We start from the raw sequence: 57,671 nt of genomic DNA, 5'->3' as shown, positions 1-57,671 counted from the left end.
CAGGCTTCCTTTGCCGGAAATACCTTGGTGTCAAAAAATTTATATAACAGCAAGGCATCAACAAACATTGCTAATATGACCCCAATAAAAAGCGGGATGATTAATTGCTCCATTCCCAAAACATATGGAATTCCAATAGGGAGAATCAAGCTGCTTGCTGCCCCAAACGTTGCTGCCGAAATGGCTGTTTGCACCAAATTCTGCGAATGAATCGATCTGAATTTTATCAACTGCCGTAATGGTATTCGCGCTAAAATCATCGCAAACACTGCCCCAACAATGGATGTGTTTGCTGAAATACCTAATGAAGTAATTAACTGAACCCCTATAATCGCACCAACCGCAGCCAAAAATAGAATGACAATTAATATCGCCGGATCCTTAATAGAAGGATGTTTCATGTGCGATTGTCTGCCATCTTCCAATTTTCTTTCTCCCATACCCGAGCCTCCCAGCCATCTTATTTTAGTGATAGGTATTACAGTTCAACAGTTTGATATGTTTCTCGATCTCAGTTTTTTTATCCAACAATCTTTTTAAGCATTCCTTCTTCTTTTCTTCGTATATACGATAAACTGGTCCGGCAACTGTTAGTGATGCGACAATCTTCCCTCCATTCCCGAATATAGGGACCCCGATGCCAAATACATCTTCTGCAAATTCCCCTTCTGAATAGCACCACCCCGCTTGTTTGATTTTCCTTAAATCACTTAGAATTTCTTTTTCGGTAACCAATGTATGGTCTGTGAATTTCTCTGTTCCCTTCTTAATAATTGCCAGCTGCTCTTTTTCATCCAGGAAAGCCATCATCACTTTGGTTGATGCCCCTACATAAAGAGGCGTCTTATAACCGATGGAAACTGCAAATTTAATCTGCTGGGTGCTTTCTGAAATTTCCACTGTTTTCCCATGATATCCATCTTTCCATGTCAGAAACACGGTTTCCTCGATCACTTCACTTAATTCCTTCATTAAAGGTACAACCAAATCAGACAAATTGACTTTACTTTGGACAACCGCTAATAAGTCATAGATTTTCGATCCTAACTCATATTTTTTCGTCAGTTCATCCTGTATTAAAAACCCTTTGTCCTCGAACGTTTTCAATATCCTGTATAAAACGGTATGATTCATTTCCATTTCTTTGGCAAGTTCCCTTAAGCCCCAGTCCGGGTTGCGTGGTGTGAACTTGGTCAATACATCCAAAGCAGTACTAAGCGATTTCAGCATGCTTTATTCCACCACTTTCATTATTTATTTTTGAGGGTCACCTGAAATATTTTCTCAGCTTCCTCACTGCTGAAAAATCCATTTTTAACATCTTTTTCAACTAAAGATTTATCCCTTTTTGCAGGGTCGCCATATCCTCCGCCTGATGGCGTAATTAATTGGACAACGTCTCCTTTATTTAATGCCAGTCTTGTTGTGACTCCGAAGGGGCCGAGAACATCTCCGTTTTTTCTATAAACCTTTATCATAGAAGAGGCACCATCACTGCCGCCATGCATCCCCCAAGGTTTAAACGCATGTCTGCCAAAACTTGCGGATAAATGCTGCTTATCACTTAAAACCTCGTATGATCGGACAACGCCTTTCCCTCCGATAAACTCCCCAGCTCCGCTGCTATCATCACGAAACCTGTAATCATTCACTCTTATCCCATATTTTATTTCTGCAACCTCAATGGGCACATTGTAGGTTTCACCATCCCCCATACAAAATTGTCCACTTTGGCCATCATGATTTTCACCGGCACCCCACCCACCGACAGATGGTTCTACAATCAAAAAATCATCTTTTGTATCAGGATGAACACCCGATAATGTGACGGAAGATACAGACAAAAGGTGTCCTGCTGAAAGTCGGTCCGGTAACAATGGCGCTAATGCCTTCCAAATGAGTTCCGCCCCACCAAGTCTCGCTTCAAAATTCATTGAGACAGGTGCTGGTCTTTCGGCCGAAACAATAGATTGCTTATCCGTAATAATCTTCAATGGCTTGAAAAGACCTTCTGTAATATTGAACCTGGGTTGCAGGATTGCCAAAAACATTACCCGGACACTGGCCATCAGGCCATAATACGAGCAATTTACCGGGGTGGCCACTTGGGGATGTGAACCGCGGTAATCACAAATAAATTCATCTTCAGTGATGGTTACTTTCACTTTAATTTTATAAGGTCCACCTTTATTAGGGTCACCTTCAATAAAATCCTCTGCTTCAAACTCACCTTTTGGTAAATGAGCCATTTCTTTCAAAGCATAAATCTCTGAGCCTTCAATTAAACGATCTATCACTGCTGTAATAGTATGGGAATCATACAGTTCACATAACTCTATGAATCTGTTGGCACCAGTTCTTAACGCTGCTACTTGCGCCCACATATCACCTATGGACAGTTTTGGCAGTCTGACATTTTTCGCAATGATCTTTTCAACTGCTTTATTCAACTTTCCTTTTTCAAAAAGTTTGACTCCTGGTAATTGGAGTCCCTCTTGGTAAATTTCTGTGGCATCGTTGGTAAATGAACCTGGATCTTTGCCCCCAACCTCTGTCCAATGACCTTTGTTTGCAGAGAATGCCACTAGCTTGCCATGAGCGAAAATCGGCATGACTAAACCAACATCAGACAGATGTGAACCGCCGCCCGTGTATGGGTCATTAATGATGATAATGTCTCCATCATATAAATCTTCCTCAAAATCAGCTATCACAGATTTGACCATGGGACTCAACATCCCGATAAAAGAAGTGACACCATTCCCCTGGCTGACCAGATTTCCTTTTGCATCGGTCAGCCCGCAAGCGTAATCCAATACTTCATAAATGATTGGACTCATGGATGTCCTTGCCAATGCAGCAAACATTTCTTCACCGATAGACATTAGCGAGTCTTTAATAACTTCCTTTATAAAAGGGTTATGCGTTGTCATTTATTATCCACCTCGATTTCGATAACAATGTTGCCAATTTCATCAACCTCCGCTCTTTGATTGGTTAATACCAATGTGGACGTTGTGCTTTCTTCGATTATTGCCGGCCCAGTGACAATATGTGATGGTTCTAGCTGATTTCTGTTGTAAACAGGTATATTCATCCAACCTGTTTCCCTAAAATAAACATCCCGATTTTCCAGCATGGCATCAGCTAAGTCAGCGCCTGTCCTTTTCTTTTTCGGCTGCTGATATTTTTCCACTTGCCCTAAACTGGTTAAATGTAAATTCACTATTTCAACTTCAGCCTCCGGTAACATAAATGTATAGTTTTGCTGATGAAGCTCATGAAAGTTATCCTTCAATATTCGGATGAATTCCGTGTCCCATATGCTATTTGTAATGGGGACTTTCACAGTGTGCTCCTGTCCCACGTAACGAAGATCAACAAATTTATTGAAAATAACACGATTTTCGTTTACATTTTCTCTTTCATACTGTTTTAGCGCTTCTTGTTCCATCTTATGCCACAGATTATTGATATCATCAAATGCTAGTTTATCGAGTTTTTGTAAATAAGTTTGAATATAATCGTGCCTGATATCCGTCATCAGCATCCCCCAGGCAGAAAAAACAGATGCAGAAAAAGGAATAACAACTTTTTTTATACCTAGGTTTCTTGCAAGCTCTGTTGCGTGCATCGGTCCGCCACCACCGAACGCTATCATCGTGAAATCACTTGGATTATATCCTTTCCGGACTGAAATCAGTTTTAAAGCATTCAGCATATTCGAATTTGCCATATCAATCATACCTAATGCTGCATCTTCTATTGATGTATTGAACTTATCTGCTACCACTTCGCGGATAGACTTGCTTACCATGTTTCTGTCCACTTTGAAATCAAAGTTTTTTTCCGAGAGCCGCCCTACCAGCAAATTCGCATCTGTCGTTGTTGGCTTTGTACCGCCAAGTCCATAACATACTGGTCCAGGCTTCGATCCAGCAGATTGCGGTCCTACTTTTAGAGACCCTAATTCATCGATCCAAGCAATGGAGCCTCCACCATTGCCAATTTCTACAATATCCACCACGGGAACTTTTATCGGATATCCAGCGTTTTTCTCGTTTTTTTCAATATAATAATCTGTGTTGACGCGAACTTCACCGTTGCTGATTAAGGAGCATTTCGCGGTTGTGCCGCCGATATCGAAAGCGATGATATTGTGCTCGCCAATCATCTCCCCCAAAACAGCTGCACCATATATTCCAGCTACGGGTCCCGATTCTACCAGATTGATTGGATAGTCCTTCGCACTTTCAAAAGTAGTCACACCTCCATTGGATTGCATGATATATTTAACGCCCTCCAACCTATGGCTGCTCAATTTTTCCGAAAGCTGGTCTATGTATTTATTTGCTAGTGGCTTTACATAAGAATTCAATACAGCCGTGTTGGTTCTTTCGTACTCCCTCCACTCTTTGGTAATCTCGCTGGAAATACTGATGGGGATTTCCGGCCAAACTTCGTGTATTATTTCTGCTACCTGTTGTTCATGTATCGGATTCTTGTATGCGTGTAACAGGCAAACAGCCAAAGCATCTACTTTTTCCTTTTTGAAATAATGAAGTGCCTCCATGACACTTTGCCTATTTAAAGGAGTGACAACCTCCCCTTTATAATCCATCCTCTCCTCTATTTCTACTCTCAAATACCTTTCAACAAACGGCTTAGGTTTCTCATACTTGAAATTGTATAAATCAGGTCTGTTGCCGCGGGCAATTTCTAACACGTCTCTTGTCCCTTTGGTAGTAATCAGGCCAACGCTAGCTCCTTTTCTTTCTGTAAGGGTATTAATCACCACGGTTGAGCCATGAAAAAACATATCGATTGCTTCAAAAGATATGCCAGTCTTTTCCATTACATCGATGATACCGTTTTCAAAATGTGGCGGTGTGGAATGTGTTTTATTAAATCCCATTTTCCCCGTATCATCAATATAAAGCAGATCAGTGAAGGTTCCTCCAATGTCAGTAGCTATTCTCATCTTTATGGCCCCTCTCATTGTTGTATGGTTCACTTTAAGAACCAATGGTTCATTTTGTTATTATTAAATTATCACATTGACTGATAATTTTCAATAGAAAATAAAATGCATAGTATATTAATGATATGAAACATAATAAAATATCCCGTATAAAGGACATTCCTTTATACGGGATACAGGTAGTCATATCACCTTTTTCAGCATCTATGCTTGTTTAACGTCATATTCCTTTCCTGTAACTTCTGTAAATTGATCGGGAGCAATTCTGGCTTTCATATTCATCGCGACATAGTAAACAATCCCGGATACGATCAAGGACTGAACAGCCGGCAACCCAAAAGCCGTGACGTACTGGGTCAAATAACCTATTAGCGTACCTACCACTAAAGCAATTGTAGCCATCCAATTCCAGCCGCTATTGTCTTTCCAAGTTCGTTTACGAATGAAAAAGAAATCCACCATCATGACACCAGCAATGGCGGGATACACTAATGCTGTTAAATACAAGAAATCCATGAAATAATCAAGGATACCAGCTAACGCTACGATAATCGCAATAATAGTTCCTCCAAATGTAAGGAGTGCCCTGCCTCTATTCGAATTGACGTTCAGCATGTTGGCTAGTGCCAGCCCCATACTATAATTATTGACCAACTGGCTTGTCCACGTAGCAAACCATAAAATTAAAAATCCCCAAATCGGAAAGCCCAAGTTCATCATTACATTGACAATATCAGCATCCCCGACACCCACAGACATAACAGCTCCGACGATAAACAATGGAAAACCGACAACCACGATTCCCATCGGAATAAAAATATTATCTTTAATCGCAGGTTTTGCATAGCGAGTATAATCAGAAGCAATCACCCACTGTGAGACATTTGCGCCTATCACCAAGCTGATTGCTGCTAAAATCCCGATGGATGGTTGCGGATCCCAGCTCGTAATCGTTTCCCACCCAGTGTTTTTCAATGCATAATAAATTCCTCCTGCAATCAAAAGCAAGCCTGCTGGTACAGCAATGTAATCCGTCCATTTCATCGACCCATACCCAATAATTGAGGGAATAGCAAATAAAAAACCAGCTACGACAGTGATTAACGCCCATAACCCCCATTGTTTCGCATAGTCTACACCAAACATGGCTGCAATTGCATTTCCAGCTACTGATGTTTGGACGGCCCACCATCCCAAAGAAACAATAAATATGGTTAAGCCGACAATGAATCGCGCTTGGATGGCACCAAAACTAGTTCTTGCTATAACGGAAGAAGAACGGCCGGTTTTCGCCCCGATATAGCCCTGTAATGCATTTCCAGTCCATTGAATTACAAAAAGAGCGACAATTAAAATGAAAAAAATTTTACCAAGCCCATAACTTCCCGCCAGTGTAGCCCCTACCATCAATACTGGGATCGTAAATTCCAAGCCCCCAAAAATCATCGCTGGCGTCATCCAGTGTTGGCGCTGTTCGTCAGGTACAGCTTGAAGCGCCACATCCTTTTCGATACTCTTTTTTGATTGATCTGCCACATCCTCTACCTCCTTTTATGAGTATAAACAAGCTCACTACATCCAAATAAATGAATATTCAGTAAAATTTAAGGGCAGTAGTAGAACATATTTTTTCTACTACTTAAATTCCCTATTTTCATTCACTTTTTACAAGTGCCCAGACAATCTGACATGGCTCTTCACCTGTATTGGCAGTCCAATGCTGTTCACCAGCGGGAATGAATGTAGCATTGGATTCTGACACACTGAATTGTTCCCCGCCGCTTTCACCCTCCATTTTCCCACTGATGATTACAGCATACTCATTTTCTTCATGCTTTGAAAAACCCTTCTCCGGCACCCTCTCTCCAGGAGCGATAGTTACAGTGCCGAATGTGATTGTAGCATGTTTGGTTTTTTCCTCGAACAATGTCAAGAGTCCCTCTGTACGAAAACTTCCCTGCTTTTTCTCCACTCATTACCCTCCACGATTATTTTCTTATTTCAAGTTCTTCGTATTCGAATGTTTCTGAATCCACTTTTACGCCAAACAACGTTTCGGCTTCTTCCACAGAATAGTATTCATTTTTGACATCTCTGGCAACCTGTGCTGCTGGGCGTTTCAATGGATCTCCATACCCACCGCCTGTTGCCGTCATTAATTGCAGCACGTCATTTTTTTGTAAAGGATAACGGGGATATACCCCATGAGGACCGTCCACTTCACCACCAGCTTTTTGAATATAAAATTCATTAAGGGACCCTTCTAAACCGCCGCCAGTACCCCAGAGACGAAATTTATTACGGCCGAATGTGATTGTAGCAGCCTGCTCGTCTGTCATTGCCCGGTACGAGCGGACAACTCCTTTACCGCCAACATATTCGCCAGCTCCGGCGCCATCAGTACGCAAACTGTATTCATCCAGCATGACACCATATCGTGTCTCTGCCACTTCTACCGGAACATTATACGTTTCACCGTCAAGAATACAGAATTGTCCGCTTGCCCCATCTTGTCCATCAGCTCCGCCCCATCCGCCAACAGATGGTTCAACAATCAAGAATGGTTCATTCGTATCCTGATGTAATCCGGATAGTGTAACGGAACATACGGATAAAAGATGCGCCGCAGCCAGTCGATGCGGTATATGCGGAGCCAGGGATTTCCAGATAAGATCAGTGCATCCAAGCATCGTTTCAAAATAGTTTGACGTTGGAGCTGGCCTTTCTGCAGACATGATGGATCTTTCATCGACAATGATTTCCAACGGTCTGAATACGCCATCATTCACATTTTGGTCTGGATTCGTGATAGCGAGGAAGATCGTGCGCACAGCCGAGGCGAGCCCTGTAAAAGAGCAATTCACCGGACCTGGCACTTGCGGGCTGCTCTCCCTGAAATCACAGACGAACTTATCATCTGAAATAGTGACTTTCACCTGAATAGGAAATGGTCCATTCCCTATCCCATCCGTTTCTACAAATCCCTCTGCAGTGAAGGTTCCTTTCGGCAGTTTTTTCAGTTCTTGTCTGGATATAGTCTCCCCATGATCTAATTGATTCTCAATGGCAGCAAGCACAGTGTTTTTCCCATATTTACCGCAAATTTCTTTCACCCTTCGCTCTCCAGTTTTTAATGCTGCGACTTGCGCCCACATGTCTCCGAGAGATAAATCAGGAAAACGAACATTGGCACGGATGATTTCAACAAGACCTTCGTTCAATTCACCGCCATCATATAATTTAACGGAGGGAAACTGCAGCCCCTCTTGAAAAATATCTTTTGAATCATTTGTAAATGAACCGGGGTCCTTACCGCCGACTTCCGTCCAATGCGCTTTATTGGCAGAAAACGCGACCAACTCATTTTCATAAAATATTGGCATGACTAATCCAACATCAGACAAGTGGGAGCCTCCCCCTCCATACGGATCATTGATAATGATGATATCTCCAGGTTTTAATTGTCCATTTTCACCATATTTCTTACGTGTTTGTTTTACCATAAAGGAAAGCATACCGATAAAACCCGTAACACCATTACCTTGGGTCAACAATTGACCCTTTGCATCTGTCAATCCACTGGCATAGTCTAATACTTCATAGATAATCGGGCTCATGGAGGTCTTTGCCAATGCGATGAACATCTCATCCCCGGCAGCAAGCAATGAATCTTTCACTATTTCCAATGTAAATGGATCGACTTTCGTTTCATTCATCAACATTTAATTCGCCCCCGTTTCTATGATTATATTGCCATAATCGTCCACCATAAGGGATTGCCCTTCATAAATGACGGTTACTGCGGCTTTTTCTTCAATAATTGCAGGACCATGAATCACTTTCTTGAGAGGCAGCAATTCACGCTGATACACATCTGTTTGCACCCAGCCTTTGGGATTTTCAAAAAAGACGTTTCTTGTCTCTATTCTGGCGTCCTCCAGCGTTGTATGTCGGTCTATTTTTTGAATGACTGGCTTTTGTACTTTGCCAAAAGCTGTCACATGTAAGTTCACGATTTCGGTTTCCGTGTCATCGAGTCTGAAGGTGAAATTTTGTTCGTGTAATTGGTGAAACTTATCTACAATGATGTTGAAGTGCTCGTCAGTCCATTCGCCTGATGGAACAGGGACCTTCACCGTATGTTCCTGCCCCAGATAACGCATGTCAGCAAATCTCTGAAATACAATGTCTTTTTTGATGATGCCCTCTTGTTCGAATTGCTGGTAAGCACCTTCTTCGATTTCTTTCCATTGTTTCATGATTTCATGAAGTTTTAAGTTTCCAATCCGTTTGATATACGTTTTAATGTAATCGTGGCGCAAATCACTCATGAGCATTCCCCAAGCTGAAAATACCGGAGATGCAATCGGGATTACGACCTTTTTAACCCCTAATTCTTTCGCTAGTGCCGGTGCGTGCATGGAACCGCCGCCTCCAAAGGCTACCAGCGTAAAATCTTGCGGATTATGCCCTTTTCTGATAGATATCAACTTTAAAGCATTCAACATATTGGAATTGGCTATTCGAATGATTCCTAATGCAGCTTCCTCTGCTGTCATGCCAAAATGATCTGCTATTTTATCCGCCATAACGTCTCTTACCAAATCCAGGTCGACATCATAATCGAAGTTTTTGGCTGAAAGCCGGCCAGTAAGCAAATTGGCATCTGTAGTGGTCGGCTCAGTTCCTCCTTGGCCGTATGAAACCGGTCCAGGGACAGCACCCGCAGATTCGGGACCGACCTTTAAGGCACCAGCATCATCTAACCATGCAATGGACCCTCCTCCATTTCCGATTTCAACAATATCAACAACAGGTGCTTTGATTGGATATCCAGCATGTCTATCATTGCGTTCTATATAATAATCTGTCGATACTTTCACTTCGCCGTTCTCTATGAGAGAACATTTGGCTGTCGTGCCGCCAATATCGAATGCGATGATGTTTTTCTCATTGATCAAGTCTCCTAAAACCGCGGCACCATAAATTCCTGCGACTGGACCAGACTCTACCATGTTGATAGGAACTTTTTTAGATTCTTCAAATGTGGTTGTACCGCCATTGGATTGCATAATAAAATTTTTGCTATTACCATTGAATTCCTTCAATTCATTGTGCAGCTTATTTACATAAGTTGCTGCAGCGGGTTGTACATATGCATTCAATGCCACGGTGTTTGTTCGCTCATACTCCCGCCACTCCTGAGTTACTTCATAAGAAGCTGATACTGCGACCTCCGGCCATAATTTTTTTATCATCCTAACCGTTTCCTTTTCATGGGTCGGATTCACATAGGAATGCAAGTAAGCCACGGCGATAGCCTCGACTTTTTCTTTTTTGAAATACGCCACAATATCTTTAATCTGCCCGGTGTCTAAAGGAACCAGTTCTTCTCCTTTGTAGTTAAGGCGTTCGTTCACTTCTTTTCTTAAGTAACGTTCAATAAACGGTTCAGGTTTTTTATATCTGATATTGAATAAATCTGGACGATTACCACGTGCTATCTCCAAAATGTCTCTGAATCCCTTTGTGGTAATCAACCCGGTTTTAGCACCTTTTCTTTCTGTCAGCGCGTTTATGATGACAGTCGTTCCATGAATAAACGTTGATATTTCATTCTTATCCGCAATACTTTTATCAACGACATCCATCACCCCTTTTTCAAAATTCGGCGGAGTGGTATGGCTCTTTGCGACCTCGACACGGCCATGCTCATCCACATATACTAAATCTGTAAATGTTCCACCAATATCTGTTGCAACCCTCATTTCCTTCACCCTTTTTCAACTTTTTATTTTCAAAATATAACTGGTGTCAACACGCTTATCAATACAGCCTCATCATTTGTCGGGTTCTTCCATTCATGCAGCTTTTCGGAGGGGAAATGAATAGAATCACCTGCATTCAATAGGTACTCTTTTCCCTCAATCCTGAAAACAAGGACACCCTCCACAACAAAATAAAATTCTTCGCCAGGATGACTGTATCTTTCCTCATAAGGCGTATTCGGAGGCACTGTTACCATGATCGGCTCCATTTTCCGCTCTGGGAATTGGCCTGCCAGACGGGTATATGCAATGTCTGATCCTTCCAGTCTAAACTGTTTTCTTTCCTCTTTTTTCAGCAAATAATTATGATTTTCAATTTCATTAAAAAAATAAGTGATATGCATGCCAAACGCATCCGATATTTTTTTTAAAGAAGTGATTGCCAGTGAAGATGTCCCTCGCTCAACCTGTGATAAAAAACTAACAGATAAACCTGTACACTCTGCAAGATCTTTTAATGTCATCTCATTTTCTAATCTTAGGTTTCTGATTTTTTTATGAATATTTTCCATCCTATTTCTATCCTTTTAAACTATTAATTTTTCCAGTTTAGCAAGATTTTTTACACCTCCACTTCATTTTTTGTTATTCTAGCATAAATTTTCTATAATTAAAAGAAAAATTTATTTATTTTGTATAGATGAATAATTTGATTGCTTTGGAATAATAGTTTGATGCGTTTTATTAAAGAAGACCGCATTGTCTCTATAACGTTACTTGCCACTATGAAAATACAATAGGAATTGCTTACTGAACCTTCGCACGGGAACATATAAGAAGTTACTTGGCTGCTGCTACTGTAGTAAAGCCATTGAAAGGAGAAGATCAAGCATGACACAGAGCAATATTACGCGTGGAATTGACCATATTGGAATCACTGTACCAGACATGGAGGAAGCAACCCATTTTTTTAAGCATGTCTTTCATGCAAAAATTGCATATGACAACATGAAACCTGGCAATGCTCCCCAGGCAGGACCTGCAGCTGAAAAAGTATCAGGGATTCCTAAAGGAGCCAAAGCTATTCATATTCGGCTTCTATTGATCGGGCGGAGTGCGACAATCGAATTATTTCAATTTGAAAATACGAGACATCGAGAGCCATTGCATGCGAACGATTATGGGCTGCAGCATATGGCTGCACACCTTGGGGCATGTTAATGGAGTTGATTAGCTATCCTGGCGGTATGAACTATCCATCAGATAGTGAAGCGAAGCGTTGGACTCCTCCCGCTAACTAAACAACAGCATCAAAAAACACTTGGAAATCCAAGTGTTTTTTGCCTTGGCTTATTACCAATACTTCACACGCTCAAATCCTGGCCAATTCTGTCACATACTTCACGAAATCTTTACAATTCAAACTGGAAATAACATCAGCAGGTCTGCCCGCAGGTGAAATTTCAGTCCTTCCTTGGGCAAGGCCACGTGTACGGACGATGCTTTTCACTTTCTGTTTCGTCACTAAATCAGGATTCCCCACGGCTGCAACTGTAAGCACATCCCAAAGGAAGTAAGGTGAAGTTGTGCCAGTCAGTGGTGGAACTAATGCATAGCATTGCCCTAAGAAATCAATCCCGATATTTTGGCGCATAGAAGCCCAATATAACCTCATCCCCTCGGTAAGCGGTACTTCTATAGCACTTTCCACAGCTACAAGCTCAATGGGAAGTTCACTTTCCCATACCCTTTTTACCGCATGTGGGTCCCAGTAAGCATTCCATTCAGCTGTCCCATCACTTTGCGGATCCTCCACGTTCCCTTTCTCTGAAAATGAGCCGCCCATCCAGACTAGCTTGTCGATATTTCTTTGGATAGAAGGGTCTCTTGTCAGAGCACGTGCTAAATCAGTTAATGGGCCAGTGAACACCAATGTGACTGGCCGCTCACTGGCATGTATATGGTTGATTAGGTCTCTATGTGCTGGCAATTTGGATGTCTGCGCTTTGGTTGGAGGGAATTCATTCAGTATCGGCAGCGCATCAAGCCTATACGGATCTATACGCCATTCTTTTGGAAATGGGTGCTTGCCGCGAGAAGTTGATTCGGCTACTTCAATTTTCTTCCCGTGTCCAAAACGATCAATAATTTTTTTACTGGCGGATACGGCAGGTTTCAAATAACTATCCGCAGGAATGACACCAACACCAACTAAATCGATATGCTTCATTTGCAACAACAAAAACAAAGAAACCAAATCATCTATACCGCCATCATGATTGAAATAGACACACCTTTTCAATAAGTCATCCCCCTTTGGTTCCCTTTATAATATTTTGCTTAAGAATAGTTTCGTTCGTTCATGCTGGGGGTTGTTGAATAATTCGCTTGGGGTATTCTGCTCTACGATCAATCCCTCATCAATGAACAGCACACGGTCGCTTACCTCACGCGCAAAACCCATCTCGTGTGTCACTACAACCATGGTCATCCCCTCCTGTGCTAATTGTTTCATCACACTTAGCACATCACCGACCATTTCAGGATCAAGTGCAGAGGTTGGTTCATCAAACAGCATGATTTTCGGATTCATTGCTAGTGCGCGGGCAATGGCGACCCGCTGCTGCTGACCGCCGGATAAGGAATTAGGATAGCTGTTTGCCTTGTTTGCCAATTCGACTTTGGAAAGCAGTTCTTTTCCTTTTCGTCTGGCTTCCTCAACAGAAATACCCTTTGTTTTCAGTGGGGCAAGCATGATATTTTCCAAAACAGTCTTATGAGGAAATAAATTGAACTGTTGAAATACCATCCCGACTTCCTGCCTGATTTGATTTATCTTGGCATCTTTTGCAGTAATATCCTGACCATCAATGATCACCTGCCCTCCCGTAACATCTTCCAGCCTGTTCAAGCAACGCAAAAAAGTACTTTTACCTGAACCAGATGCACCAATGACACATAAGACCTCCTGCCTCTTTATAGAGACACTGATGTCCTTTAACACTTCAAAATCCCCAAAGGATTTATTTAAATTCTTCACTTCAATCATACTCACCGCAGTTCAAATCTCCTTTCCAGGTAGCTTGACAATAACGACAATAAATAAATCATGATAAAATACATGACTCCCACAGCAAGCCAGATTTGAAATGCTTTAAAGGTAGCTGCGATGACCACCTGCCCTTTCTGAGTCAAATCCGCGATTCCGATGACGGATAAAAGGGAGGTATCCTTCAAACTAATAATGGCCTGGTTGGTAAAGGTTGGCAGCATCCTTCTAAACGCTTGCGGGAGAATAATATAGCGCATCGTCTGCATGCTGCCCAATCCCAGGGACCTTGCTGCTTCAGTCTGTCCTTTATCCATCGATTGGATGCCAGCGCGCATGATTTCCGCAAAATAAGCCCCTGCATTGATCGCTACCGTCAAGATACCTGCTGATGTCCGGTCAAGTGAAATGATCCCGAGAGAATTCAATCCATAATAAAAGAAAAACAACTGAACCAGTATCGGAGTGCCCCGTATGGCATCCACAAATATTTTTGCTATCCAGTTCAATATTTTCCATGGTGATAACCGCAATAAAGCAACAATTAAACCAATCATAAAACCAATGATAATAGCAATGATGAATACATACGCCGTTACTTTCAGACCTGCCCATAAATATGGCAAAGCATTGATGATTGCTTCCATGAAGTACCACTCCCGTTGATGTGATTGGAGATTTTTCCGGATAATTTGGTACGGCTTGTTCAAAGCAAGGAAAACGCTGGTTGATTGTTTTATTAGTTTTATGGATATTCATTTGGCTCGTTTGCTTTCAAGCTATAAAAGGTGCCACCTGATCCCCTAATTGGCAGGGACCCATACACCGGCCCGGTAACTAAATTCTTTCCCCCATCTGGAAAAGAAGCGCGCTCCGCAAGCCGCGCCTCCATTTCCCTCTAATCATTCACCCAAATATTTATCCAGAATCTCATCATATTTTCCACTTTCTTTCAGTGAGGCTAAACCATCGTTGAGCTTTTTCAATAATTCATCCTGTTTCCCTTTCATGACAGACATCCCATAGTTGTCACCATTCAGACGATCACCGACTACCTGTAAGTCCAAATTACTTGTAGCAATCGCATAGGAAATGACTGGGTAATCCTCGATCAATGCATCCGCACTTCCATTAGATACCTCCTGGAACATTGAAGTGCTATCACTTACCTGTATCGTGTCATAACCATATTCATCCTTATGGTCTTCCGCAAACTTGGCACCTGTTGTGCCATTTTTGATGGCAACCATTTTTCCTTTTAAATCTTTTAGACTGGCAATTTTTCCATTTCCTTTTGCAACGACTAAAGAGAGACCTGCCTCAAAATAAGGATCCGAAAAATCGACTGTCTCTTTTCGCTCATCAGTGATACTCATGCCTCCCATACCGATATCCAATTCTCCAGCTTGCATGGAAGGAATGATACCGCCAAAATCCATCGCCTCAATTTTCACCTTGAATCCTTGATCTTTCGCAATCGCTTGAATTAAATCAATATCAATACCTTTGTATTTACCATCTTCCTGAAATTCGAAAGGCGGATAAGTCGTATCCACGCCAACTTTGTAAACTTCCTTCACGTTGTTTCCACCTGTCGCTTTATCACTGCTTCCGCACGCGGCCAAAGCCAACAAACAAATAAGCATGACAGCAAAAAGTATGATTTTTTTCAAGTGCCCCTCCCCCTTAAGGACTATCCTATGAACAAGTTATGCAATAAATTACAGAAAAAAGAACCAGCGAGCAGTCCCTTTGGTACTTCTTACAGCCGCTCTTCCGGCAAGTTTCTGGTGTTTAATATATCTTGACCTCATGAACCAGTTTGAAAGATTGATGAAATAAAAATTTCCTTGGAAAGGAAAAGCACCCGAATATATTCAGGTGCCTGGTTGCTATGCCGAGTGGTCCGTGAAAACTTGCTGGATGATGTAAAGGACCATGGCAAGGGTGATGGCAAGAAAACCCCATCCGAGCATTTTCTGTTCTACTTCCAAATAGTTATTACATATCTGTACAGGAATATCGATATAGACCCATGCCATGAGAGCGAACATTGACAAATAATTTAAAAAGATGAAGCTTTTCCCGATTACGCCTAGTTTTTTCCAGCTATCCCGTAAACTGATCCCAGTCAAAAAAGAAAGGCCGGTAAACTTAAACAATTCTATATACCAGATCACAAGCGATTCATCCAGTACACGCGGCAGCATCCAATACATCGTGATGGTGACAACCAGCAGCATTCCCGCCACACCATCTGCATTCCATTTTTGAAAAAAATTGTGATATCTGTTGATTACACTGCTTCCCATCAGCCAGCCGGAAACGATCAAAAGCGGGAGTTGGACCAGCATATGGGTAATCATCGCGGACTCAAACAACTCCCTGATGGGCGGCACCGCCAATAGTGTAAATAGGATCATTCCGGCAACTGTCTGTTTCATCACGGTTCCCCCTTTTCTATACGACTGTCCGAGGTGCTCCAGTGATGTGCACTGAACCAGAAACGTGCTTTCTCATTCCTATAAAAATCCTCCACCGGCTCCCGTATCATTTCGATATTTGAGATAACGGATGAAGTGCATAATGAACACGGTGAATGCCGCGAAAAAGCAGATACCCGATATGGCGCCGAACAAAGCTGGCCCCATCCATTCCGGAAAGTGTGTTGCCCATCGTCTGGGGGTACTTAATGCACCGGAAACGAGGAACGAACCGCTCACACCGATAATTGCCATGGCATACAAGCACGCGGCTATTTTATCCAAACGACTTGGCTTTACATCGCTATCGGATTTGGACAAATAATACATGAAAGAAATAATCATCACCACCGCTCCAAGCCCCATATACATATGAAAATGCCCCGGAACCCATTTGGTGTTATGCATAACATGGTTCACGACGATCGTCGCATCGATAATTGCTGGAACGACGCCGATGACCCAGCCAAACATCGATAAAAAGGCAAGGCCGCTGGCCATATCCCATTTGATACCCGATTTATAAACAATCATCAATGCACCATAAGCGGTGACAACGAGTACTGGCAAGCCATTTGCATAGGAAAGAACTTGCCCCATGATCAGCATCCATTTCGGCATAACAGAATCCATCAACATATGATGGGTATAGATGAAAAGTGTAAAAGTAGTCGACATCGTCCAGGCCACCAGAAAGGATTTACTTGATTTCCACGGCCGGTTCGTATATCTCGGTAAAATTTCATATACAGCGATGACACCCATGTAAATGATGGCATTGGCAAAAATATGTCCAAACGCGTACGTCAGATTTTTCGCCAGCAACGGATCGAATGTAAAAGATGGATTGATGACATTAATCATATTCATGATCAAGACGATTCCGCCGGCAACAAGCGCAGTCGTATTGACAATAGTGACCATCGTACTGGCCACTACAGTGGGAGGCGCTGCATCCTTTTCAGACTTTTCACCTGAAATAACATCCCATCCCAGCCCTTTTCCAAGACTGCCATATTTTTTAATGATTGCGCGACCGATATCAATGTAGATGAGCAAAAATCCTATTCCCAGTATCAGCATCCCGGCGAGATATAATAGTGCGCCAACTGCGGACCAAGCATTGCCCGATAAAGCTGGAAGCGGGTAAAGAAATGTCCACGCACTGGCATATTTAAAAGAAAACACACCAAGGACAACCATTGCCACCCCGATTAAGAACAAAATTAAATTCGTCATGAAAATTTTGGGAGACAAGGAGACATATTGTGTCAGAAAATACCACATCAACGCGGTACTTGCCAAAGCAGCAGCCCCAACCATGCCGGTTCCATGGATGGTCAAAAACTGGTAAAACGCAGCAGATGACAATTGAATGGCACCGCCTTGCTGCAAAAGCATCAAAACTCCAAAAACAACCATCGCCGCGATAACAGAACCGCCAATGATTAAATAAGTTTTAACCAGTTTGTTATGTGTTTTTATTTCACTATGTTCAACAGGCTTTAAAGTCATTTGATTCATCGTTGCACTCATATACGATCCCCCCTAATCTTTTACGACAATTTTGCCGGTCATCAAATGGTGGCCAAGTCCGCAATATTCCAGACAAAGTACTTCATATGTCCCTGGTTTATCAAATGTGATGTAGACCTTATTGGTGTATCCCGGCATCGCCTGTGTTTGAGCGAGCATTTGATTGTCTTCATTGTAGATGCCAAATCCATGATTGACGTCCTTGCTGGTTACATCGAATTCAATAGGCTCTCCGACCTTGAACTCCGTCTGGCTCATATTCCAGCCGAATTGCATTGCTTCCACATCCACAACAGTCGCTTCTTTGCCCTGGCCATATACTGGCATCTCATAAGGCAAATCACGCAATGTATGGATTGTCATGGCAAACAGGAAAACAACCAACATGGTTGCATAAAATTTTCGGGCTTTGTACCATTTCTTTTTAATCGGATCATATGGTACCCTTTCTTTGGATGCATTCAGCGTCACTACACCGAATACAACAGTAATTAATAGCATAAAGAACAAACTGGTAATCCAAGCAACCGTTTGCACACTCATAAAACACCCCTCCATTTCATTTTCATCATGCATTTTTTCAGGAAACTTCCCCATCCCTTCCAACATATGAAAACGCAACCATCCTATTTGTGATACAAATCACTGGAAATGTCCTGAAATATGACGGAAATATGGCGAACGTATTTTCCCTATTTGCACAGTGATAAAATGTCAGATGAGTAGTTTTTCTATAGCTATGCAGGTTGTTGTTTTTCTTCCAAGTCACTGCAATACATACCCCTCAAGAATCATCCTTCGGCCATTTTGTATGAGCCGGCCGTTACTAGTATCAACGGCATGTAAAAAAGATGACCCCTGTTCAATACAGAGATCATCTTCTGAAAGCTTGCTGGATATTTATTTTTTTTAAAAGGGTACACTTTACTATCCCTACGTTCAGAAATCACCAGACTTCCCTGGCAATTTCAATGACGTGCTGGATCTTATTCCATTGGTCCCCCTCACTGATATCATTGCCTTCTTCCGTGGAAGCGAATCCGCACTGTGGACTGAGACACAATTGTTCCAGCGGCAGGTATTCGCTGGCTTCCTGAATCCTTTTTTTGATGGTAGCTTTGTCTTCTATTTCTCCGACTTTTGTCGTGATCAAGCCGAGCACGACATATAAATCATCCCGGTTCACGTAACGTAATGGTTCGAATCCGCCGGAACGTTCATCATCAAATTCCAAAAACAGACCATCCACATCGAGTTTCCCAAAAATAGTTTTGGAAGCCGCATCATAAGAACCTTCTGCAAAATAATGTGACCGGTAATTTCCACGGCAAATATGCATGGTCACCAATAAGTCATCCGGTCGCCCAGCCAATGACTCATTAATCGCCTTCGCCGCAATTTCCTGCATGTCTTCAGGTATATATCCAAGCTTTCGAATAGCTGTGCGGCCCTTTTCGGATAAATAAGAAGACCAGGAAGTATCATCAAGCTGGAGATATCGGCAGCCCAGATCATAAAATGCCTGTATTGCTTTTTGATATGTTTTCGTCAAATCCGGCAATAGCGCTTCGATATTTTCATAGATGTTTTCATCTATGCTTCCCCGCAGCAGCAGCATGTTCGGACTTGGGATTGTCATCTTCGCAGTATGATCTGGTCCTGTATGCTCCTTCAGAAAACGGAAATGCGCTAACATGGGATGATCGGCTGGAAAATCTACTTTTCCTGTCACACGAATAGAACGATTTCTTGCTTCAATCCCGACAAAGTTCAGACCTATATCCGGATCAAATCCTTCCACACCTTCCAGCCCTTCCAGAAAATCAAAATGCCACCATGATCGGCGGAATTCTCCGTCTGTGATTGCTTGCAAGCCGGCCTCTTTCTGTTTTTCAATCAGTTTGACAATTTCCTCATTTTCGATATCACGCAGCTGCTCTGAGGTGATATTCCCAGAGGCAAATTGGCTTCTAGCTTGCTTCAATCGTTCCGGTCTCAGAAAACTGCCTACTTGCTCCCCTCGAAAAGGTGCCTTTTTCACTGTGTGTATTGTTGTCATCTTCTTCAGCTCCTTTTAAATATTTAGGTTTGTTTGACCATTATTTAGCTGCAGTTGTTTTACAAAATATTTCATTTCTGCAAATAAAAAATTCCCCCGATAAGAAGGAATGAAGAGTGATCGTCATCTTCTTATCTACCAAGCTTGCAGCACTTGTTAGAATTAGCACCTTGTCCGTCAGACACTGGACAGGTTGCTGAGGCGTCTTTAGGCTAGTCCCTCGACCTCTCTGGATAAGAACTTTTCATGAAATTGTTTCATCTATCATAACAGTTCACCCCAAAATTTCAACCATTAGGTTTTATTTTTTAAAAAATATGCTACCTTTAATCGTCAAAAAGGATGCCCTCTTAACAGAGTATACATCCTTTTTGACTCACACTGTCTATATGGTTCTACCGGTGAAAAAAGAAACAGATCAAGCTAATTCCATCGGAAAGATAGGTCTCGGAATATTTTTATAGTCGATATTTTCAATTCGCTGGTATGTCGATCCAGGCGTCATCGCTAAAATATCCAGCTTGGAAATGGCGCTTAGCTCATCGAAGAGATATCCTTGTTTCACGACAATCACATCATAATCTTCTATTTCGACGCCGGCGCGAGTGAAATGATTGATGGTAATGAATGAATCGCCGCGATTCGCTATTATCACATCCAGATTTCCTATGGAAAGTGTACATACTTCCCCTACCTTATCATTTGTAGCATTCAAATACCCGAGCAGATCGCCTTTTGATTTCAATATACCTTCCAACTCGACAGGCTTGCTGTATTCATCCATATCTGTCCCGACCTTGACAGCTACCTTTTCCCCAATCTGATGACCATTCAACTTCTGAAAAGCCTCTGCATCATAAACAGCGGAAACCAATACTTTTTTATCTTTCAAATCACTGTCTCTCAACATTTGCAGGAGCAGCGTGCTCATACCTGGTGCTCCTGCAGTCGAGTTATCACCCGAATCCGATATGAAAACAGGCTTGGATGCTCCTTCAAGTGCCCGCTGGATTGCTTCAACAGGCTCAAGAACCTTTGCCTGAAATTCGAATTCGTGGCGGCGGTCATACACAAATGCTGCCAATTCTTCCGTCACTTTATCGGCAAGGGCTTTATATGCTTCAGACTCTGGCACTACAAAGATGGATGACCTGGTATTTTCCGTATCATTCCAGGCGTGGCATATGAAAAAGTTGGCGCTGATAATGCCTTCCATTTGTTCCAGTTCCTTTAATTTGTTAAATATCGAGCGTAACGGTTCACTTGCTCCGACAGCCTTCTCACCAGGGATAATCATTGGCAGGCTTTTAAAAGATGGCCTGATCTTAGCTTGATGAGCAATCGCATCCACCAGCAGCTGCGCTGAAATACGCTCCACTTCAGGCTGGTCAACATGCGGTACCGTACGATAAGAATAAACGATATTGACATATTCATGGAGATCCTCCGCCAAATTGCCATGAATATCAAGTGTCAAGGAAATCGGAATTTCATATCCTATGTGCTGCCTGATTTCTTTCAATAATGCCAGCTCTCCCGATCCTATTTCCTCTACTACCATAGAACCGTGCAAATGCATCCAGATACCATCGATATCCTTGTGTTTTTCAAGAACGGAAATGAATTTGTCAGCAAAGTGCCGGTATGCTTCTTTTTTTACGATACCAGATGATAAAGCTGTAGCATAAATACTTGGGATGATTTCTACTCCATTTTTTTCAAATACCTCTGTACTGGCAAGGCGTTCTTCTACCTCTTTGCCTTCAACAAGAACAAAGTCATCTACAGTTGTTGGAAATGGATTGAAGGTATTTGTTTCGTGATACAAACAACCAGTAACTATTTTCATTGATAATTCCCCCATTACTTGATTATAGATTTAAATCTTTCACAATATCTGCATGATGCTTGTCCAATTTATAGCAATACAAGATGATTACTTGTAAAACAGTGATCAGGATCGGCAAACTGAGCATCAATGTGCGTATCATCGTTTTCGCACCTTCTGTAATCGCATTCGGATCATAGCCTGCCCAGCTCAAGGCATAAGCGAGGAAACTCGAACCGATCGCAACACCGAATTTTGTTGAAAAACTGTAGCTGGATACAAGCAATCCTTCAGGTCGTGTACCGAATTTCCATTCCTGGTAATCAATGGAATCACCCAGCATGGTCAGTGTGGCCGGGTCTCCGTAGCCAATCAGTACATTTGCCGCAAAGAAAATAATGGAAAACAGAATCATTGATTGACCTTCTACTAGGAATAACGATGCCAACAGGACAGCAGCTAATCCATACATCAGCATACTCGAATTACGACTGCTGAATTTTCTTAAGATCGATAGTGCAAAGAATCCGCCGACTAGGTTTGCTATATTTAACAACGTCAAATAAAATGGTGCCATATTAGGCTCCTTCAACACATAATTGACATAATAGATCAGTACGCCGTTCATGATTCCCATTCTGACGAACCATAAAAATGAATTGGCGGATACAAGCAGCCAGTATTTATTTTTAAACATTTGAACAAGCGATTTTTTAATTTCCGGATTTTTTTGGTCCGGTTTGGCAGTCTGCACTCGTTCATGGCAGTTTTTAAACGTAAGCCAGAAAAATACCACACCTATGACTGAATAGATGCCCATGACGACAGGGAACCCAAGCTGTTGATTGCCCCCACCAAGGAAATTCACAAGCGGTAAGGTCAGTGAGGCGACAATGATGGCACCTACCGACCGTCCGATAGCCCGGTAACTATTCAACTCGCCTTTTTCCTTGGAATTTCTTGACATCAGCGGCATCAATGCCCCATATGGGATATTGATCATGGTATAAACAATCCCAAGCAGTCCATAAGTTATATAGGCATAGACCACCTTTCCAGTGACAGACAAGTCAGGAGTGATGAAAGTGATAATGCTCAATATACCAAAGGGAATCGCTACGTATAATAAATACGGCCGTGTTTTTCCATGCTTGCTCTTTGTTTTATCTACAATGATCCCCATGATCGGGTCGTTGACCGCATCGAAAATGCGTGTGACCAAAAAAAGTGTCCCCGCAGCAGCGGCAGTAATACCAAAGACATCCGTGTAAAAAAATAGCAAGTAACTATTAACCATCCCCCAAACAAAATTAGAAGCAACGTCACCATAACCATAGCTTATTTTTTCCCTGAGGCTTAAATCAGGCAATTTTACGTATTCTTTCCTTAGAGCTTGACCCAACTCATTCACTCCTTTGATTTCCTGTATGGATTTAATCCGCTTTCATTTTTGATGGTTCAATCGCTTTCATTTTCAGCCAGGATGCCGAATGATGGCGCCACCTTGTTCAGTTTGCTTTTCACCAAATAAGCGGCACCGATCATTCCTGCATCATTTCCCAATTGCGCGAGCCTGATATCACATTGCTCACTGATTCTTGGCAGCGCATATTGTTTAAAATAATGAGTGATTTTCTGAAGTAACGGCAATCCAGCTCTTGACAGTCCTCCACCAATAATAACAGCGGAAGGATTGATGATTGTCGCTGCCCCGGCGATCATGAAACCAAGGACATCGGCAGTATGGTCAATGATATGTTCACTTGCCGCGTCGCTATCAGCTGCCAGATCAAATACATCTTTTGCATCCAACCTGCCATTTTCCCGATAACGTATTCCCAAAGGACTATTCGGATATGCCAATAAATGGTCCATCGCCTGGTGCACAATGCCTGTTGCAGAAGCTATTGTATCCAAGCAGCCTTCCCTGCCACAATTACAAGGATAGCCATGCGGCTCCGCAATAATATGGCCAATTTCGGCGGCTGTTCCATTCATTCCGCTTAAAAGTTCACCATTGGCGATCATTCCGCTGCCGACGCCAGTTCCCAATGTGATTGCAATCAAATCTGTCGCGTTGGATCCGCTTCCTTTTTTATTTTCACCCAATGCCGCTAAATTGGCATCGTTTTCAACAAAAACTGGTAAATGGGATAAAAGCTGCAATTGATTACCTAAATCAAAATTTTTCCATCCAATGTTAACCGCTTCATGAACCATACCGGTTTCTTTATCCACAAAGCCTGGTGCGCCGACACCAATACCTAAGATTTCATTTTCTATCGCTAATTTGTCCAAAGTACTTGTGATAGATTTCCATATATCTTCTACGATGTGGCTGCCGTGATCTTTTTTATCCGTAGGGATTTCCCATTTATAAATCACTTCGCCATTTTCATCCACTAATCCGGCTTTTGTCGACGTCCCGCCGATATCCAAGCCGATAATCAATGCTTCCACAGAAAGTTCCCCTTCCAACTATCTGGAATGACCCAAAAAGAACAAATCCATAATGTATTCTTTTTGGGTCGAATCCTTATTTCTTTCTATATGCAACCGATAATCAGTATTTCTTGTCAAGAAGTGACGCAGCCGCATCATCAATGATAAAGACCGCATTCGGATGAGCCCTCAAAATGGCAGCTGGGCAATCTTCATTGATTGGACCTTCAATGGTAGCTTTAACTGCTTCTGCTTTTCTTGTTCCTGATGCTACCAGCAGTACTTTTTTAGCTTCCATCATATCTGCTAAACCAAGCGTCAGCATTTGTGTCGGCGCTTCTTCCCTGGTCAAGTTTTGGTATCCCATCGTACTTTGAATGGTGGATTCATCACTATCCGCAAGAAACAGGCGGGAGTTGAATGAAGTTCCTGGTTCGTTGGCACCAAGGTGGCCATTCACACCCAGCCCTAAAATCTGCAAGTCCCGTGGATATTTTTCAAGGACAGCGTTATATCGCTCGATTTCTGCGTCCAGATCTTCCAGGCTGCCGTCCAGCAGCTCGACAACTTTCGGCTGTTTTTTGATCAGATCATATAGTTTCTGGTGCATATAGGTATACACAGTAAAAGGTTGATCACGCTCTGCTATATATTCATCCAGATTCATCATGATTGTCTTTTCAATCGGCAACTTATCTTCGTTGATTGCTTTAACTAGCAAGTCGAATAAACCATCATAGCTTGCACCTGTAGTTGTATTGATTACAGCGTTTTCATTTTGCTCAATCGTATCCGCCAGTATTTCAAATGCTTTCTGAGACAAAGATTGATAGTCTTTCGTTTGGATGATTTCCATTTGTTATTTACCTGCCTTTTTTTGATATTTTACTAGTTCATGCATCACTATAATTAAACTTAGTTTATATAATAAGCGAAAAATATATGCTTCTGAGCAATTTTACCAACTACAGAAGAAGTGTCAGCTATTTTTATTAAACTAAGCTTAATAACTGTTTAGAGTATAGCACCTGATTAGCAAAAATGCAATACTTCGCCATTAATTTTTCCAACCGCGAAAACAGCATCCTGCTTCCTCCTCGTTAGGAAAAGGACAGTGCGCATCATGACTGGGACCTGGGATATGATTTATCCCCAAGCCCCAGCATGGACTTGAAACATGGTACATTATATTTCGTCATTGGAATATCGTAAAAATTCATTCAGCACAAGTGCACTGGCTCCAATTACGCCACTATCTCTGCCAATTTCAGGATAAACAAGGTGGAACGAATGTTTTAAAGGACGCCAAACGTATTGATCAACCTCGTTGTCAATCGCCTCAGTCAAAGCAGGAAATTCCTGAACCATTGGCCCAGCCAGCAGCACTGCCTGTGGGTTATATATACAAATCACGTTCGAAATAGCTAATCCAAGATAAGTTCTTGCCCGATTGACCAGTCTTACCGCCCAATCTTCTTCTCTCTGAGATGCGGCAAATACTTCCTGTATCGGTTTCTGTACTTGTTTCTCTATTTCAGAAGAGCATACAAACGTCTGCAGGCAGCCCAGTCTGCCACAATCACACATCGTGCCATGCGGATCCAGCGTCATATGGCCGATTTCTCCCAGTGTATTGCGATGACCTCGCAGCATTTCTCCGTCCAGCATTGCCGCCCCGCCAACACCACTGCCTATATAGATACAAACCGAGTCATTGAAATCTTTCATGCTTCCGTATAAACTTTCAGCTAACAAAACCGTCCTTACATGGTTATCCACATATACCACATAATCCAGCTTTTTTTCCAAACGACCTTTTATATCTATATTTTCCCAATGAAACTGCGGGACTCTTAGCAGTCTGCCTTCCGGCCACGTGATGAGACCTGGGATACTAACTCCTATCGCGATAATTTTTTCATTGACAGCATTACCAACTTGATTCAAGAGTAACAGAATTTCAGCTGCTAATTCGTCCAGGACTTGGTGGGCGCTTTTATCCGGTTCGAATGCCAATTGTCGTTTTTTGATAACATCGCCAGTTAACGTGACAACTGCAATTTGGATACCACTCTTCTCCAATTCAACACCAACAATAAACGACCCATTCGGATTTATTTCTAACAGTGTAGCGCGTCTGCCTACTTCGCCCTCTGTCTGCCCCACTTCTATGACAAGTTCGTCATTCATTAGCTCTTTGATTATTTTCCCTACACTTGTATTGCTCATTTTGGTTAAATGAGCAAGCTGGGATCGGGATATTCTCTTATGCTTTTGAATCAAACTCAACAACATGAAATAATGGTATTTTCGTATGCGGCCTTGATCATATTTTAGATTCAACGGCATTTGCATGCTCCCCTTTACTAGCACTGTCTATTATTAATAAACTTAGTTTAACATATTTTTTAATCGTAGAGGGGGCCTGTCATATTAAATAATCATGCAGCCCAGCACTGCGGAAAGCTTTACGACGAAAGCTCAATCAAAATACCTGTCTTGTCATCCAATTTTTTCAAGCGTGGATATATTTTACATTCAGGATCAACTTCCTCACGCCGCTTGACCTCCGTAACCAGCCCCTGGATACCTTCAGAAAATGCCAGGCTCGCAGTCTTCAGCCATGGTTCTGTCCCTTCGAGTTTATGGGGAAGAAATAAACCATCACTCACCAGCAATATTTTTGAGACCCTATTTAACGACACTCTCCCTCGCTCTAGAAAGTCCAGGGCTTCCGTGCTGCCATCAATGACGCTGTATCCCCCAAGCGTATTGGCTTTCAAACGATTTTGCAATAAAATAGGCTCTACCATTTTCCGCAAAGATTGGAGATCCTGACCTTCAGAAGCTTTCTCAGCCCGCTTTGTCGCCATCTTCTGAATTGCGATGGTATCCAGTTCCTGTAATAAATCATAGGTGATCATGCGTATACCGCCTGTTTCATATTGAAGAAAAAGCATGCAATCCGCTGCATGCACGTATTCCAAAAAAGCTCGATCAGAAGATATTTTGATGGCTGCAAGGGCTGCTGAGCTCCTTTTCGTTTTCGAAAGTTCAGAGAAGGATGGCAGGTTTGACTGTATATTCACTTTTCCTGTATAGTACCCAACGTATTTTCTTGAACCTTTTCATTTGCCGCCTTCAGAACAGAAAAAAGCGCCATATCCTTTTCTGCTTGCCTTAAAACCTCTCCAATGGCGTAAGAAGCGATATGTCCTGGTGTGCCATCGAGTCCTGTCGCTCCATCTATCGCAGCGAATATCCCGGCCTTTTCATTTAGGATACAAACATCTTCGTTTACCTTTTTACTTCCTTTTTCGTAAAAATGACTTACCTTCAAACGAAACCCTCCCTTAAACTCCCTTTACAAATAAAGACTGACTTGTTAAAAGAATAACACACATCCAAAATGATGTTGCAAACGCAAACCACTCACAAGCTGCACATAATATTTCTAGCAAATGTTTGTCAAAGCGTATGCATTTTCTTTAGACTCCAATTCGGTTGCATAGAGTCAGAATTTGTCGAAATTTAGAAAACGATAGTTCACATTTGTGTCCTTTAAGACGTGTACGCACTTTCAAATGTAGACCATACTACCTATAAAGGGATGCCAGCGGTGCCTTAAATTTCGACGGTGCATCATTCTGCACGCCATACTATCACCTATCATCATTCTTATGTCCATTACTTCTATCCCTTATTGAATGTAAAGGAGACGTTTGGAATGAGCCAACAAAGCAAGAACAATTTATTTGAAACGATTTATGAGCAAAACAAGTATCGTATTTATCACCAGCTTCATAAGCTTCACACCAAAGACCCGAATAATGATCATTTTTTTGAAATTGGCCTGCACACACCATGGATTGCTCGTGAAAAATACTATGCTGATACAGGTATGATGGCTACATATTTCAATTATGAGATTCGCCGCTTTCTGCTGAATCGCATTCGCGATGAATCCAAGCAGCCACCGTTGAACCCGGAAGCGTTCGACAATGCGGAACAATCGTTCAGCCTCTCATTTTGCGCAGAGGACAGTCTTATCTACAACGCAGATTTTCCTGCCGAATCTGAGCGTGCGTATATATGGGAACGAGTGAGGCTGTTATTAACAGTAAATGAATGGAAATGGGTATTATTCGGATTAATAAAAGGCATGACAGCGGAAAAAATTGCCTTACAGGAAAACACCACCGTAGAAGCTGTAAAGAGCTGGGATATGCAGACTAGAAAGCAGCTCTGGAATGCTTGTTTACAAGCGGCAACGCGGGATGAGATAGATAGTGAGGAGAAATCAGCCCCGCCTTAAACTGTCAACAGAATAGGATTCTATCAGCCCAGCTTCTAGTTTATCCTTTTCAAATACTTGATATAGTGGGTACAAACCTGCATTCCTATTTTTATTCATATTAAATCAATCCGGGAGGTGTGATGTCCTGGTGGAGCGACCAGTATGAACGTTCCATAGGGCGGTTAAACAAATAAGGGAGATGTGAAAATGTATACGAAACGTTTGCAAGTGCATTTTGGACGGCAAGTCCGCCTGGCAAGAAAAAGGGATAATCTTACATTGGACGAATTGGCCAATATTACCGGTCTGGACAGCAAGCATATCAGCCGGCTTGAAAATGGGAAAAAATTAATGAACCTGCGCACACTTGCCATATTGAAAAGAGAGTTGGATCTCAATATAGATCAAATTATGGAAGAATTTTTCCGTTTAAAAGAGACAGAAGAAATAGAGGTTTAAAATGAGGGGCTGGGACAAAGCTAGCCAAAACAACTAAAAATAAGCTATAAAGTGCCATTTCACAGCTAGTTGATTGGAGAGGAAGGCGGCTGACTCCTTGAAAAAGAAATTCACTTTTTCTGTGTGCGATAGGAATGCTGCCGAAGCGTTCCTTGTCCTGCGGGAACAATGGTTTTCGATGGGACGCGTAACCGCAGTCCCAGCACGAGTCTGAAGACCCCGCAGGAAGTGATTTTTTTTAGAAAGTACATGAGGGAAGGCAAGCTACATACGGCCTTTGCGGCCAACGCTTGCGCTCCCCTTGTCGGGGCGCCTGGCGTGCAAATCAACGACATTGCTAAGCTAGATAAAAAAAAGTTGAGCGGTTTCATGTCAGGATGGCACCGCTCAACTTTTTTTATTTCCTGGGGTTTTGTCTCGCCCCCTTCATTTTTTTCAAAGTATACTGGAAAATCCAGGCGAAACATTACTCTTGTCCATTTTATAACTGCGTAATACTTTTATGCTCCACTTTTGCCACGTTTTTCAATAGTGTCTTTTTCTTGGTTGCAGCAATCCACCTGACGGAGACAGCACTGACGATCCCGGCAAATATGACGTATGCAACTATCCAAATCGGGAAACCATCACTTAAGCTCAGCAGATAAGTTGCAATCATTGGAGTCAGGCCGCTGGCAAATATCCCTGAAAACTGGTATACGAATGATATCCCCGTATACCTGAATTTGGGTTCAAATAATTCAGAGAACAAGGCGGCTTCCGGGCCATATACTGCGGCATAAAATATACCAAAGGGAATAATGATAGCCATCCAAATAATACTATTACTCATTCCGGGGGTAGCCATTAACATAAATGCAGGTATGGCGGAAAAACCAGTAACCAAGCTGCCAACAAAATAAGTGCGATATCTGCCGATCTTATCTGAAACATAACCGAACAATGGAATAAAGAAGCACATTACGAACGCAGCTGCAGAAACTCCCAGCAATGCAACGTTGTTTGAAACAGCCATGTTCTGCGTCAGGTAAGTAATAGAAAACACACCCATAATATTAAAGAAAACCCCATCAATATATCTTGCACCCATACCAGCGATGATATTTCCAGTGTTTCCCTTCCACATTTCCTTGAATGGGATAGCGGACTCCACATTATTATCTTTTATTTCTTTGAATTCTGGGCTTTCATCTACGTTTAACCTGATCCACAAACCAATAAATACTAACAAAGCACTTATACCAAATGCGACACGCCAGCCCCAATTCAGAAACTGCTCAGGAGACAGCATAAATGATAATAAACCTACTACACCAGAAGCGAATAAGAGACCGATGGAAAGACCAATTTGGGGAAAACTAGCATACAAACCACGTCTTGATTCTGGAGCGTGTTCATAGGTCATCAGTACAGCCCCGCCCCATTCTCCTCCCACAGCAAGCCCTTGAACCAAACGTATCACTAACAAAATGATTGGAGCAGCAATCCCGATTTTTCCATAGGTAGGCAAAAAGGCTACTAAAGTTGTGCTGATTCCCATAATAGTTAATGTAAGTATAAGCATGCTTTTTCGTCCGATTTTATCTCCAAAGTGGCCGAATACAATCCCTCCTAATGGCCTTGCAACAAAACCAGCTGCAAAAGTCCCAAAAGCAAGCATGGTGGAGACGACAGGGTTACCTGTAGGAAAATACATTTGGCCAAAAACAATCCCTGCAACGACACCATAAAGGAAAAAATCATACCATTCTATGGTTGAGCCTATCAAACTTGACGCGACAACCCGTTTAATCATCTTTTTTTCCGTACTATCCATCTATTTCCCACCTTAAATTCCAGGATTTTAAAATAGAAGCTTACTAAATCAGAAACCGCTTACAATATGTACCTATTGCAAGGAGCTTATTGTTAAGCTCCTTGCAATAGGTGAATTTTATTTCTTCCAGGAGTTGTAATCCAAATGCTTGTATTTATCCAGGAATCTTTTCGGCATATGCAAAGCGTCTTTCCGGAACGGCGGAGCCAGTTGTGTACCATCTACATATATATTCAAAACAGTCGGTTTGCGGTCTTTTAAAGCCTTTTCTACAATTGGCGCCACATCCTCGGCTTTTTCAATCGTATAACCTTTTGCCCCCATCGATTCGGCAACCTCTGCAAAGTTAGGCCCCTCAATATTCGAGCCGACGTAGCGATCATCATAATAATCTACTTGGTTCTTCTTCTCCGCAGCCCAAGAGCGATTATTGAATACACATGCTACTACTGGAATATTTTGTTCCACAGCTGTACTTACTTCGTGCAAACTCATACCCCAAGCGCCATCACCGACAATTGCCACCACTGGTGCATCTGGCTCTGCCAGCTGCGCTCCTAATGCTGCCGGGTAAGCAAATCCAGTATTGCCAAATGTCAATGCTGCGATATGTCTTTTGGTTTGATTGAACTTCAAATACGCGTTAGCTGTTGAGGAAACGTTGCCAATGTCTGAAGATACAATTGCATTTTCAGGCAATGCTTTTGTTAATTCCAGCAAGGCGCGTCGAGGGTTGATCGGATTGCCATCTGCCATGGCCAAATCAACCAGCTCCTGCTCCCATTCCTCTTTTAACTTGCTGACTGTCGCTAAGCGCTCGGATTTTTTCACCGGCGCAGGATCGTCAGCCTGCAGCTTTTCATAAATTTCATCACTTGTTGCTTTGGCATCTCCGATAATACCAACTGCGACAGGGTGTGTCCTGGCAATATGTCTTGGATTGATATCCACTTGGATGATTGCTGCGTTTTTTGGAAAATAATCGATATCATAGCATGGCAAGGTTCCGAAAACAGACAGCCTTGTCCCAATAGCGAGTACTACATCGGCTTTTTTCAACGTGTGCATAGCTGCTTTGGAGCCCATATAGCCAATTGGTCCCACAGCCAATGGATGATCCGCAGGGAATGCATCATTATGCATATAGGAAACTGCCACTGGTGCCGTCAAATGTTCGGCGATTTGTGCAACAGCTTCTACACCATCCGAATCAACCGCACCGCGTCCTGATATAATAACAGGGTGTTTTGCATTTTTTAGTAACTCAACTGCCTGTTTGATTGAAGCTGGATCACCGCTTCCGCGTTTATCAGCACGATACTGGTGCGGCTGTAAAATTTGTTCTTCCAATTCTCCGTAAAACAAGTCCCTCGGTATATCGTATAACACAGGGCCCCGCTCAGCATATGCAATTCGGAATGCTGTCCGCAAGCAATCCGCTACACGGCTTTTATGGGTGACACGCACCGTTTCCTTTGTAATATCTTCAAAAATAGAGACCTGGTTAGCTTCCTGGAAGCCATCCCAACCAATAGTCGGTGTCCCAGCGGAAGGGGATATGATAACCATCGGGGTATGTGCCTGATTAGCTGCAGCCACTGAAGTGACCATGTTAGTGATCCCAGGTCCGTTTTGACCAACGATTACTCCAGCAACACCTGATACACGGGTATAGGCATCCGCCATATGCCCCGCACTTTGTTCATGGCGTACTGGCAAGAAACGGATGCCAGCGGTCGGGAACAAATCCAGCATATCCATGAATGCCGAACCAACAATTCCATATACTTCTTTTACTCCTTCAGCGACCAGGGTTTCTACGATTGCCTCACTTGGCGTCATTTTTACTTTCTGATTAGTTAAAGCGCTTTCAGTCTTTACCATATTTATCCTCCTCGAATTGTTTTTTAGTTAGTTGTAGTAAATTCCACTTCTGATATTTTTTCACAAAGACTCATATAGACGTTCTCAATATCTTGAAAAGAAGGAAGTTTCCTGTTTGTCTTTATCCCATTTCCTGACAATGCATCCTTCACCAAAATTGGTATGGCGCCACGGAAAGCTTCTATATCTTGAATAAACTTCCGTAGTTCATTCCAAATCCCAAATTTTTCATTAAACTTTTCTACTATCTTAATGGATGACTCCGCTAACTCATCAGTACTTTTCTCAGGGTTGTCACCAAGGGCAACAGCTACATCCCTGTATTGGTCCTTGGCTGCCTCAAGTCCAAATTTCATGACAGCAGGCAATAAAACAGCTACGCTTAATCCGTGAGGTATATGAAAACGGTTACCCAGCGCCCGTCCTGCTGCATGAACCAGATTGGTTGAGGCATTAAAGAACGCTGTTCCAGCATAACAACTCGCCAGCAGCATCTTCTGCCTTTCTTCCAAATTAGACCCATCTTCATAAACTTTTGGAAGAGCCTCTCCTATCATTTGAATCGACTTTAATGCATAACCGTCTGTCAATATAGAGGAACGGGTAGATACATAAGCCTCGATAGCATGTGTCAACGCGTCCAACCCTGTAAATGCTGTAAAGTGTTTTGGAAGACTAACCGTCAATTCCGGATCCAAAATAGCAGCATCCGGAATCAAATCGGGATGGCCGGGGTTCATTTTAATGCCAGATTCAGGATTGGAAACCACCATGATTCCAGTTGCTTCTGACCCTGTTCCAGCAGTTGTTGGGATTGCAATTAAGGGCAGCCGATTCAGATGGGCTTGCTGCGCGATAACATTCCAGTCCATCATCGGGTTCAGTCCAAATAATGAAACACTTTTGGAAATATCAATTGCGCTTCCCCCGCCGATGGCAACTACGCTATCTGCGCCTGCTGTATCTAAAGCCTTCACAGCATCTTGAACGTGTGCAAGCGTCGGTTCCCCAGAAAATTCCGTAAATAACGTGTAATCTAAACCATCTTGTTGCAGAACCTCATGAACTTTTTTATGAAGGTTCAAAGGGGCACCTGCTAGGAATGCGTCCATTACAATCAATGGTTTGGTAGCGCCACACTTTAAAATCGCTTTTCCTAACTGATTGATACTTCCCACACCGACTTCTATCTGGTTGGGAAGGGACAATGTAGCCATACTATCTCTCCTCCTTTATTCACCAATAAAATGTGACCTAAGTAAATTCTCATCATAACAACAGGTAACTACCAGTTGTTTGAAATAATTAAAACACTTATTATTATAATTGTCAATACATTTATTATAATTCAATTCTTCAGTTGTGTAGCAATTTTAGATGTTTTTTTAAATTACCTGTACGTAATGATGTCCAGTTGCTAAATTAACAAGTTCATTTCTCCCTTGCACGCATCATTTCAATATTGAAAGTATACATATCTGATCTGAATATACTTTTCAAGAACTCGACAGATCTCCCCTCTGGGTCATAAATCGTACGTTCGCTAAGTAATACACTCGATGCTTCTGGAATTGACAAATTCTCGGCATCATGTTTTATCGCAGTCCCGCTCTTGATTGATTGCTTTGCTTTCCATAAGTTGATGCCCAGCTTATTTTCAAGCACATCGTATATGACTACCGAATTCAAATCATATTTTTCAAGCTCCTTACCTATTTCCACAGAATAAAAATGCTTCTCTATAGCAATAGGCAGATCATCAGCAAAGCGGAGTCTTTCAATGAGATAACATTTTTCCACTTCAAGTGCTTCTCCTATATTTCTTGGCGGAGACACAATACCCTGGAATAGCAATTTGGAACTGGGAGTCATTCCTGCATTTTCTATTGTTTCGGTGAAGCTTTTAAAAGCGCCAAGCCAATCCTGGACTGGTGTGCTGGAGATGAAAGTGCCTTTCCCATGGCTCTTTTCCAGGATTCCTTCGTTGACCAGCATTGAGACAGCCATCCTTACAGTGGTTCTGCTCACTGAAAAGCGATCCATCAATACTCGCTCACTAGGTATCTTTTTCTTATAGCATCCTTTCAAAATATCTTCTTTTAATTTCTTTTTCAATTGCGTATGTAATGGCTCCGGGCTATCGAAATTCAAACTCATTGGTACCCTCCTATTGGACACATGTCTCTATTACTTTAATTAAAGCAACTAATATTTGCATAGTCAATTATACATATGACATGTTTTTTGTCCCATCAAAATCTTTATCCATTTATTCAACCTTATAATAACACTTATTCAATTCATTGATTATTTATATAAATTTGATTCATTGTAAAATATCGAATTATTATATATGATAAATAACAAATAAAAATGGCTCGATACGACGCCATTTTTATTCAATCATTTTTATAGATTGTCCATTGCATGATTGATAGATTGCTAAAAATCGGCTGGAGCGAATACCATTTTGGGGGGATTAGGATGCAGATAAGTCTTGTAGACTTGGTTATATTATTAATTTATTTTTTAGTGGTTCTTTGGATCGGCTATTATACGATGAAAAAGATATCCAACTTCAGTGATTATTCCGTAGCAGGGCGAACAATGCCTTTTGCATTGATTTTCGCGACCATTGGAGCCACCTTAGCAGGCGGCGGAGCTACAGTAGGCAGAGTTTCCTTTGTCTATGATATCGGTATCGTTGTATTTCTTGCACTTCTGGGAGTGGTTATCAGCCAGGTGATTATCGGCTTCTTTATTGCTCCCCGTATCCGTGAAATGGAAAATGTCCACACCATCGGAGACATTATGGGGTTTTATTTTGGACACTCTGGAAGACTTGTTTCCAGTATATTTTCCTTCCTGTTCATGATTGGCATGTTTGGTGTGCAAGCATTAGCATTAGGAAGAATTTTGGAGCCGATTATCGGTTTGCCATTTCTTTGGCTCACATTGATTGGCGCCGTCATAACTATTGTGTATACCTGGGCAGGCGGGATGTTGGCTGTCGTTTATACAGATGCAATTCAATTCATATTGCTCGTGGGAGGCATTGCTACTGCAACCATGATCGGTGTCATTAAAATGGGCGGCATGTCAAACATCATTGATCAAGCAGCTTTAATAGATACTGATCATTTAGTTTTATTTGGCGGACCATGGACAGTGAGTATATTCATATCTACTTTTTTAACATTTTTATTAGGAGAAGCACTTGCCCCTCACTATATTCAAAGATACGCTGCATCCAAATCCTCCCGAATTACTGCTTGGAGCACAGTTTCTTTTGCGATTATGTATATATTTCTTACCATTGTAATCATGGTTATCGGGTTAATTGGTTTTGTAGTCTTCCCTAAAATGAATGGAGATTTGGTTTTCGTCAATTTTGTTTTGGAGTACTTGCCAATCGGAATCATCGGCCTGGTATTCGGAGCCTTAATCGCGGCTGTTATGTCAACTGGGAGTTCGATTCTGAATACTGCTGCCGTTATCTTCTCCAAAGATATTTACGGAGGTTTGATTAATAAAAATGCCGATGATAAGTCCATGCTAAACTGGGCACAATATGCGACTATTTTTGTTGGAATTGCGGGTGTCGGTGTTTCGCTATTTATCCCCAGTGTCATGGATTTGATGCTTTTTGGTTTTAAATTATGGGCGCCATCCATCCTCCCTCCAATGGTGATAGCCTTACTTTGGGGAGGTCCTGCAGAACGTAAAGTTTCCCCGCATGCAGCGGTTCCTGCGATAATTGCAGGCTTACTGGTAACAATTTTATGGTTGAATATATTGAAAGAGCCGTTTGGTATACCAGCCATTGTGGTGGGCATTATCACGAACCTGATTGTTTTTACCATTGTACACAAATTAACAATTCACCAAGTTAAGGAAGAGCTTACACTTTCAAAGGGGGCTGTAAAATGAGTGGCTGGGATCTCTTGGTCTACTTTTCGGTTGGCGTGTGCTACCTTTCAGCGTTAGTTGTAATAGGTGGATGGATTAAACACGCAAAAGACAACAAACAAGAATAAAAGAGATAAACACCGACAATATCATTCCAAGTCGTTTTACAAAAACCAATGAAAATGAAGGGAAAATAGTAGAATGAAAAAACATTACAGTGTCATCGTCGTTGGTGCAGGATCGATGGGAATGGCTGCTGGCTATTACTTAGGAAAAAAAGGAATAGACACATTATTAATAGATGCTTATGATCCACCACACAACATGGCGAGTCATCATGGGGAAACCAGACTGATCCGGCATGCTCCAGCTGAAGGAGAACAGTACGCCCCATTAGTACTTCGTGCGCAAGAACTATGGTTTGATCTGGAAAAAGCATCTAATCGCAAACTTTTTTATCCTACTGGCACGCTACTGGCCGGAGAGGAAAATGCCCCTTTTATAGCGGATACAATAAAAGTTGCGAAAAAATTCTCCTTGCCGATGGAAAGGTTGCAGCCTGCTGAAATAGAAAAAAGATGGCCTCAATTTTCCATCCCTGAAAACTATATAGGCTACTTAGAGCCTGATTCCGGTGTTCTACTAAACCAAGACATCATTCTGGCGTACAAGACATTGGCGAAAAGCCATCAAGTCGCCATCCAAACCAACTGTCCAGTTACAGAAATAATACCTTCAAACAGCGGCATTACTGTTAAAACACGGCAAAATACTTTCTACGCGGATAGAATCGCGATTTGTACCGGAGCATGGACAGGAAAAATTTTGAAAGATATCAGGCTGCCCTTGCAAACTGTTCGCAAAACCTTTGGTTGGTTTGAAACAAATGACGTTTCCTTTCAGCCGCCACTGCTTCCTTGCTTTTATTTTAACTGCAATCAACAGAAGTACTACGGTTTCCCAGATATAACTGGAAGTGGTGTGAAGGTCGGCAGGAATGATTCTGAAAAAGATGTTGATCCAGAAGATATGGTGCAAGACTTCGGCAAATATCCAAATGACCAAAAAGATCTTGTCACATTCGCTGAAAATTTTTTGCCACACGCTGCCCCTGCGTTCAGGAATGGGAAAGCATGTATGATCACGAAAGCACCAAATAAAAATTTCATATTAGACAAACATCCAGAGCATGACAATATTTTCATTGCAGCAGGTTTTTCCGGGCATGGATTTAAATATAGCAGTGCGATAGGTGAAATAATCAGTCAGCAAATCACCGAAAAAAAATCTGAACTGGATATTTCGGCTTTTTCGATTACTAATTGCTTATCAGCCGCAAACCACTAACCCTCTACTCATTGGAATAATCAAGCTGCTGCCGAGGGGTTAGAGACGACAATAACACCCGGTCTTTCAAGATGAGATTTTATCTACAACAAGTTGAATTTCTTTCCAACATTCACTATATTTATAGTAAGTAAAATAGAAAAAGAGGTTCTTGTATGACAAAGAAAATCTCCTCCGCAATGGATGTTGCAAAAAAAGCAAATGTCTCACAGTCCACCGTATCACGTGTATTTACACCCGGTGCAAGTGTATCCGAAAAAGCAAAAAGAAAAGTGCTGCAAGCTGCAGAGGAATTAGGGTATCGTCCGAACGCTCTTGCCAGAGGATTGATTACAAAAAAGACTGGTATGGTCGGTCTGGCCATGAAAGATATACAGAATCCTTTTTACCACGAAATTCTGGGGATGTTTTCTGAGAAACTTCGCAAAAGGGGTTATACGGTGTTATTTGTTTACACAGAAAACGAAGAAATCCAACAAGAAGAAATTAACCATTTTTTGGAATATAATGTCGAAGGTGTCATTGTTACAGACGCATTGCTTTCTTCTAAAGTCGTTACAAGATTACATGACAATAATATTCCGATCACATTGTTCAATCGATACGATAAACATCTTTCCTGTAACTCTGTCTATTGTGATAATATCCGAGCCTCAAAGGAAATAGCTTCCTATCTATATGCTCAAGGGTGCGAAGATATTGTTTTCATTACAGGAAAAATCAATACTTCTACCAGCCGGGACAGACAACTGGGGTTTACAAGCTATCTTAAAAATAAAGGAATTGATGCGGCTATTTTGGAAGGAGACTATACTTATGAAAAGTCTTATCATGTAACCAATGAATATATCAAAAATAACAGGATTCCTGATGCCATTTTTGGCGCCAATGATATCACGGCTCTAGGTGCGCTGGATGCATTAAAAAATAACCATATACAGGTGCCGCAAGAAACGATTGTTATTGGATTTGATGATATTAAAATGGCCTCGTGGCCAAGCCACGCGCTCTCTACATGGGCACAACCCATTGAACAAATGGTCAATGAAACTATCGATTTGATGCTATCTGAGATAAATAGGTCCAAACCGCGAAAGGTTACATTGAACGGGACTTTTATCCATCGGAAAACGACTCGGTAAAATTATTTCTTGACATTTGGAACCGTTTTCGGATAGTATTTACGTATAAAATCTATTTCTAATAGATTTTTATTTTTCACTCTTTTGCATACGTATGCAAAACTAAAGGAGAAGATCATGATGGCTGTTTATTTAAAACAAGGAAAAGAAGCAGAAGATATTCGTAATGAGGATGCCAAAGTTTCCGAGATTGTCCGTTCCACTATTGAAAAGATAGAAATGGAAGGCGATCAAGCAGTTAGAGAGTTGTCTCAAAAATTTGATAAATGGAATCCGGAAAGTTTTCGCTTATCAGCAGAACAAATCGATGCCATTTGTTCCAAGATTCCGGAACAAACTGCAAAAGATATCGCATTTGCACAGGATAATATTCGTAGATTCGCCCAGGAACAGCGAAACTCAATGAAGGACATAGAAGTTGAAACGATGCCGGGGGTCATTCTCGGACATAAGAATATTCCTGTGAACAGTGTCGGATGTTATATCCCCGGCGGCCGTTATCCTATGGTTGCATCTGCGCATATGAGTGTCCTGACCGCAAAGGTGGCTGGCGTAAAAAGAGTCATCGCCTGCACTCCACCAATCAATGGTGAAATTCCCGCTGCAACCGTTTACGCTATGCATCAGGCCGGAGCCGATGAAATTTATATTCTTGGTGGCATCCAAGCAATGGCTTCGATGGCAGTAGGTACAGAATCCATCGCCCCAGTCGACATGATTGTCGGTCCAGGAAATGCATTTGTAGCCGAGTCCAAGCGTCAGTTATTCGGCCGCGTCGGCATCGACTTACTGGCCGGTCCAACCGAAACACTTGTCGTAGCAGATGAAACTAGCGATCCTGAAATGATTGCAACTGACATTCTCGGACAAGGAGAACATGGACCAACTTCTCCAGGTGCATTAATCACCACCTCTAAAGAAATTGCTGATCAAACTTTAAAAGAGATAGAGAAACAGTTAAAAACGTTGCCTACAGCGGACGTTGCAAGCGTTTCATGGAAAGATTACGGGGTAATTATACTTGTCGATAATGAAGAAGAGGCTGTTAAAGAGGCTGACAAAATGGCATTTGAACATGTAGAGATTCTGACTAAAAATCCGGATTACTTTTTGGATAATATGACCAATTACGGTTGCCTGTTTTTAGGACCGGAGACAAATGTAGCGTACGGAGATAAGGTCATCGGAACAAATCATACACTGCCTACCAAAGGTGCCGCAAGATATACAGGCGGGTTATGGGTAGGCAAATTCCTTAAAACAGTAACCTATCAGAAGGTAACTTCGGGAGAAACGAGTGCCCATATTGGAGAATATGCCGCGAGGCTCTCCAAGCTGGAAAATTTCGCTGGCCACGCCGAACAAGCATTACTGCGGGTACGCAAGTATGGAAATAAGGTATAAAATTCTTTTTGGAGGTATAAGATGCTTGAGAATGACATGATAGATCACTTTTTAAACGACCTTTCTACTGAAAAAATTGACAAACAATACTTGCAAAGTAATGGCTGGGATAAAGTTGACCGTGAAGAATTGGCTCGATATTTTGTAGCGTTACGCAAACACTTCAATGCAATGAAAAAAGTCATACAATTTTTAAGTGGAAGTATGATACTTTTACAAAGTTCTTATACAGCAAAAGAGGAAATCTATCGATCAGTCTCTTTCGCTAAGAACTTGTTAAGTGAAACCAAGGAAGCTATTTTACACATTTCTATTCCTAAACCCCTTCTTCAACATTATCATGAAATGTGTAAATCGATGGTGTGCATTGAAAGAGCGTATGCTGAATTGCAATTGGAAGAGAGAATCTACTACTTACAAGAGGCTGAAATAAAAAAATTACTCATACATGTCAAATATGCAAATAACTACTTAAAAAAAGCTTCCAGTTTTCAAATGGGTCTGGAAATGATCGACTTGAACTCAGGGTGCGGATGTACGCATTAATACTTTCTGCAAAAAAATAATCGCTTCATCATTAAAGGGAGGTTAATCAATTGAACGACTATTCAATCTGGGTGTTGGAATACGCCTATGTAGCGAACTATCATAAAGGCGGAGTTGTTTACGGGGACCATAATGAAGGGCATTTAAAACTACCTTATTGTTATGTGCTAATTAAGGGAAATGGTCATAATATACTTGTTGACGTCGGCTTTAATAATAAGGATTATGGAAAAGTCCTTGCTGACCGATTCGGCGTTGAAAACTGGCAAAGCCCAAAAACAGTTCTAAAAGAAGTCGATGTAAAACCTGAAGACATAGATACAGTATTTGTAACACACGCTCACTTTGATCATTTCGGTAACATAGAAGACTTTCCAAACGCTACTTTTTATATGCAGGAAAAGGAAATATCTAAATGGATGTGGGCAATGGCATTACCTGATCAATTTAATTGGCTATTAGGTGCACTTGATCCAAGTGATATTATTAAAGGGGCTGAGTTGGCGAAAGATGGACGATTAAAATTAATAGATGGTGACCAGGAAAATGTACTGCAAGATATTGATGTATTTGCAGCCTTCGATACACACACTTTTGGTTCTCAATTCGTTCGTGTAAATAATGGCGACAACGACTCTTGGATACTGGCAGGTGATCTGGCTTATGTATTCGACAATGTTGAGGGCCGTAATGGTGATGGTGTTTACTTACCAGTTGGATTAGCTTCTGGGAGCCAAACCAACCTTCTGCTGAGTACCGATCGAATGATGAATCTTGTTGGAAGAGATCCACAAAGAATCATTCCCATCCATGAACAAAGGTTGGTAGACAGGTTTCCTTCAAGAATATCAGACAAAGGATTGCATGTAGTGGAAATAACCCTAGCGGATAATGATACCAGTAAAGTTTAACTCCAAAAAGGAATTTTATTTGCACCGAGCTTGAATTATGCGCACTGTTCATCTTATGCAATTCAGTTAGCCTAAAGATATTTTTAGCCAAAATGTGTCAATGCAGTAAATGTTATAAGTCATAAAACATTCCCCTTGTCCAGTAAAGCAAGGGGAATATTTTTCAAAGTAAGATATTCTAACTCTCTGTGCTAACGACAATCACCTGGTGAATTGTTTCCTCATGCTTCATCGTCTATATCCTTTTTTCCAAGATAATGCATTAGATTGACAATTCAATGTCGAATTCAGCCTGAATCCCATACTGGGAACTTTCCTTGAAAGTGATCCAAGGCATCAAAAATATCAAAAATGCTGTACTACACTTTGGCGGAATAGAGTATTAGCCTTAGGAAAGTAATAGTGTTCGGATTAGAGCACCTTACTCAAAAATGTCTTTGTTCTTTCATTTTTAGGATGATTAAACACTTCATCAGGCTTTCCTTCTTCCAACAGTAATCCTTGATCCATAAACAGGACACGGTCGCCCATTTCCTTGGCAAAACCCATTTCATGTGTGACTACGACCATTGTCATTCCTTCATAGGCGAGCTGCTTCATGACATCCAGCACTTCTTTGACCATTTCCGGGTCCAGCGCTGAAGTCGGTTCATCAAACAACATGATTCTCGGCTGCATCGCCAATGCTCTGGCAATCGCCACTCGCTGCATTTGGCCACCCGATAATTGCTCCGGATAAGCATTTGCTTTATCAACAAGTCCCACTTTTTCAAGAAGCCGGAGGGCCAAAGCTTCCGCTTCCTTTGCAGTCATATTTTTCACTTTTCTCGGTGAAACAGTAATATTATCAAGCACTTTCATATGGGGAAACAGATTGAACTGCTGGAAAACCATCCCCACTTCTTTTCGTATATCATTAATATTCGTCCGCGGATCATTCACCTTGACACCATCGATAAACACTGAGCCGGCAGTAATGTTCTCCAGCAAGTTGATGCAACGCAAAAAGGTGCTTTTCCCCGAACCGCTGGGACCAATGACACAAATGATCTCTTTCTCCTTTATTTCATAATCAATCCCTTTCAGTACTTCCAATTCACCAAATGATTTATGCAAGCCTTCAATCTTAATCATCAAAACACCCCATCCTATGCCGAACGCCCAAATGGACGGCCGATCGAAAATATACGTCTTTTACCAGACGGGATATAGCTATTGCTAAAACGTTTTTCAACGTATGAAATAATTTTTGTAAATAAAAACGTCAACACTAAATACAAAATGGCAACAGTGATATATGGCTCCCAAAACCGTGAGTATGCTCCGGCAATAACCTTGCCCGCGTAAAGCAAATCATTAGCTGCAATGACGGTTACCAGTGATGAATCTTTCAATAAAGCGATCAATTCATTTCCAAGCGGCGGTACCATTCGGCGAAAGGCCTGCGGCAAAATGATTGTTTTCATTGCCATACCACTTGGCATACCCAAGGAGCGTGCCGCCTCCATTTGTCCTTTCTCAATCGACTGAATGCCCGCCCGAATGATTTCCGCGTTATAAGCACCGCAATTGAGCATGAGTGCAGCTGCGCCTGAGATAAAATAGCCAAGCGAATGTCCAAAAATGGTGGGAATGACAGCCAGGTGAATCAGTAATATTTGTACAAGCAATGGTGTACCCCTGAAAAAATCAACGTAGTATTTGCATGGGTAATAGAGCCATTTACGTTTTGAAAGTTTCCCCATCCCCAGGAATAGTCCCAAAACGATGCCTCCGATGTAACCTGCAGCTGTTAAACCAAGCGTCACCCATAATCCACGAACAAATAGTTCTTTATAATCCCAGATCATATCCAATCGCATATTGAGTGTAAGAGGATCCATCCCGTCTTCCTCCAATTCATGTAAGCGCAATCATTTTTGATTAAAATTTTCATTCAACTTCGAAGCCGGTGATTTTCTCCAATACCCCATTGTCTTTAATCTTCTGAATTCCTTTGTTCAAATTATCTACCAGTGCCTTATTTCCTTTTTTCACCATTAGACCATAATATTCCTTTTCAAAGCTGTCGTCTTCAATTACTTTAAGTGACTTGTTTGGATTATTTTTCTGATAGTCATTCACAACTGAATTGTCCCCTACAGCAGCATCGGCATTGCCATTGAGCATTTCATCGATGGCCAGCGGCATTGTTTCTGCTGCAACGATTTTAGAACTTGTTTTTCCAAGCAACTCCTTTGTCACGATGTGTCCCGTTGTATTGATCTGTACGGAGACACGTTTATCTTTTAAATCCTGAAACTTTTCCACACGGGAATCATCGGGTACAAGGATCACTTGCTTGGCAACGTAATATGGATCTGTAAAATCATGTTCTTGTTTCCGCTCATCTGTTATCGTAATGGATGAAACTGCCAGATCGACCTCTCCATTACTTACTGCCGGAAACAGCGGCTCCCAGCCATAGTTTTTAAATTCTACTTCAACGCCTATTTCCTTAGCAATTGCTTTGACGATATCGATATCAGTGCCAACAATATTTTGTTTCTTATCCATGTACTCCATTGGCGCGTATGTAGCATCGGTCCCAACGACAAGTTTTTCTTTTGCAGCATTGGAATCTTTGCCACTTGCTGCTTTGCCTTTCGTATCTCCTGCCCCGCAGCCCAGCATAACCAAAGCTAAACTTACAAAAAGCAATCCGGCCACCCAAAAACGTGCAGCTTTTTTCATCCCCAACCCTTCCCCCTTTGATAAAGAAATTTTCCTTTGGTCTAATAGTTATCTGATACTTAAGATGATTAAGATAATTATAAACTAGTAAACAGGCGGATGCAATGATTATTTTTGGGATGTCTGGGCAGTGCACCTACTGTCAGAAAACGGCTGGTATCTCTGTTCTGTAAATAGAAAAAAGCCCTGCGAAGAACATATACTTCACAGAGCTTTCCAATCAGCGAGACATTTGCCCCGCCCTCATGTATGCTTACAATATATGACACCATTCAGTTTGCTAACAAGTAATAATCTCCCAGTTATCACTTCTCTGGTGCTAATTCAATCGCCTGACGAAGTGCTTCCAGCATGCTGCGTTCATCTACGATACCTTTTCCTGCAATATCGAACGCAGTGCCGTGATCCACACTTGTACGAATGATTGGCAATCCGACTGTTATATTTACACCGGCCTCCAGACCGAGTACTTTGATTGGACCATGTCCTTGGTCATGATACATGGCAACCACAATGTCGAAGTCACCTCGTTGGGCACGGAAGAATAAAGTATCGGCAGGAAGCGGGCCTTCGACATTTACTCCTTCTTTTTGTGCACGTTCAATGGCTGGAATGATTTTTTCTTCTTCTTCCCCATAACCGAATAAACCATTTTCTCCCGCATGGGGATTGATACCGCACACACCGATTTTCGGTTGTTTGATACCTGATTTCGAAAGTGTCTCGTGGGCAAGACGAATGACATTATACACTCTTTCAGGTTCAATCATATTAATCGCGTCAATTAAGCCGACATGCGTGGTAACATGGATGACCTTCAATTTTGGTGAAGACAACATCATAGAGAATTCCTTCGTGCCAGTCAGTTCAGCAAGGATTTCCGTGTGACCAGGATAACGGTGGCCGCCTTTATGCAAAGCTTCCTTATTCAATGGGGCTGTGCAAATAGCATCTATCTTTCCTTCATTGGCCAGCTCGATCGCTGTTTTTAAATATTGGAAAGCAGCATCTCCAGCTTTTGCAGAGACTTCACCGAAAGCAAGGTCTGCTGGCAGCAAGTCCAAGTCAAAGCAAACAATTTCTCCGAAAGTTGTATCATTCAGATTCGCATGCTCATCAATTTTTTTGATGACAATATCAGCATTTATAATTTTCGCAGCCCGCTCCAGCATTTTTGCATCGCCAATAACGACAGGATGAGACTGTTCATACACATGCTCACTTTGCAGGCTTTTTATGATGATTTCAGGGCCCACCCCTGCTGCGTCTCCCATTGTAATACCGATAACTGGTTTCTTATTCATTGCTGTCCGCTCCTTTCATTTCTTGCATAGCTTGATAAATGGAATTTTCTTTTCCGAATGCTCCCGCCTTTGTCACGACAATAAATTCTTTCTCCGTACCAATAAGCTTTGCGAGCGGGATGCCCGCTTCGACTTGTTTTATCAAATGGAAACCAAAGCCGCCTAAACAACGGGTCGTATCTTTTGCTGTGTCTCCTCCGATCAGCATCAATCCAGTCAGTTTCTCGTTTTGTTTGGCAGTGTCCGCGACCATTTTGCCCAGAGCACTAGATACATATTCCCCTATTTCGTTGCTTGATAATCCAAGTTCTTTCCCTGCAAGCGAAACTTCTTTCCTTATTTTCTCATCCGAAGGAACATAAAGTATCACGTCTTTTCCTTTCGCGAATGCGTCTAAACAGCTGTCTACATACTTTTTGCTGATTTGATCCCACCTGCTGGAAAAGATCTCCTTCGTGTCCACTTCTACATGACAAACATCAGCCTGCGCTTTAGCAAAATTCACTTGCTTCTGGGTAATGGCTGATAAACTGCCGCACACTGCCATGACTTGCTCTGTAGCGTGAAATGCTTCCTTCTGTTTAACGTTTGCGATACCCAATATTTCTGGCAATACTTCAGCTAAGCCTGCGGATCCAGCCCAGATGACATCATCGGTTATAGCCAGGATTTTCTCAGCAGCCATTTTTAAATCTGCTTGCGTAGTTGCATCACAAACCAGAAAATGGATGCCTTTATCCAGGAACCCATCAAGCATCATTTTAAATGCCGCTTGATCTTTTTGGAAATCAGCTTGCCTCAACAACCCAGCATTTTGACCAATTTCATTTTCAATCATTCGTGGAATAAAAGATTCCACTACAGGGTGTTTTGGATCGCGAGCCGCTTCCGTCTCCGCCAATGCTTTCCCATTCACATAATGAATACCATCAACAGTCGTTCTTCCCAGCTCGGGAAAAGCAGGAGCTACGACCACAAAGGAAGGCTGAAACACCTCATATACAGCCTGCAACTCCGTTCCAATGTGTCCGCGTAATGTGGAATCCATTTTTTTGTATATATGAGGATATCCCATATCTTTTAAAAATTGTGCCGCTTCTTTCGTCACATCGAATGCCTGCCCTTTAGACAGTGCACGGGAATTGGTGTCCATAACAATACCGCTATGCAATAATTCTTTCTGACGCGGTAAGTCAAAAAATACCGATGTGCTGATACCCTTTTCTGCCAGTCCGACTCCGCTGTCATTTGCGCCAGTCAAGTCGTCTGCAATGATGCCAAGTTTTCTCTCCATGTCAATCCCTCTTTATTACAAACTTGCTTTTGAAGTATTTTCAGATGATTCCTCTACAATATAATCATCAGGCACCTTGATGCCCTTCTTTTCCAGCCGTTTAGCCAAAAATCCGATATAAAACGGCAGCAGTACAGCAGTCGTCACAACTGAGGCTGCTACTTGTACAGTTGCCAACTCCACGTTTGCGGCAAAAGAACTGCTTGCAGCTGCAATAGCAGCGGGTGTTGCAACAGCGTTTCCAGCAGTCGACCCTTCCGAAGCACCAGCAATCGGATTCCATTTGAAAGCCTTGAATACAAAGTATCCAGCAGTTCCTGTAACAAACACAGTCAACAAACCTAGAATAACGCCGGCCATGCCGCCATTAATGATACTTCCGAAATCGATTCCCATACCTAATGCGAAGGCAAAGAACGGGATCAGCATCGAACTTCCCTTATCCAGGAAATCTCTCATTTCTTCATCCAGGTTTCCTAATACCATTCCGACAGCAATTGGAAGTAAAACTGAAACAAACGAAACGATGCTAAACATACCATTGACAAATCCCATCGCTCCAAATATTGCCAACGCAACCATCGTGAAGAAAGGACCATCATTTAGAGCCAATAAAGAATACGCAGCCCTGTCTGTCTTATCGCCATACTGACCAACCAAAGCAACATACAAACCGCCGTTACTGTTCGTCATCGCGGCGATAATTGCAATCGGCGCCAATCCAAGCCATAAACCGTCGGAATCGGCAAACATATATGCGATCAATCCTACAAGTGCACCAACTACCCATTTTGTTGCGAGTAATGTACCACCTTTACCCAAACTGACCCCTACATTTCGCAGGTTGATTTGGGCACCTGTACATAATAGGAACAATGCGATAATCGTACTTGCTCCATCTACAAATAGTGCTTGGGTGAAGTTACCAATTCGCAGCAAATTTGGTGCAAACGTATTCAATACTGCTGCTATTAGTAAAGGTACAACCATCATACCCCCTGGTACTTTGTCTAAAAATGCTTTAATTCTCATTGTAAATCCCCCTCCGAAACATACAAATGTATTATAATGAAACACAAATATTTTTTTAAGCGGTTTCACCAATTAATCATACACAGAAACGACATAAATTGCAACATATTTTTTATTTTAAATGACAAAAATGATCATATTTATTTACGCATGTTTAATTTCGCAACAAAAAAAGAGCCTCTATGAAAGGCTCTACGCATCGACCACTGTCTTATTCATTCAATTTTCTCCAAAGAGTAGACCGGTTAATGCCAAGTCTTCTTGCTGCTTTTGACTGGTTGTTTCCTTCTTCTTCCATCACCCGGTGGATTATTTCTCTTTCCATTTCTTTTAACGTGCCAGATAACGGAATTCCTCCCCAGTCTTCCTCTTCCTGCTTCATGCTTGCGAGAATATCTTCTACCTGCGGCAATTCTATATAATAACCTTTACTCCATATACTCAATTCCCGAATCACTTTTTTTAATTGTGTGATATTGCCGCTCCATTCACCGCGCAGAAGAAATTCCATAGCATCCGGCTTTACACCCAATGTCTCATTTCCATTTTCAGTATGAAACTCCGTAAGAAAATAATTGACAAATCCTGGTATGTCCTCTTTCCTCCGGCGCAGAGGCAGCGTGTGGATAGTGTAATATATAATTTTCGGATAGAGCAGCTCGCTGATTTGCTGCTGTTTTGAGAAAGCACCCAATGGGGTACACGTCAATGAAAAAATTTGCAATCTTGTCCGATTTAGCATTTCCGCCAGCGTCCCTTGTACAGCAAGCGGCAATTCGTCCACATCTCTTAAGATGATACTCCCCTCTTTTATCCTAAGGAGCTGAGATTCCCAATCTTTAATCTCCGCAGATGTAACAGCACTGCATTCAATCGTGATCAGTGGAGCGGTAGCATTATATTTTTCCACATGTACTTCCCTTGCAATGGTTTGTTTTCCTGTTCCTTTTTCCCCAATGATGCAAATTGGCCTGTTTCCTTGAGCGAATGTTGGCAGGCTGTCTCGCAGTCTCATTGCATAATTGCTCTCGCCGACGATCGGCACCCTGCTCCACTCATTTTCAATATGAATGGCACCTTCTTTTTTCTTCAATGCCAGTGGGTGAATGATTAAACCGACAGTTTTTGCCGCGTCATTCGCCAAAAACATTTGCATGATGTAACGTTTTTTACGGTAGCAATACTCTAGCCACTGAACTTTCCCATGATCCCTGACCTGCTGAATAGCTTCTATACATGTTTCCTCTTTCAATAAACCCTCGTCCGGAATCTCCTCAAGGAAAGTAGGATTTTTATCAATGATTTCATTGCGATGATTGAGCAAAACAACAGGGAACGGAATGGAACGGTATATTTCTTGTAAGGTTTGAAATTGGTTTTTCACATGATGAAAAACCTTGCAAATCCTTTTTCCTTCTTCGACTGCATCCATCAATGCCTCCTTGCCGGATGTGATGAGGACTCCGCGCAATCCTAACCGTTCGGCAACCTGTACTGTGATAGTATCACCAATCACCACGTCGTAGCCTTGGGATTTTAATTGCGTGAGTTGACCGCTAACCTCACCCCCGCTCTTGATTGTCACGACATTGACATCATAATCCAGTATGTTGCACAGTGTAGCGGCCCCTCGGGTGATATTTTCAAATCCGACAAGAGCCACTCCGCTTTTAATCTCACGAATGAGTGTAAAAACACGCAGCATATCATAACCATTTATATCAATATGTACAACTGGAATGGAGACATTTTCTTGAATGAGACTGGCAGTTCCGCCCCGGCTAATGATAATATCGTATCCTTTTGATTCAGCCAGTTGGGCAATTTCCACACCCTTTTGCAAGTTTGCTATTTCTATATCTAGTTTGACATCTTCTGGTACATCCAATTTTTCTGCTGTTTTCGCTAAGCCTGAATACGGCGCTATCAATAAAGCTTTTACCATGTCAATCCCTCATTTGTTGCATATTTCAACAGTTTCATTATCGCATAGATCGAGGAAATTGTCATTTTCTCCGTGGAACTTACGTATCTACATGCAACGCTACGTTCCGATTGGGAGAATACATTTGTCTTGTGCCTTCTGCTGTTATTTTTTCGAAAAATAGAACCATTCCGCTATGGCAACTTAATTCACAGCCTCCATACTACTTACTATTGTCGTTTCGATGAATAATCTTGATTAATTCCTCTGTTTTTTCATTTCTTTCCCTGTCCATATTCAGTTTTGCCGCCATAAACTGTATTATCTTCACCACAAAAATAAATTCCAAAAACAATAACCATCAAGTAAAGAACAATGGGTAAAAAAGTTAAAAAGTAAACATTACATCGCCGCTCATGTATTCCATCTCCTTTTTGCATTGAAAAAATTAAGAAACAAGCCATCAATCTTTGCTTTGCCCTAACCCTTACACATTATGGTGCAAAATCCATTTGACCGGTAAACAATAATAAAATCACGATGAACCAAAAGATAAAAAGGGACAATGAAAGAATTAAAGATATTGCAGGAATTATATTTTTCTCCGTTTTCTTCTTTAATGAGATAATAGATAATAGGAGACCAATACATGTGATGGCAAATGTGATATAATCTCCTATTAAATTCCCAACATTAGCTATTTGTGTCGGTGTTACAAAAACGGTAAAAAAACAAACAATACCTACTGTCAGAGAAAGAAAACTAATCAGCCCGTGTTTCCTTGCCACATTCTGATCTCTTTTCAAATAAAAACCCCCTTTTAAAATTGACTTATTGAACAATAAAACCCTTATACCCTCCCGGCAAGACCTCTTAGACATAGCGTCAGTTGGTGAGAAGCCCAACATTCATAAACATCTCGTTTTAGTCCTTATCGAAATCCTCGTATGGTTGAAATGTCTCCTGATCATTTTTAGGGTCCTCATTCTTTTTGATAAGTTTGCCGACCACAGATTCATTAATGCCTTCCCTGACTGCTACTAATATGATTCTATAAAGTATAAAAAGCCCGACGATCCAAAGAATTATAAAGACAATAGAACCCACTCTGACTCCCCCAATAAGTTCCTTATATTTGTTTCAAATCCATCATTCCTTTTTTCTTAACCATAATGGGCTCCGTTGCGGCTAAAATACAGCAACAACGACAGACCTTTACTATAGCACGTTGGATGAAAACTATGACTCCTTTAGCGGGATTCATGGAAAATGAATTTTAAGGTTCACTTATTCCCATTGCTAATAACAGAAAAAAACAAAACCCTGAGGTGATTCCATTCCCTATTACGCCAATCATGAATCGCATCCATCGTTTAGAGATGAACCAGGCAGAATCATAAAAAGGGACATCGCAGTGCTAAGAAGTTCGCAACACACTTCCGCTTACCACCATGCCTTCAAATAATTAGTTATGTATGAATTATATTCCAATTATCAGAGTAACATAAAGACATTCAATTCACAATAATGAAAAATAGTGGCATTCAATCTGTCTGGGAAAAACTTGCTTGTTCATTCTTCCCTCCACACTCACTATGAAAATGATAAAATATGAAAAGGATGGAGGAGAGAATAATGAAAAAGCCTGTTATTTTAATTTTGACGAAAGAATTTTCAGTATACACCACTTTCCAGGAAACAATAAGAGAAATATTCGGGCAAAATGTGGAATTAGTGAGCAATCATTTTCCACCAGTAGACATGGACAAAGTGGACTTGATCCTTGCCTCCGGTTCAAGAAACGCCCATTTGGAATTTCTGGATCTGACACAATATGATGTGCCCTTCATTAAAGCGAATCGGTCCATCGACTTCAACAAATTGGAAAAGCTTCTCGATCTGCCTAAAAAAACAAAATGCTTGCTTGTCAGCAATGAAGTGAATATCGCAAGAGAATCTGTATCTTTACTTAACCGGCTTGGCTTTGATTATCTTGAAATCATCCCGTTTTCCCCTGATATGGAAATCACCCCTGCATTTCACGGATTTGATATTGCCATTACACATGGCCTCTCGGGCCTTGTCCCAGCAGGGATTAAAAAAACAATCGACCTAGGAGACCGCAGCTTAGACCTGTCCACGATTTTTGAAATATCAACGGCACTGGATCTGTTTATGGATAAGACTCATCTATTCACGACAGAATATTTTCGTAACTTTGTTCGCATAGGAAGAAAATTAGCAATATCCGTCCAAAATGAGAAGTTTTTAAACAAGCAATTAGAGACAGTGCTAGATGCAGTGCATGAAGGAATTATATCGATAGACGCCAATGGTATAATTACCGTTTTTAACGAAGATGCAATTCAGATCTTGGGCGTGAAGCAGGAAAATATCATCGGCAAGCATTTTTCGGAAATTGTAAGAGACCTGCATATTGAAGAAGTAATGGGCCGAACGAAAGAAATACCACGTCAGGTCATTCAAATTCAAGGGTTGCAAATTCTTATCACCAAAACACCAATTGTCGTTGATCAAATCTTTAGCGGGGCTGTCATCACATTCCAGGATGTGTCACATGTCATGCGGATGGAACAAGAAATCAGAAGGAAAAAAATTGATTCAGGCATGCACACCAGATACACTTTCGATGATATTGTCGGAAAAAGCAATGCAATTGAACAAACGAAAGCAATCGCGAAAAAACTTGCTCGGAGCGAATACACCATCCTCATTCATGGGGAAAGCGGTACGGGAAAAGAAATATTTGCACAAGCAATACATGAATATTCATCTAGAAAACAAGGTCCATTTGTTGCCGTGAATTTTGCCGGGATTACGCAGTCACTAGCAGAAAGCGAGCTTTTCGGCTACGATGACGGCGCCTTTACCGGTGCCAGGCGAGGTGGAAAAGCCGGTTTATTCGAATTAGCACAAAACGGGACCATTTTTCTCGATGAAATTGGCGATGCCCCGCCAAATATTCAAGCAGCGATTTTGCGAGTCCTTCAGGAAAGACAAGTCATGCGTGTTGGAAGCAGCAAAGTCACCCCGGTAAATGTACGCGTCATTGCAGCGACGAATAGAGATCTGCAGCAAATGATGTCTGAAGGTACATTCAGGGAGGATTTATTTTATCGGCTTAACCAGTTACCGCTGGAAGTACTTCCTTTAAGAGAAAGAGTAGAAGATATCAATACGCTCATGGATTATTTTCTGGATGAAAGAAATATAGAGATGAGATTTTCTCCAGAGCTGCGGAATAAGCTGTTTGATTACCATTGGCCGGGTAATATTCGAGAATTAGAGGCTATGATCCGGTACTTGACTGTTGCAGCGGATGGTGTAGAAGCGGACCTGGAGCATCTCCCACCTCAAATGAAAAAGGATTTGATTCCGAATCAGCAAGCAGAGTTGACCGTCCAAATGTTAAGAGCGCAAGGTGACTCACATATCTATCGAAGCATACTAGAGATATTGAGGCTGTACCAGCAGCAAAAATCTGGTATCGGGCGAGGCGTATTACTATCTATGATGGATAAGGAAGTTTCAGAGGCACAGCTTCGCACGAAATTAGAAACACTTCGTCAATGCGGTTGCATTTCTGTCGGAGTCAAAAAACAAGGAACAAAAATTACAAAACTGGGCTTACAAGTATTCTTCCAATTATAATTTTAGGCTAATATTTAGGTTACATGCAACCTAAATATTAATCAATATAGATGTTAATATAGCGCCTCTCAGCCAGATGAGAGGCGCTTTTATTTGGCATTGTTTTTGCATATAGATTCCTGCATACGAAATGTATTTCGTATAAATGAAGTTTTTTGAAAAGATAAAAAACACAACAGGAGGCAAATTCTTACATGATTACACTCATCAAAAACGGAGAAGTTTACACCCCACAGTATATTGGACCGACATCCATCCTTTTAATAGGAGAGAAAATAGTGAAATTGGGACATATCGACGAGAATGCATTACAAAGTCTCGGATTGGAAGTCAATATTATCGATGCCTCAGGATGTTTGGTCACACCAGGTTTTATTGATCCGCATGTACATTTAACGGGTGGTGGCGGCGAAGGAGGTTTTGCTACCAGAACGCCCGAAATACAGCTAAGCGAAATCGTTAAATCGGGAATTACGACGGTTGTAGGGTTGCTAGGCACAGATGGTACAACCAGGCATATGACTTCGCTGCTTGCCAAAGCACGGGGGTTGGAAGAAGAAGGAATCACAGCATATATTTATTCAGGAAATTATCATGTCCCAACCCCGACAATAACCTCCTGTGTAAAAGATGACATTATCTTGATTGACAAGGTTATCGGGGCTGGAGAAATTGCCATATCTGATTCGCGGGGTGCTCAGCCATCCGTACATGAATTAGCAAAATTATGTGCCGAAACCAGGATTGGCGGTTTGCTAAGCAATAAAGCCGGGGTCACCCATTTCCATGTTGGCCCAGGAAAAGAATATCTATCATTATTGCACCGTATCCTGGACGATTACGAGGTTCCGGCAAATAAATTGTATGCGACACATATTACGAGAAGCAAGGAATTGGTCGATGATGCTATCGCATTATCCAATAGAGGAGCATTCGTAGATATTACGGCAGATGAAGAAACCGGACAATGGGTGAAATATTTTAAAGAAAACGGTGGTGACATGGAGCAGTTGACCATTTCCTCTGATGGGAACGGCAGTCTGCCTAAATTCAATGAAGAAGGCAGACTGATCGGCTTCGGAGTAGCCAGCCCGCAAACATTGTTTCAGCAAGTCATTGCGGCTGTTAAAGAAAATGGTCTTCCACTGGAAGATGTATTGCCTTTGGTTACAAGCAACACAGCTGCCGCACTCACTTTTGCCCATAAGGGAAGGCTGTGCAAAGACGCAGATGCAGATGTACTCATCCTGAATCGTGAAACGTTAGGATTAGAACATGTATTTGCGAAAGGCAGACACATGCTCCAAGCCAAGCAAATCATCGTTAAGGGCACATTCGAATCATAACAGCATAGGTTTTTAAAAGATTAAAAAGAATAGGTGGGCGATTTATGAAAAGGCAACCAACATTATTAGAAGCGTTTTTACCAATAATAGTCATGCTTTTACTCCTCGCGATCGGGTATGGTGTATACGGATTCAGCCCAGAGCCGTTATTGATCCTTGCATCCATCTTTGCTGGAATGATTGCCTTGCGCGTCGGTGTAAATTGGGAAGGCATGATGAAAGGGATCCGCGAAAAAATTGACACGGCTATGCCAGCCATATTAATTCTCATTTCTATCGGTATTTTAATCGGTACCTGGATGGTAGCCGGCACCATTCCTATGATGATCTACTATGGGCTAGAGATAATCAATCCAAAATTCATCGTGGTGATCGCTTTTATTGTATCTGCGATCATCTCCATTGTAACAGGTACATCTTGGGGCTCTGCTGGAACAGTTGGGGTGGCACTTATGGGTATTGCGACTGGATTGGGTGCTTCTTTGCCAGCAACTGCCGGTGCTGTCGTGGCCGGAGCATATTTCGGGGACAAAATTTCCCCGCTGTCTGACACAACCAATCTGGCTCCGATCGCAGCCGGAAGTCAATTATATGAGCACATCAAGCATATGTTTTACACGACGATTCCAGCAGCCATTATTTGTTTGATTGTTTACACGATTGCCGGGTTCAATTTATCGGGTGGGACTGCATCGACACCAGAACAAATGACACAAATGATGCAGACGCTGACGGAAATGTTCGATTGGAATATATTACTGTTGCTCCCGCCAGCAATCATTCTCTACGGATCTATACGGAAGAAACCAACACTGCCAGTCATTATTCTCTCTTCAGCAGTGGCAGCCATTCTTGCCAAGTTCATCCAAGGCATTTCGTTGTCCAACATATTCGCTTCCACGGTGACAGGCTTTGATACATCCATGGTGCACAAGGCAGGATTTGATTCCACTAAGGTCATGGAAGAAGTTACAAGACTGGTCAACCAAGGCGGCATGCAATCTATGACGAGTGTCATTCTTATTGCTTTTGCTGCTTTCATTTTTGCAGGTATCATCACCAAAGCAGGCATACTGCAGGTCATCATCAATGCCTTGTTAAAAATTGTAAAGAGAACAGGAGACCTTATTTTATCCACAGTCCTTTCCTGCATTACTATGGCATTGGTGACAGGTAATTCCTACCTTTCTATCATTGTTCCTGGTGAGGTCTTTAAGGATACGTATAAAGCGAAAAAGCTTCATGCCAAAAACCTGTCCAGGACCTTGGAAGATTCGGGAACTGTCGTCGTGCCGCTCATCCCATGGTCATCAGCAGGTGTTTATATGGCAGGCACACTAGGAGTATCCACGTTGAGCTATGCTCCATGGGCAATTTTGTGTTACGTCGGGTTTATCATTGCAATCATTCTAGGTTATACAGGGATCGGTATTGCGAAAATAGATGGAGATTCCAATCAGGCGGAGAACGATGATGCAGCGAAGGTAATATACAAATAGAACATTGAAGGTACCGACTCACGAAAGCTAGCGTAGAAAACTAACTTTCATGATCGGTACCTTCTTTGAATGCTTCCTTTTCCCTCAGCAATCTGAAGAACAAACAGAACATTTTTTAGGAACTAAGTCTAGGTATCACCTCTGCCATCGCTCGTTTAAACTTCGTTGCAAAAATAGCACTTCATCTGCGAGATTTTCTAATCTCTTTGCAACTCTTTCATTTATGATTTCTTCCCCTTCCAAACTGAAGCAATCATTTTGAACGAACACATTTCCCGTTGGCACCAGCCCTTTCAAATATGAAAGTACAGGTTTAAGCTGGTATTCCGTCACCAAAAAGTGTTTCTCCGACCAACCGGTTGCTACGATACCCGTGACTTTGTATTTAAATGCGTTCTCCGGAAAATGGTCCAGCAGATTTTTCAATACTCCCGGAATAGATGCCTGATAAATAGGTGCCCCAAACACCAGACAGTCTGCAGCCATGATTTTGTCTGCCACCATCCAAGTGTCATCATCAAAATATGCAAGTGGAGACCCGTCAGCGAAAGATATGTCATAATCCTTTAAATCGATCAATTCTGTCTCTATTGATGTGTCCAGCCTCTTAGCGGCTGCCAGCACATCATACACCGCTTGGGATGTCTTATTCCCTGCGCGTGTTCCTGATACACCAACCAACTTCAAATCTGATCCCTCCAAATCGTCCTTCCATGATTTTAATTGTAAGAGAAAAACGAAGGGAAATCTAATTATCGACATAATTCATAAAAAAGGTGATTTTGTTTTACGATCAAATGCCATCCAAAAATTAAGCAAAAGCTTGGGTAACATAGCATGCCAGCCATGTCTGGTAAAAATGAATTCGCAGGCTAAAAGAGCCGGAGCATTATGGAGGGACAGCTGTTTAAACGCAATTGCAGCACTTTTTTTCCTCTGTTATTGTCGATAGAGCGTCTGTCATAACAATTGCAATGCTTTTTTTCCTTAGTTATTGTCGATAGAT

General features: G+C 41.8%; 50 protein-coding genes and 1 riboswitch (1 of these 51 running past the window's edge). Of the genes, 12 read left to right on the top strand and 38 right to left on the bottom strand.

Translation table 11 applies throughout. The features are described from left to right. The 9 genes from ACFSMW_RS13725 to ACFSMW_RS13685 all read right to left on the bottom strand — a co-directional run. A protein-coding gene (locus ACFSMW_RS13725) for an OPT/YSL family transporter (RefSeq protein WP_390356539.1) crosses the window boundary here: on the bottom strand, positions 1 to 440 show its start. The gene continues 1,162 nt to the left of window position 1, outside the view; only the first 440 of its 1,602 coding nucleotides appear in the window; the start codon lies at positions 438 to 440; its stop codon lies off the left edge, out of view. A 25-nt stretch (positions 441 to 465) separates the two neighbouring features. Then, positions 466 to 1,230 (bottom strand): IclR family transcriptional regulator, encoded by a 765-nt coding sequence (locus ACFSMW_RS13720; protein ID WP_390356537.1) that lies wholly within the window; start codon positions 1,228 to 1,230, stop codon positions 466 to 468. Between the two features lie 20 nt (positions 1,231 to 1,250). Beyond that, positions 1,251 to 2,933, bottom strand: coding sequence for a hydantoinase B/oxoprolinase family protein (locus tag ACFSMW_RS13715; RefSeq protein ID WP_390356535.1), 1,683 nt, complete (start codon positions 2,931 to 2,933; stop codon positions 1,251 to 1,253). Further along, the gene (locus ACFSMW_RS13710) at positions 2,930 to 4,981 is read right to left on the bottom strand and encodes a hydantoinase/oxoprolinase family protein (RefSeq protein ID WP_390356533.1); all 2,052 of its coding nucleotides are present in this window, start codon (positions 4,979 to 4,981) and stop codon (positions 2,930 to 2,932) included. The genes ACFSMW_RS13715 and ACFSMW_RS13710 overlap by 4 nt, the downstream gene beginning before the upstream one ends. Positions 4,982 to 5,185: 204 nt before the next feature. Continuing rightward, positions 5,186 to 6,517 (bottom strand): purine-cytosine permease family protein, encoded by a 1,332-nt coding sequence (locus tag ACFSMW_RS13705; protein WP_390356532.1) that lies wholly within the window; start codon positions 6,515 to 6,517, stop codon positions 5,186 to 5,188. Positions 6,518 to 6,635: 118 nt separating this feature from the next. Further along, a complete protein-coding gene (locus ACFSMW_RS13700; RefSeq protein WP_390356530.1) occupies positions 6,636 to 6,953 on the bottom strand; it encodes a cupin domain-containing protein in 318 nt (105 codons plus the stop codon). A 16-nt stretch (positions 6,954 to 6,969) separates the two neighbouring features. Further along, positions 6,970 to 8,697, bottom strand: coding sequence for a hydantoinase B/oxoprolinase family protein (locus ACFSMW_RS13695; RefSeq protein ID WP_390356805.1), 1,728 nt, complete (start codon positions 8,695 to 8,697; stop codon positions 6,970 to 6,972). A gap of 6 nt (positions 8,698 to 8,703) precedes the next feature. Further along, positions 8,704 to 10,749 (bottom strand): hydantoinase/oxoprolinase family protein, encoded by a 2,046-nt coding sequence (locus tag ACFSMW_RS13690; protein WP_390356528.1) that lies wholly within the window; start codon positions 10,747 to 10,749, stop codon positions 8,704 to 8,706. Positions 10,750 to 10,778: 29 nt separating this feature from the next. Then, a complete protein-coding gene (locus ACFSMW_RS13685; protein ID WP_390356527.1) occupies positions 10,779 to 11,321 on the bottom strand; it encodes a helix-turn-helix domain-containing protein in 543 nt (180 codons plus the stop codon). Positions 11,322 to 11,640: 319 nt separating this feature from the next. On the opposite strand from ACFSMW_RS13685, the gene ACFSMW_RS13680 reads away from it, so the two are divergent. Beyond that, positions 11,641 to 11,970, top strand: coding sequence for a VOC family protein (locus tag ACFSMW_RS13680; protein WP_390356526.1), 330 nt, complete (start codon positions 11,641 to 11,643; stop codon positions 11,968 to 11,970). A 151-nt stretch (positions 11,971 to 12,121) separates the two neighbouring features. On the opposite strand, the gene ACFSMW_RS13675 is transcribed toward ACFSMW_RS13680, so the two are convergent. From ACFSMW_RS13675 to ACFSMW_RS13605, 15 genes are all read right to left on the bottom strand, one after another. Next, positions 12,122 to 13,051, bottom strand: coding sequence for a nucleoside hydrolase (locus ACFSMW_RS13675; RefSeq protein ID WP_390356524.1), 930 nt, complete (start codon positions 13,049 to 13,051; stop codon positions 12,122 to 12,124). 24 nt (positions 13,052 to 13,075) lie between these two features. After that, a complete protein-coding gene (locus ACFSMW_RS13670; RefSeq protein ID WP_390356803.1) occupies positions 13,076 to 13,798 on the bottom strand; it encodes an amino acid ABC transporter ATP-binding protein in 723 nt (240 codons plus the stop codon). 2 nt (positions 13,799 to 13,800) lie between these two features. Continuing rightward, positions 13,801 to 14,445 (bottom strand): amino acid ABC transporter permease, encoded by a 645-nt coding sequence (locus tag ACFSMW_RS13665; RefSeq protein ID WP_390356522.1) that lies wholly within the window; start codon positions 14,443 to 14,445, stop codon positions 13,801 to 13,803. 255 nt (positions 14,446 to 14,700) lie between these two features. Beyond that, entirely contained in the window at positions 14,701 to 15,471 is a 771-nt protein-coding gene (locus ACFSMW_RS13660) for a transporter substrate-binding domain-containing protein (protein ID WP_390356520.1), read from the bottom strand. A 219-nt stretch (positions 15,472 to 15,690) separates the two neighbouring features. After that, positions 15,691 to 16,242 (bottom strand): hypothetical protein, encoded by a 552-nt coding sequence (locus ACFSMW_RS13655; protein ID WP_390356518.1) that lies wholly within the window; start codon positions 16,240 to 16,242, stop codon positions 15,691 to 15,693. Between the two features lie 78 nt (positions 16,243 to 16,320). Beyond that, positions 16,321 to 17,817, bottom strand: a complete 1,497-nt coding sequence (locus ACFSMW_RS13650; protein WP_390356516.1) for a cbb3-type cytochrome c oxidase subunit I — start codon at positions 17,815 to 17,817, stop codon at positions 16,321 to 16,323. A gap of 12 nt (positions 17,818 to 17,829) precedes the next feature. Further along, on the bottom strand, positions 17,830 to 18,360 hold the full coding sequence (locus ACFSMW_RS13645) for a cupredoxin domain-containing protein (protein WP_390356514.1): 531 nt from the start codon (positions 18,358 to 18,360) through the stop codon (positions 17,830 to 17,832). Between the two features lie 403 nt (positions 18,361 to 18,763). Then, positions 18,764 to 19,876, bottom strand: coding sequence for a 5-methyltetrahydropteroyltriglutamate--homocysteine S-methyltransferase (locus ACFSMW_RS13640; protein WP_390356512.1), 1,113 nt, complete (start codon positions 19,874 to 19,876; stop codon positions 18,764 to 18,766). 128 nt (positions 19,877 to 20,004) lie between these two features. After that, positions 20,005 to 20,116, bottom strand: a riboswitch (SAM riboswitch). 178 nt (positions 20,117 to 20,294) lie between these two features. After that, positions 20,295 to 21,725 carry a M81 family metallopeptidase gene (locus tag ACFSMW_RS13635; RefSeq protein WP_390356510.1) on the bottom strand — a complete coding sequence of 477 codons (1,431 nt, stop codon included), beginning with the start codon at positions 21,723 to 21,725 and terminating at the stop codon, positions 20,295 to 20,297. A gap of 22 nt (positions 21,726 to 21,747) precedes the next feature. Then, positions 21,748 to 23,106 (bottom strand): glycoside-pentoside-hexuronide (GPH):cation symporter, encoded by a 1,359-nt coding sequence (locus ACFSMW_RS13630; protein ID WP_390356508.1) that lies wholly within the window; start codon positions 23,104 to 23,106, stop codon positions 21,748 to 21,750. A 56-nt stretch (positions 23,107 to 23,162) separates the two neighbouring features. After that, positions 23,163 to 24,164, bottom strand: coding sequence for an ROK family glucokinase (locus tag ACFSMW_RS13625; protein ID WP_390356506.1), 1,002 nt, complete (start codon positions 24,162 to 24,164; stop codon positions 23,163 to 23,165). Positions 24,165 to 24,267: 103 nt separating this feature from the next. Then, positions 24,268 to 25,002, bottom strand: coding sequence for a glucosamine-6-phosphate deaminase (locus ACFSMW_RS13620; protein ID WP_390356504.1), 735 nt, complete (start codon positions 25,000 to 25,002; stop codon positions 24,268 to 24,270). A gap of 329 nt (positions 25,003 to 25,331) precedes the next feature. Continuing rightward, a complete protein-coding gene (locus ACFSMW_RS13615; RefSeq protein ID WP_390356502.1) occupies positions 25,332 to 26,495 on the bottom strand; it encodes an ROK family transcriptional regulator in 1,164 nt (387 codons plus the stop codon). A 119-nt stretch (positions 26,496 to 26,614) separates the two neighbouring features. After that, complete coding sequence (locus tag ACFSMW_RS13610; RefSeq protein ID WP_390356501.1) at positions 26,615 to 27,070, bottom strand: hypothetical protein; 456 nt, start codon at positions 27,068 to 27,070, stop codon at positions 26,615 to 26,617. A 161-nt stretch (positions 27,071 to 27,231) separates the two neighbouring features. Further along, positions 27,232 to 27,486, bottom strand: coding sequence for a hypothetical protein (locus tag ACFSMW_RS13605; protein WP_390356500.1), 255 nt, complete (start codon positions 27,484 to 27,486; stop codon positions 27,232 to 27,234). A gap of 387 nt (positions 27,487 to 27,873) precedes the next feature. On the opposite strand from ACFSMW_RS13605, the gene ACFSMW_RS13600 reads away from it, so the two are divergent. After that, positions 27,874 to 28,461, top strand: coding sequence for a sigma-70 family RNA polymerase sigma factor (locus ACFSMW_RS13600; RefSeq protein WP_390356498.1), 588 nt, complete (start codon positions 27,874 to 27,876; stop codon positions 28,459 to 28,461). A 189-nt stretch (positions 28,462 to 28,650) separates the two neighbouring features. Then, positions 28,651 to 28,902 (top strand): helix-turn-helix domain-containing protein, encoded by a 252-nt coding sequence (locus ACFSMW_RS13595; RefSeq protein WP_390356496.1) that lies wholly within the window; start codon positions 28,651 to 28,653, stop codon positions 28,900 to 28,902. A gap of 481 nt (positions 28,903 to 29,383) precedes the next feature. Here the strand turns inward: ACFSMW_RS13595 and ACFSMW_RS13590 are convergent, their stop codons facing one another. The 4 genes from ACFSMW_RS13590 to ACFSMW_RS13575 all read right to left on the bottom strand — a co-directional run bounded on the left by ACFSMW_RS13590 (position 29,384) and on the right by ACFSMW_RS13575 (position 34,759). Then, positions 29,384 to 30,718, bottom strand: coding sequence for an MFS transporter (locus ACFSMW_RS13590; RefSeq protein ID WP_390356495.1), 1,335 nt, complete (start codon positions 30,716 to 30,718; stop codon positions 29,384 to 29,386). Positions 30,719 to 30,835: 117 nt separating this feature from the next. Beyond that, the gene (gene xsc / locus ACFSMW_RS13585) at positions 30,836 to 32,602 is read right to left on the bottom strand and encodes a sulfoacetaldehyde acetyltransferase (RefSeq protein WP_390356493.1); all 1,767 of its coding nucleotides are present in this window, start codon (positions 32,600 to 32,602) and stop codon (positions 30,836 to 30,838) included. Between the two features lie 23 nt (positions 32,603 to 32,625). Further along, the gene (locus ACFSMW_RS13580; protein WP_390356491.1) at positions 32,626 to 33,819 is read right to left on the bottom strand and encodes an iron-containing alcohol dehydrogenase; all 1,194 of its coding nucleotides are present in this window, start codon (positions 33,817 to 33,819) and stop codon (positions 32,626 to 32,628) included. Between the two features lie 214 nt (positions 33,820 to 34,033). Next, complete coding sequence (locus tag ACFSMW_RS13575; protein ID WP_390356489.1) at positions 34,034 to 34,759, bottom strand: GntR family transcriptional regulator; 726 nt, start codon at positions 34,757 to 34,759, stop codon at positions 34,034 to 34,036. A gap of 327 nt (positions 34,760 to 35,086) precedes the next feature. Here ACFSMW_RS13575 and ACFSMW_RS13570 point away from each other — a divergent pair, with 327 nt between their 5' ends. The 6 genes from ACFSMW_RS13570 to ACFSMW_RS13545 all read left to right on the top strand — a co-directional run bounded on the left by ACFSMW_RS13570 (position 35,087) and on the right by ACFSMW_RS13545 (position 41,861). Continuing rightward, on the top strand, positions 35,087 to 36,532 hold the full coding sequence (locus tag ACFSMW_RS13570; protein WP_390356487.1) for a sodium:solute symporter family protein: 1,446 nt from the start codon (positions 35,087 to 35,089) through the stop codon (positions 36,530 to 36,532). A 180-nt stretch (positions 36,533 to 36,712) separates the two neighbouring features. After that, positions 36,713 to 37,858 (top strand): N-methyl-L-tryptophan oxidase, encoded by a 1,146-nt coding sequence (gene solA / locus ACFSMW_RS13565; protein ID WP_390356485.1) that lies wholly within the window; start codon positions 36,713 to 36,715, stop codon positions 37,856 to 37,858. 155 nt (positions 37,859 to 38,013) lie between these two features. Beyond that, positions 38,014 to 39,000, top strand: coding sequence for a LacI family DNA-binding transcriptional regulator (locus ACFSMW_RS13560; RefSeq protein ID WP_390356483.1), 987 nt, complete (start codon positions 38,014 to 38,016; stop codon positions 38,998 to 39,000). A gap of 120 nt (positions 39,001 to 39,120) precedes the next feature. Next, positions 39,121 to 40,404 (top strand): histidinol dehydrogenase, encoded by a 1,284-nt coding sequence (hisD, locus tag ACFSMW_RS13555; RefSeq protein ID WP_390356801.1) that lies wholly within the window; start codon positions 39,121 to 39,123, stop codon positions 40,402 to 40,404. A gap of 21 nt (positions 40,405 to 40,425) precedes the next feature. Beyond that, on the top strand, positions 40,426 to 40,950 hold the full coding sequence (locus ACFSMW_RS13550; protein WP_390356481.1) for a hypothetical protein: 525 nt from the start codon (positions 40,426 to 40,428) through the stop codon (positions 40,948 to 40,950). Between the two features lie 50 nt (positions 40,951 to 41,000). Then, a complete protein-coding gene (locus tag ACFSMW_RS13545) occupies positions 41,001 to 41,861 on the top strand; it encodes an N-acyl homoserine lactonase family protein (protein ID WP_390356479.1) in 861 nt (286 codons plus the stop codon). Between the two features lie 411 nt (positions 41,862 to 42,272). Here the strand turns inward: ACFSMW_RS13545 and ACFSMW_RS13540 are convergent, their stop codons facing one another. The 9 genes from ACFSMW_RS13540 to ACFSMW_RS13500 all read right to left on the bottom strand — a co-directional run bounded on the left by ACFSMW_RS13540 (position 42,273) and on the right by ACFSMW_RS13500 (position 51,255). Further along, the gene (locus ACFSMW_RS13540) at positions 42,273 to 42,995 is read right to left on the bottom strand and encodes an amino acid ABC transporter ATP-binding protein (protein WP_390356477.1); all 723 of its coding nucleotides are present in this window, start codon (positions 42,993 to 42,995) and stop codon (positions 42,273 to 42,275) included. Between the two features lie 14 nt (positions 42,996 to 43,009). After that, the gene (locus tag ACFSMW_RS13535; protein ID WP_390356475.1) at positions 43,010 to 43,744 is read right to left on the bottom strand and encodes an amino acid ABC transporter permease; all 735 of its coding nucleotides are present in this window, start codon (positions 43,742 to 43,744) and stop codon (positions 43,010 to 43,012) included. Positions 43,745 to 43,793: 49 nt separating this feature from the next. Continuing rightward, complete coding sequence (locus tag ACFSMW_RS13530) at positions 43,794 to 44,594, bottom strand: basic amino acid ABC transporter substrate-binding protein (protein ID WP_390356473.1); 801 nt, start codon at positions 44,592 to 44,594, stop codon at positions 43,794 to 43,796. 305 nt (positions 44,595 to 44,899) lie between these two features. After that, entirely contained in the window at positions 44,900 to 45,898 is a 999-nt protein-coding gene (gene pdxA, locus ACFSMW_RS13525; RefSeq protein ID WP_390356471.1) for a 4-hydroxythreonine-4-phosphate dehydrogenase PdxA, read from the bottom strand. Continuing rightward, on the bottom strand, positions 45,891 to 47,192 hold the full coding sequence (locus tag ACFSMW_RS13520) for a four-carbon acid sugar kinase family protein (protein WP_390356469.1): 1,302 nt from the start codon (positions 47,190 to 47,192) through the stop codon (positions 45,891 to 45,893). Before ACFSMW_RS13520 ends, pdxA begins: the two co-directional genes overlap by 8 nt. A 15-nt stretch (positions 47,193 to 47,207) precedes the next feature. Next, complete coding sequence (locus tag ACFSMW_RS13515) at positions 47,208 to 48,224, bottom strand: 2-keto-3-deoxygluconate permease (RefSeq protein ID WP_390356467.1); 1,017 nt, start codon at positions 48,222 to 48,224, stop codon at positions 47,208 to 47,210. 211 nt (positions 48,225 to 48,435) lie between these two features. Next, positions 48,436 to 50,169, bottom strand: a complete 1,734-nt coding sequence (locus ACFSMW_RS13510; protein ID WP_390356465.1) for a sigma-54-dependent transcriptional regulator — start codon at positions 50,167 to 50,169, stop codon at positions 48,436 to 48,438. A gap of 473 nt (positions 50,170 to 50,642) precedes the next feature. Next, positions 50,643 to 50,954, bottom strand: coding sequence for a hypothetical protein (locus tag ACFSMW_RS13505; protein ID WP_390356463.1), 312 nt, complete (start codon positions 50,952 to 50,954; stop codon positions 50,643 to 50,645). A 118-nt stretch (positions 50,955 to 51,072) separates the two neighbouring features. Next, positions 51,073 to 51,255: a hypothetical protein gene (locus tag ACFSMW_RS13500; RefSeq protein WP_390356461.1), complete on the bottom strand. Its 183-nt coding sequence runs from the start codon at positions 51,253 to 51,255 to the stop codon at positions 51,073 to 51,075. Positions 51,256 to 51,783: 528 nt separating this feature from the next. Between ACFSMW_RS13500 and ACFSMW_RS13495 the strand changes: the two genes are divergently transcribed. From ACFSMW_RS13495 to nhaC, 3 genes are all read left to right on the top strand, one after another. Continuing rightward, positions 51,784 to 53,820, top strand: a complete 2,037-nt coding sequence (locus ACFSMW_RS13495; RefSeq protein WP_390356460.1) for a sigma-54 interaction domain-containing protein — start codon at positions 51,784 to 51,786, stop codon at positions 53,818 to 53,820. 194 nt (positions 53,821 to 54,014) lie between these two features. After that, positions 54,015 to 55,166 (top strand): beta-aspartyl-peptidase, encoded by a 1,152-nt coding sequence (iadA, locus tag ACFSMW_RS13490; RefSeq protein WP_390356458.1) that lies wholly within the window; start codon positions 54,015 to 54,017, stop codon positions 55,164 to 55,166. Positions 55,167 to 55,210: 44 nt separating this feature from the next. Then, positions 55,211 to 56,665: a Na+/H+ antiporter NhaC gene (gene nhaC, locus ACFSMW_RS13485; protein ID WP_390356456.1), complete on the top strand. Its 1,455-nt coding sequence runs from the start codon at positions 55,211 to 55,213 to the stop codon at positions 56,663 to 56,665. A gap of 135 nt (positions 56,666 to 56,800) precedes the next feature. Here the strand turns inward: nhaC and ACFSMW_RS13480 are convergent, their stop codons facing one another. Further along, positions 56,801 to 57,352 carry an NADPH-dependent FMN reductase gene (locus ACFSMW_RS13480; RefSeq protein WP_390356454.1) on the bottom strand — a complete coding sequence of 184 codons (552 nt, stop codon included), beginning with the start codon at positions 57,350 to 57,352 and terminating at the stop codon, positions 56,801 to 56,803. Positions 57,353 to 57,671 lie beyond the last annotated feature (319 nt).

It is taken from the genome of Tigheibacillus halophilus (genome assembly GCF_042683165.1).
GTDB classification, from domain to species: Bacteria; Bacillota; Bacilli; order Bacillales; family Amphibacillaceae; genus Tigheibacillus; species Tigheibacillus halophilus.
This window is presented reverse-complemented; position numbering and strand designations above follow the sequence as displayed.

What these genes read in the sequence shown, in the direction of transcription:
- ACFSMW_RS13720 (WP_390356537.1), bottom strand. Translation starts at nt 1,230, where the DNA reads ATGCTGAAATCGCTTAGTACTGCTTTGGATGTATTGACCAAGTTCACA.
- ACFSMW_RS13715 (WP_390356535.1), bottom strand. Translation starts at nt 2,933, where the DNA reads ATGACAACGCATAACCCTTTTATAAAGGAAGTTATTAAAGACTCGCTA.
- ACFSMW_RS13710 (WP_390356533.1), bottom strand. Translation starts at nt 4,981, where the DNA reads ATGAGAATAGCTACTGACATTGGAGGAACCTTCACTGATCTGCTTTAT.
- ACFSMW_RS13695 (WP_390356805.1), bottom strand. Translation starts at nt 8,697, where the DNA reads ATGAATGAAACGAAAGTCGATCCATTTACATTGGAAATAGTGAAAGAT.
- ACFSMW_RS13690 (WP_390356528.1), bottom strand. Translation starts at nt 10,749, where the DNA reads ATGAGGGTTGCAACAGATATTGGTGGAACATTTACAGATTTAGTATAT.
- ACFSMW_RS13685 (WP_390356527.1), bottom strand. Translation starts at nt 11,321, where the DNA reads ATGGAAAATATTCATAAAAAAATCAGAAACCTAAGATTAGAAAATGAG.
- ACFSMW_RS13680 (WP_390356526.1), top strand. Translation starts at nt 11,641, where the DNA reads ATGACACAGAGCAATATTACGCGTGGAATTGACCATATTGGAATCACT.
- ACFSMW_RS13670 (WP_390356803.1), bottom strand. Translation starts at nt 13,798, where the DNA reads ATGATTGAAGTGAAGAATTTAAATAAATCCTTTGGGGATTTTGAAGTG.
- ACFSMW_RS13665 (WP_390356522.1), bottom strand. Translation starts at nt 14,445, where the DNA reads ATGGAAGCAATCATCAATGCTTTGCCATATTTATGGGCAGGTCTGAAA.
- ACFSMW_RS13655 (WP_390356518.1), bottom strand. Translation starts at nt 16,242, where the DNA reads ATGAAACAGACAGTTGCCGGAATGATCCTATTTACACTATTGGCGGTG.
- ACFSMW_RS13650 (WP_390356516.1), bottom strand. Translation starts at nt 17,817, where the DNA reads ATGAGTGCAACGATGAATCAAATGACTTTAAAGCCTGTTGAACATAGT.
- ACFSMW_RS13645 (WP_390356514.1), bottom strand. Translation starts at nt 18,360, where the DNA reads ATGAGTGTGCAAACGGTTGCTTGGATTACCAGTTTGTTCTTTATGCTA.
- ACFSMW_RS13640 (WP_390356512.1), bottom strand. Translation starts at nt 19,876, where the DNA reads ATGACAACAATACACACAGTGAAAAAGGCACCTTTTCGAGGGGAGCAA.
- ACFSMW_RS13635 (WP_390356510.1), bottom strand. Translation starts at nt 21,725, where the DNA reads ATGAAAATAGTTACTGGTTGTTTGTATCACGAAACAAATACCTTCAAT.
- ACFSMW_RS13620 (WP_390356504.1), bottom strand. Translation starts at nt 25,002, where the DNA reads ATGGAAATCATCCAAACGAAAGACTATCAATCTTTGTCTCAGAAAGCA.
- ACFSMW_RS13615 (WP_390356502.1), bottom strand. Translation starts at nt 26,495, where the DNA reads ATGCCGTTGAATCTAAAATATGATCAAGGCCGCATACGAAAATACCAT.
- ACFSMW_RS13610 (WP_390356501.1), bottom strand. Translation starts at nt 27,070, where the DNA reads ATGATCACCTATGATTTATTACAGGAACTGGATACCATCGCAATTCAG.
- ACFSMW_RS13600 (WP_390356498.1), top strand. Translation starts at nt 27,874, where the DNA reads ATGAGCCAACAAAGCAAGAACAATTTATTTGAAACGATTTATGAGCAA.
- ACFSMW_RS13595 (WP_390356496.1), top strand. Translation starts at nt 28,651, where the DNA reads ATGTATACGAAACGTTTGCAAGTGCATTTTGGACGGCAAGTCCGCCTG.
- ACFSMW_RS13590 (WP_390356495.1), bottom strand. Translation starts at nt 30,718, where the DNA reads ATGGATAGTACGGAAAAAAAGATGATTAAACGGGTTGTCGCGTCAAGT.
- xsc (WP_390356493.1), bottom strand. Translation starts at nt 32,602, where the DNA reads ATGGTAAAGACTGAAAGCGCTTTAACTAATCAGAAAGTAAAAATGACG.
- ACFSMW_RS13580 (WP_390356491.1), bottom strand. Translation starts at nt 33,819, where the DNA reads ATGGCTACATTGTCCCTTCCCAACCAGATAGAAGTCGGTGTGGGAAGT.
- ACFSMW_RS13575 (WP_390356489.1), bottom strand. Translation starts at nt 34,759, where the DNA reads ATGAGTTTGAATTTCGATAGCCCGGAGCCATTACATACGCAATTGAAA.
- ACFSMW_RS13570 (WP_390356487.1), top strand. Translation starts at nt 35,087, where the DNA reads ATGCAGATAAGTCTTGTAGACTTGGTTATATTATTAATTTATTTTTTA.
- solA (WP_390356485.1), top strand. Translation starts at nt 36,713, where the DNA reads ATGAAAAAACATTACAGTGTCATCGTCGTTGGTGCAGGATCGATGGGA.
- ACFSMW_RS13560 (WP_390356483.1), top strand. Translation starts at nt 38,014, where the DNA reads ATGACAAAGAAAATCTCCTCCGCAATGGATGTTGCAAAAAAAGCAAAT.
- hisD (WP_390356801.1), top strand. Translation starts at nt 39,121, where the DNA reads ATGGCTGTTTATTTAAAACAAGGAAAAGAAGCAGAAGATATTCGTAAT.
- ACFSMW_RS13550 (WP_390356481.1), top strand. Translation starts at nt 40,426, where the DNA reads ATGCTTGAGAATGACATGATAGATCACTTTTTAAACGACCTTTCTACT.
- ACFSMW_RS13540 (WP_390356477.1), bottom strand. Translation starts at nt 42,995, where the DNA reads ATGATTAAGATTGAAGGCTTGCATAAATCATTTGGTGAATTGGAAGTA.
- ACFSMW_RS13535 (WP_390356475.1), bottom strand. Translation starts at nt 43,744, where the DNA reads ATGGATCCTCTTACACTCAATATGCGATTGGATATGATCTGGGATTAT.
- ACFSMW_RS13530 (WP_390356473.1), bottom strand. Translation starts at nt 44,594, where the DNA reads ATGAAAAAAGCTGCACGTTTTTGGGTGGCCGGATTGCTTTTTGTAAGT.
- pdxA (WP_390356471.1), bottom strand. Translation starts at nt 45,898, where the DNA reads ATGAATAAGAAACCAGTTATCGGTATTACAATGGGAGACGCAGCAGGG.
- ACFSMW_RS13520 (WP_390356469.1), bottom strand. Translation starts at nt 47,192, where the DNA reads ATGGAGAGAAAACTTGGCATCATTGCAGACGACTTGACTGGCGCAAAT.
- ACFSMW_RS13515 (WP_390356467.1), bottom strand. Translation starts at nt 48,224, where the DNA reads ATGAGAATTAAAGCATTTTTAGACAAAGTACCAGGGGGTATGATGGTT.
- ACFSMW_RS13510 (WP_390356465.1), bottom strand. Translation starts at nt 50,169, where the DNA reads ATGGTAAAAGCTTTATTGATAGCGCCGTATTCAGGCTTAGCGAAAACA.
- ACFSMW_RS13495 (WP_390356460.1), top strand. Translation starts at nt 51,784, where the DNA reads ATGAAAAAGCCTGTTATTTTAATTTTGACGAAAGAATTTTCAGTATAC.
- iadA (WP_390356458.1), top strand. Translation starts at nt 54,015, where the DNA reads ATGATTACACTCATCAAAAACGGAGAAGTTTACACCCCACAGTATATT.
- nhaC (WP_390356456.1), top strand. Translation starts at nt 55,211, where the DNA reads ATGAAAAGGCAACCAACATTATTAGAAGCGTTTTTACCAATAATAGTC.